This is a genomic window from Mesorhizobium sp. WSM4828 (genome assembly GCF_055811175.1).
This window is the reverse complement of record NZ_JBVVQK010000003.1, coordinates 59,683-103,858: the sequence shown is the minus strand read 5'-3', so window position 1 is coordinate 103,858 and position 44,176 is coordinate 59,683. Positions and strand designations below refer to the sequence as shown.

45 protein-coding genes are annotated in these 44,176 nt (G+C 64.4%); 10 read left to right on the top strand and 35 right to left on the bottom strand.

What is annotated here, in order from left to right; all coding sequences use genetic code 11:
• Positions 1–96 precede the first annotated feature (96 nt).
• From AC0L2X_RS05230 to AC0L2X_RS05210, 5 genes are all read right to left on the bottom strand, one after another.
• Positions 97–1,035 carry an ABC transporter substrate-binding protein gene (locus AC0L2X_RS05230; protein WP_473599336.1) on the bottom strand — a complete coding sequence of 313 codons (939 nt, stop codon included), beginning with the start codon at positions 1,033–1,035 and terminating at the stop codon, positions 97–99.
• A gap of 86 nt (positions 1,036–1,121) precedes the next feature.
• Entirely contained in the window at positions 1,122–2,111 is a 990-nt protein-coding gene (locus AC0L2X_RS05225; protein ID WP_352493188.1) for an ABC transporter permease subunit, read from the bottom strand.
• Positions 2,108–3,652: a sugar ABC transporter ATP-binding protein gene (locus tag AC0L2X_RS05220; protein ID WP_473599335.1), complete on the bottom strand. Its 1,545-nt coding sequence runs from the start codon at positions 3,650–3,652 to the stop codon at positions 2,108–2,110. The genes AC0L2X_RS05225 and AC0L2X_RS05220 overlap by 4 nt, the downstream gene beginning before the upstream one ends.
• Positions 3,649–5,028 carry an FGGY-family carbohydrate kinase gene (locus AC0L2X_RS05215; protein ID WP_473599334.1) on the bottom strand — a complete coding sequence of 460 codons (1,380 nt, stop codon included), beginning with the start codon at positions 5,026–5,028 and terminating at the stop codon, positions 3,649–3,651. The genes AC0L2X_RS05220 and AC0L2X_RS05215 overlap by 4 nt, the downstream gene beginning before the upstream one ends.
• Entirely contained in the window at positions 5,025–5,807 is a 783-nt protein-coding gene (locus AC0L2X_RS05210) for a DeoR/GlpR family DNA-binding transcription regulator (RefSeq protein ID WP_473599333.1), read from the bottom strand. The genes AC0L2X_RS05215 and AC0L2X_RS05210 overlap by 4 nt, the downstream gene beginning before the upstream one ends.
• 227 nt (positions 5,808–6,034) lie before the next feature.
• Between AC0L2X_RS05210 and AC0L2X_RS05205 the strand changes: the two genes are divergently transcribed.
• Genes AC0L2X_RS05205 through AC0L2X_RS05195 form a run of 3 tightly spaced genes read left to right on the top strand, consistent with a single transcriptional unit; the run spans position 6,035 to position 9,229 of the window.
• Positions 6,035–7,078, top strand: coding sequence for a class II aldolase/adducin family protein (locus AC0L2X_RS05205; protein ID WP_473599332.1), 1,044 nt, complete (start codon positions 6,035–6,037; stop codon positions 7,076–7,078).
• A 1-nt stretch (position 7,079) separates the two neighbouring features.
• Positions 7,080–8,381 (top strand): FGGY-family carbohydrate kinase, encoded by a 1,302-nt coding sequence (locus AC0L2X_RS05200; RefSeq protein WP_473599331.1) that lies wholly within the window; start codon positions 7,080–7,082, stop codon positions 8,379–8,381.
• A complete protein-coding gene (locus AC0L2X_RS05195; protein ID WP_352468057.1) occupies positions 8,378–9,229 on the top strand; it encodes a TIGR01459 family HAD-type hydrolase in 852 nt (283 codons plus the stop codon). The genes AC0L2X_RS05200 and AC0L2X_RS05195 overlap by 4 nt, the downstream gene beginning before the upstream one ends.
• Positions 9,230–9,249: 20 nt before the next feature.
• Here the strand turns inward: AC0L2X_RS05195 and AC0L2X_RS05190 are convergent, their stop codons facing one another.
• The 6 genes from AC0L2X_RS05190 to tesB form a co-directional block, all read right to left on the bottom strand.
• Entirely contained in the window at positions 9,250–10,056 is an 807-nt protein-coding gene (locus AC0L2X_RS05190) for an exodeoxyribonuclease III (protein ID WP_473599330.1), read from the bottom strand.
• A 132-nt stretch (positions 10,057–10,188) separates the two neighbouring features.
• Positions 10,189–10,872, bottom strand: coding sequence for an outer membrane lipoprotein carrier protein LolA (locus tag AC0L2X_RS05185; RefSeq protein WP_376702718.1), 684 nt, complete (start codon positions 10,870–10,872; stop codon positions 10,189–10,191).
• A gap of 129 nt (positions 10,873–11,001) precedes the next feature.
• The gene (locus AC0L2X_RS05180; protein WP_473599329.1) at positions 11,002–13,650 is read right to left on the bottom strand and encodes an FtsK/SpoIIIE family DNA translocase; all 2,649 of its coding nucleotides are present in this window, start codon (positions 13,648–13,650) and stop codon (positions 11,002–11,004) included.
• Between the two features lie 378 nt (positions 13,651–14,028).
• Positions 14,029–15,351 carry an ammonium transporter gene (locus tag AC0L2X_RS05175; RefSeq protein WP_473599433.1) on the bottom strand — a complete coding sequence of 441 codons (1,323 nt, stop codon included), beginning with the start codon at positions 15,349–15,351 and terminating at the stop codon, positions 14,029–14,031.
• Between the two features lie 49 nt (positions 15,352–15,400).
• On the bottom strand, positions 15,401–15,739 hold the full coding sequence (locus AC0L2X_RS05170; RefSeq protein WP_023679755.1) for a P-II family nitrogen regulator: 339 nt from the start codon (positions 15,737–15,739) through the stop codon (positions 15,401–15,403).
• Positions 15,740–15,958: 219 nt separating this feature from the next.
• Positions 15,959–16,834, bottom strand: coding sequence for an acyl-CoA thioesterase II (gene tesB / locus AC0L2X_RS05165; protein WP_352493178.1), 876 nt, complete (start codon positions 16,832–16,834; stop codon positions 15,959–15,961).
• Positions 16,835–16,934: 100 nt separating this feature from the next.
• Between tesB and AC0L2X_RS05160 the strand changes: the two genes are divergently transcribed.
• Positions 16,935–18,179, top strand: coding sequence for a ubiquinone biosynthesis hydroxylase (locus AC0L2X_RS05160; RefSeq protein WP_473599432.1), 1,245 nt, complete (start codon positions 16,935–16,937; stop codon positions 18,177–18,179).
• On the opposite strand, the gene AC0L2X_RS05155 is transcribed toward AC0L2X_RS05160, so the two are convergent.
• From AC0L2X_RS05155 to AC0L2X_RS05140, 4 genes are all read right to left on the bottom strand, one after another.
• Positions 18,176–18,304 (bottom strand): hypothetical protein, encoded by a 129-nt coding sequence (locus AC0L2X_RS05155; protein ID WP_473599328.1) that lies wholly within the window; start codon positions 18,302–18,304, stop codon positions 18,176–18,178. The two genes, AC0L2X_RS05160 and AC0L2X_RS05155, sit on opposite strands and share 4 nt — an antisense overlap.
• 98 nt (positions 18,305–18,402) lie before the next feature.
• The gene (locus AC0L2X_RS05150; protein ID WP_352540843.1) at positions 18,403–18,930 is read right to left on the bottom strand and encodes a hypothetical protein; all 528 of its coding nucleotides are present in this window, start codon (positions 18,928–18,930) and stop codon (positions 18,403–18,405) included.
• 118 nt (positions 18,931–19,048) lie between these two features.
• Entirely contained in the window at positions 19,049–19,405 is a 357-nt protein-coding gene (locus AC0L2X_RS05145) for a YciI family protein (RefSeq protein WP_473558193.1), read from the bottom strand.
• Positions 19,406–19,407: 2 nt separating this feature from the next.
• Entirely contained in the window at positions 19,408–19,644 is a 237-nt protein-coding gene (locus tag AC0L2X_RS05140; RefSeq protein ID WP_473599327.1) for a hypothetical protein, read from the bottom strand.
• Positions 19,645–19,871: 227 nt separating this feature from the next.
• Here AC0L2X_RS05140 and AC0L2X_RS05135 point away from each other — a divergent pair, with 227 nt between their 5' ends.
• Positions 19,872–20,297, top strand: a complete 426-nt coding sequence (locus AC0L2X_RS05135) for an OsmC family protein (protein WP_352643715.1) — start codon at positions 19,872–19,874, stop codon at positions 20,295–20,297.
• Between the two features lie 98 nt (positions 20,298–20,395).
• On the opposite strand, the gene AC0L2X_RS05130 is transcribed toward AC0L2X_RS05135, so the two are convergent.
• The 7 genes from AC0L2X_RS05130 to AC0L2X_RS05100 all read right to left on the bottom strand — a co-directional run bounded on the left by AC0L2X_RS05130 (position 20,396) and on the right by AC0L2X_RS05100 (position 25,767).
• On the bottom strand, positions 20,396–21,037 hold the full coding sequence (locus AC0L2X_RS05130) for a YceH family protein (RefSeq protein WP_473599326.1): 642 nt from the start codon (positions 21,035–21,037) through the stop codon (positions 20,396–20,398).
• A gap of 228 nt (positions 21,038–21,265) precedes the next feature.
• Positions 21,266–22,045, bottom strand: a complete 780-nt coding sequence (locus AC0L2X_RS05125; RefSeq protein ID WP_292663232.1) for a succinate dehydrogenase iron-sulfur subunit — start codon at positions 22,043–22,045, stop codon at positions 21,266–21,268.
• Positions 22,045–22,482 carry a DUF3052 family protein gene (locus AC0L2X_RS05120; RefSeq protein WP_473599325.1) on the bottom strand — a complete coding sequence of 146 codons (438 nt, stop codon included), beginning with the start codon at positions 22,480–22,482 and terminating at the stop codon, positions 22,045–22,047. The genes AC0L2X_RS05125 and AC0L2X_RS05120 overlap by 1 nt, the downstream gene beginning before the upstream one ends.
• 2 nt (positions 22,483–22,484) lie before the next feature.
• On the bottom strand, positions 22,485–24,323 hold the full coding sequence (sdhA, locus tag AC0L2X_RS05115; protein WP_352912985.1) for a succinate dehydrogenase flavoprotein subunit: 1,839 nt from the start codon (positions 24,321–24,323) through the stop codon (positions 22,485–22,487).
• Positions 24,324–24,326: 3 nt separating this feature from the next.
• Positions 24,327–24,722 carry a succinate dehydrogenase, hydrophobic membrane anchor protein gene (sdhD, locus tag AC0L2X_RS05110; RefSeq protein ID WP_352468070.1) on the bottom strand — a complete coding sequence of 132 codons (396 nt, stop codon included), beginning with the start codon at positions 24,720–24,722 and terminating at the stop codon, positions 24,327–24,329.
• 1 nt (position 24,723) lies between these two features.
• Positions 24,724–25,143, bottom strand: coding sequence for a succinate dehydrogenase, cytochrome b556 subunit (gene sdhC / locus AC0L2X_RS05105; RefSeq protein ID WP_352493171.1), 420 nt, complete (start codon positions 25,141–25,143; stop codon positions 24,724–24,726).
• A 243-nt stretch (positions 25,144–25,386) separates the two neighbouring features.
• Positions 25,387–25,767, bottom strand: coding sequence for a hypothetical protein (locus tag AC0L2X_RS05100; RefSeq protein ID WP_473599324.1), 381 nt, complete (start codon positions 25,765–25,767; stop codon positions 25,387–25,389).
• 251 nt (positions 25,768–26,018) lie between these two features.
• Here AC0L2X_RS05100 and AC0L2X_RS05095 point away from each other — a divergent pair, with 251 nt between their 5' ends.
• Positions 26,019–26,378: a hypothetical protein gene (locus AC0L2X_RS05095; RefSeq protein ID WP_473599323.1), complete on the top strand. Its 360-nt coding sequence runs from the start codon at positions 26,019–26,021 to the stop codon at positions 26,376–26,378.
• On the opposite strand, the gene AC0L2X_RS05090 is transcribed toward AC0L2X_RS05095, so the two are convergent.
• Positions 26,362–27,582, bottom strand: coding sequence for a GGDEF domain-containing protein (locus AC0L2X_RS05090; protein ID WP_473599322.1), 1,221 nt, complete (start codon positions 27,580–27,582; stop codon positions 26,362–26,364). The genes AC0L2X_RS05095 and AC0L2X_RS05090 overlap by 17 nt on opposite strands.
• 54 nt (positions 27,583–27,636) lie before the next feature.
• Positions 27,637–28,857, bottom strand: coding sequence for a GGDEF domain-containing protein (locus AC0L2X_RS05085; RefSeq protein ID WP_473599321.1), 1,221 nt, complete (start codon positions 28,855–28,857; stop codon positions 27,637–27,639).
• 161 nt (positions 28,858–29,018) lie between these two features.
• Between AC0L2X_RS05085 and AC0L2X_RS05080 the strand changes: the two genes are divergently transcribed.
• Positions 29,019–29,330 (top strand): hypothetical protein, encoded by a 312-nt coding sequence (locus AC0L2X_RS05080; protein ID WP_473599320.1) that lies wholly within the window; start codon positions 29,019–29,021, stop codon positions 29,328–29,330.
• Positions 29,331–29,389: 59 nt separating this feature from the next.
• On the opposite strand, the gene leuC is transcribed toward AC0L2X_RS05080, so the two are convergent.
• The 5 genes from leuC to rplS all read right to left on the bottom strand — a co-directional run bounded on the left by leuC (position 29,390) and on the right by rplS (position 34,576).
• The gene (gene leuC / locus AC0L2X_RS05075; RefSeq protein ID WP_352493165.1) at positions 29,390–30,799 is read right to left on the bottom strand and encodes a 3-isopropylmalate dehydratase large subunit; all 1,410 of its coding nucleotides are present in this window, start codon (positions 30,797–30,799) and stop codon (positions 29,390–29,392) included.
• Between the two features lie 407 nt (positions 30,800–31,206).
• Complete coding sequence (locus AC0L2X_RS05070; RefSeq protein ID WP_473599319.1) at positions 31,207–31,842, bottom strand: class I SAM-dependent DNA methyltransferase; 636 nt, start codon at positions 31,840–31,842, stop codon at positions 31,207–31,209.
• Positions 31,843–31,894: 52 nt separating this feature from the next.
• Positions 31,895–32,707: an amino acid ABC transporter permease gene (locus AC0L2X_RS05065; RefSeq protein ID WP_473599318.1), complete on the bottom strand. Its 813-nt coding sequence runs from the start codon at positions 32,705–32,707 to the stop codon at positions 31,895–31,897.
• A 269-nt stretch (positions 32,708–32,976) separates the two neighbouring features.
• Positions 32,977–33,774, bottom strand: coding sequence for a transporter substrate-binding domain-containing protein (locus tag AC0L2X_RS05060; protein ID WP_352468079.1), 798 nt, complete (start codon positions 33,772–33,774; stop codon positions 32,977–32,979).
• Positions 33,775–34,036: 262 nt separating this feature from the next.
• Entirely contained in the window at positions 34,037–34,576 is a 540-nt protein-coding gene (gene rplS / locus AC0L2X_RS05055) for a 50S ribosomal protein L19 (RefSeq protein ID WP_254817835.1), read from the bottom strand.
• Positions 34,577–34,932: 356 nt separating this feature from the next.
• Between rplS and AC0L2X_RS05050 the strand changes: the two genes are divergently transcribed.
• A complete protein-coding gene (locus AC0L2X_RS05050; RefSeq protein WP_352493212.1) occupies positions 34,933–35,685 on the top strand; it encodes a sulfite exporter TauE/SafE family protein in 753 nt (250 codons plus the stop codon).
• On the opposite strand, the gene trmD is transcribed toward AC0L2X_RS05050, so the two are convergent.
• Both trmD and rimM read right to left on the bottom strand, forming a co-directional pair.
• Positions 35,667–36,365 (bottom strand): tRNA (guanosine(37)-N1)-methyltransferase TrmD, encoded by a 699-nt coding sequence (gene trmD / locus AC0L2X_RS05045; RefSeq protein ID WP_473599317.1) that lies wholly within the window; start codon positions 36,363–36,365, stop codon positions 35,667–35,669. The genes AC0L2X_RS05050 and trmD overlap by 19 nt on opposite strands.
• On the bottom strand, positions 36,362–36,961 hold the full coding sequence (gene rimM / locus AC0L2X_RS05040; RefSeq protein ID WP_352493210.1) for a ribosome maturation factor RimM: 600 nt from the start codon (positions 36,959–36,961) through the stop codon (positions 36,362–36,364). The genes trmD and rimM overlap by 4 nt, the downstream gene beginning before the upstream one ends.
• A gap of 129 nt (positions 36,962–37,090) precedes the next feature.
• Between rimM and AC0L2X_RS05035 the strand changes: the two genes are divergently transcribed.
• Together AC0L2X_RS05035 and AC0L2X_RS05030 are read left to right on the top strand one after the other, a co-directional pair.
• Positions 37,091–38,029 (top strand): tyrosine recombinase XerC, encoded by a 939-nt coding sequence (locus AC0L2X_RS05035; protein ID WP_254817838.1) that lies wholly within the window; start codon positions 37,091–37,093, stop codon positions 38,027–38,029.
• Between the two features lie 85 nt (positions 38,030–38,114).
• Positions 38,115–39,182 (top strand): TraB/GumN family protein, encoded by a 1,068-nt coding sequence (locus tag AC0L2X_RS05030; RefSeq protein WP_473599316.1) that lies wholly within the window; start codon positions 38,115–38,117, stop codon positions 39,180–39,182.
• Between the two features lie 745 nt (positions 39,183–39,927).
• Here AC0L2X_RS05030 and lpdA read toward each other — a convergent pair.
• The 4 genes from lpdA to odhB are packed head-to-tail and all read right to left on the bottom strand — an operon-like array spanning position 39,928 to position 43,951.
• The gene (gene lpdA / locus AC0L2X_RS05025) at positions 39,928–41,334 is read right to left on the bottom strand and encodes a dihydrolipoyl dehydrogenase (protein WP_473553714.1); all 1,407 of its coding nucleotides are present in this window, start codon (positions 41,332–41,334) and stop codon (positions 39,928–39,930) included.
• Positions 41,335–41,352: 18 nt separating this feature from the next.
• Positions 41,353–42,108, bottom strand: coding sequence for an SDR family oxidoreductase (locus AC0L2X_RS05020; protein ID WP_473553716.1), 756 nt, complete (start codon positions 42,106–42,108; stop codon positions 41,353–41,355).
• On the bottom strand, positions 42,105–42,614 hold the full coding sequence (locus AC0L2X_RS05015) for a hypothetical protein (protein ID WP_473599431.1): 510 nt from the start codon (positions 42,612–42,614) through the stop codon (positions 42,105–42,107). The genes AC0L2X_RS05020 and AC0L2X_RS05015 overlap by 4 nt, the downstream gene beginning before the upstream one ends.
• 41 nt (positions 42,615–42,655) lie before the next feature.
• A complete protein-coding gene (gene odhB / locus AC0L2X_RS05010; protein WP_473553717.1) occupies positions 42,656–43,951 on the bottom strand; it encodes a 2-oxoglutarate dehydrogenase complex dihydrolipoyllysine-residue succinyltransferase in 1,296 nt (431 codons plus the stop codon).
• Between the last annotated feature and the right edge of the window lie 225 nt (positions 43,952–44,176).

Here is a 44,176-nt window from a genome sequence, read left to right as displayed (position 1 = left end):
AACCCCCCCCCCCCCCCTACTTTTGGTTTTTTTCACACCCCCACCCCCCCCCCCGGGGGGGGCCCCCCCCCCCCCCCCCCACCAGGCTTGGGAGGCTTAGCGAGCTGCGGTCCAGCCCTTGTAATCCTTCAAATTGTCGGCCGTGATCAGCTTCGGGTCGAGCAGCACCGTCGGCTCGGCCGGCTTCTTGCCGGCAAGCAAGTCGGCCGCCATCGTCAGCGACTGGCCGGCCATCACATAGGGATCTTGCGAGGCCGAGGCCTTGATCATCGACGTGCCGGAGGCGAGTTCCTTCTCGATATCCGGTGCGCCGTCGACCGCGGTGAAGATGAACTCCGAGCGGTTGAGCTGCTTGGCCGCAAGCTGGGCGCCGATCGCCGTCGGATCGTTGATGGCGAAGACCGCGTCGATCTTGTCGAAACGGGTCAGCAGCGACTGGAACACTTTCAGGCCGCCGTCACGCGAGCCTTCGGCGTTCTGGTCGTCGGAAAGGACCTTGATTTCGGGGTGTTTTGCCAGCACGTCCTTGCAGCCCTTGACCCGCTCCAGGATCGACGACGAGGCCGGGCCGTTGAGGATGACGTAGTCGCCCCTGCCGCCGGTGTGGTCGACCAGATACTGGCACGCCTCTTCGCCGGCCTTGACGTTGTTGGTCATCACGGTGACGTCGGCGCCGGGCGCCGAAACGTCGAAAGCGGCAACGACGATGCCGGCCGCCTGCGCCTTCTTCACCGCCGGCGCGATCGCCTTGGCGTCGACGGCGTTGAGCATGATGACGTCGACGCCGGCGGCGATGAAGGAATCGACCTGCGAAACCTGCTTGTTGAGGTCGTAGTCGGCCGATACCGAGGTCACCTGCACATTCGGGTTGATCTTCTTGGCCGCGTCCTCGATGCCCTTGATGGTGGCGACGAAGAACGGGTTGCCGAGCAGGCCGACCGAGATGCCGACCTTGTTCAGATCCTTGGCCGATGCCGGCGCGATAACGGCGGCCGTGAGGGCGACGCCGCAGAGCAGTTTAGCGATGGTCTTCATTGTTTTATTTTCCTCCTGATGCCCCGCGCCTCTCACGGTGCGTTACACATGAAACCGGCTCGTTGGATGCCGGCGACTAAGGGCCATCACGTTCTTGCTCCTGCCTGGAGCCGGTAACGGTCGAGGGCGACCGCCACGATGATGACCAATCCCTTGATGATGTACTGCCAGATGTCCGAAACACCGGCGAGGATGAGCCCGTTGGACAGCACGGCGATGATCAGGCCGCCGATCAGCGTGCCCCAGATCGAGCCGACACCGCCGACGAAGCTGGTGCCGCCAAGGATGACCGCGGCGATCGCGTCCAACTCGTAGGACTGCCCGAGCTGCAGCCCGTTGGCGGCATAGAGCCGGGCCGCCGACATGGCGCCGCCAAGGCCGGCCAGAAGGCCGGAAACGCCATAGACGAAAAGCAGCACCAGCGGCACCTTGATGCCGGTCAGCCTGGCGGCCTCGGCGTTGCCGCCGACGGCGTAGATCCAGGTGCCGAGCACTGTGCGCTTGAGCACCAGCCAGGACAGCACGACGACCGCCAGCGCGATGATGACCAGCCACGGAATGCCGAACAGCGAACCGTTGCCGATGAAGTCGAACGGCAGGTCCGCGTTGAACACCGTCGTGTCCTGGCCGAGCAGGCGGGCGACGCCGCGCACGGCGGTCAGCGACCCAAGCGTGACGATGAACGGCGGCAGTCTGATATAGGCGATCAGCAGCCCGTTGATGACGCCGAAGCCGAGGCCGACGAGAATGGCCGCCGGCACGCCCAGCAGTCCCCAATCGGGCACCAGCGACACCATCACCGCCACCATCGCCGAGGCGGCAAGGATCGAGCCGACGGACAGGTCGATGCCGCCGGTCAGGATGACGAAAGTCATGCCGGCCGCCAGCACGATGTTGATCGACGATTGCTGCATGACGATCAGCAGATTGGTCTGGGTGAAAAAGCGCGGATTGATGAACTGGAAGCCGACCGCCAGCAGGATCAGGATCGGCAGCATGCCGAGGGCAGCGATGGCGGTACGCCACCTCGTGCTCCTGCCGACCGCCCGGTCGTCCGCTTTCATCGTGTCGGTCATCGCTGAGCCGCTCCCGTTGCAAGTTCCATGATCGCTTCCTGCCGCAGCGGCTCGCCCTCCGACGCCGTCACCTCGCCGGCAATGGTGCCGTCGCGCATCACCAGCACGCGGTCGGCGATGCCGATCACCTCCGGCAGTTCGCTAGAGATCATCAGGATGGCGATGCCTTTCTTGGCCAGATTGTCGATCAGCCGATAGATTTCCGACTTCGCCCCGACATCGACGCCGCGGGTCGGCTCGTCGAGGATGACGACCTGCGGCTCGGTTTCCAGCAGGCGGGCGAGCAGCACCTTCTGCTGGTTGCCACCCGACAGCGAGCCGGCATTGGCCTGCACCGAGCCGGTGCGGATGGAGAGATCCGACACCGCCTTGGCGGCGCGCTTTTCGGCAGCATTGAAGTCGCGCAGGCCGCCGGCCTTCGCGTCCCTTGCCAGCACGCCCATGCTGATGTTGTCGGAGATCGACATGTCGAGAAACAGGCCAAGTTGCTTGCGGTCCTCGGTCAGGTAGGCGATGCCGGCATCGAGCGCCTCGCTTGGCGAACCTATGGATATCGGTTTGCCGCCGAGCTCCAGCGTGCCCGATATGTGCCTGTCGGCGCCGAAGATCAGCCGTGCCAGTTCGGTGCGGCCCGAACCGACCAGGCCGGCCAGTGCCAGCACCTCGCCCTTGTGGAGGTCGAACGAACAATTCTTTATGAGATTGCCGTCCGACATGCCGCGCACCGACAGCGCGACGGCGCGCTTGCTGTCCGGCGGGCGGTGATCCTTCTTGTAGAAGGTCGACAGATCGCGCCCGACCATCATCGATACCAGCCGCGAGGCGTTCAGGTCGGCACGGTCGAGCGTGCCGACATAGCCGCTGTCGCGCAGCACGCTGACGCGATCGGCGAGCTGGTAGACCTCTTCCATGCGATGGCTGATGTAGATGATGGCAATGCCTTGCGCCTTCAGCGTCGCGATCACCTCGAACAGCCGGTCGGTCTCGCGCAAGGTCAGCGACGTGGTCGGCTCGTCCATGACGATGATGCGCGCATTGGTCGACAGCGCGCGGGCGATTTCGACCAGCTGGCGTTCGCCGAGCGACAGGCTGGCGACCGGAGTGCGCGCCGAGAAGGTCACGCCGAGCCGCGCGATGATCTCGCTGGCGCGCCGGTTGCACTGCTCGCGATCGACGACGCCGAACCGTCGCGGCTCGTTGCCGAGGAAGATGTTCTGCGCCACCGACAGATTGGGCGCCAGCGACAGCTCCTGATAGATGACCGCAATACCGGCGGCGCGCGCCTTGATCGGGTCGCCGGTGGCGGCCGGCACGCCGTCGATCAGGATTTCGCCGCCGGGATCCGGCCGGTAGGCGCCGGACAGCACCTTCATCAGCGTCGACTTGCCGGCACCGTTCTCGCCCATCAGCGCGTGCAGTTCGCCGGCATGAACGGTCAGCGAGACATCGTGCAAGGCGCGGATCGCACCGAACGTTTTCGAGATGTGGCGCATTTCCAGCACCGGCTGGCGGGCCGTCTCGCTCCGGGCGGCGGCGCTCATCGGGCAGCTCCTGCGGCTGCGCTGGCCATAGCCCGGTCGGCGGCAAGGCCGCGCCAGTCGCTGCGGTAACCCGCAAGGCCGCTGAAGCTTGCCGCATTCACCGCCTCCGGCGCCTCGGCGGCAAATTCGCGTGCGACACTTTCAAAGGCAAGTGCGGCAGCACCGGTGGCGCTGCCCTCCAGCGTTGCGCCCTGCAGGAAGGCCTGCCCGGGCCGCAACTGCGCCAGCAACGCGGCAAGCAGCCCGCCATTGTTCAGGCCGCCGTCGACGATCACCGTATTGTCCGAATGGATCAGCTCGAGGCACAGATCGACCATCAGCGCGACATAGAGCAGCGCCATGGCCGCGCGTTCCTCGGCATTGGGCGTACGCCCGACCAGTTCGCCGCGGCGGTGCGGCATTGGGCCCCCGGGCGCGAAGCTCGGCAGCGCCATGATGCCGGCGTCGATCACCCGTTGTATCGATGACGGCGCAATTGCACCCTGCCAGCCGGCGCTGATCGTCGCGAATTCGCGCCCGCCCATGAAGCGGACGGTCGGCACCGGGCCGCCATCGACATCGACATTGACCAGCATGTCGCGCTCGCCGTCGAGTGCGTCGAGCGGACAGTCCGGATTGAGCACGACCACCCAGGTGCCGGTCGAGACCACGGTCACCGGCCCAAGCTGCTGCCGGCGGTAGGCATGGAGCGCGGCATTGCTGTCGTGGACGCCATTATGGATGGCGACCGGCTTCTCGGCCTGGCCGAAGCGCTGCTCGCCGATCACCCCGCCGGCACGCTCGAAAGCGGGCATCTGGCCGCGCCAGCCCTCGGCATCGACCAGCGAGCTGAAATCGCGCTTGCGCGGCGCCCACAGATGCGAATGGCAGCCGAGATAGGAGACCTCCGACACCGGCCGGCCGCCAAACCGCCAGCTCCAATATTGGGGGTAGCCGAGGATCGATTTCGCTGCGACGAAGGCACCGGGCCCCACCTGCTTCAGCCACAACATGTGGCGGCCGTAGTTGAAGCCAAGCGGCAGGCGCGGCGAAAAGGTCTCGGCAAAATTCGGAATGCGGCGGTCGATCTGCGCGGCGATTTCAGCTGGCGGTTCCTGCTCGTAATCGAGGATCGGATGCGTCAGCGCGGCGTCGTCTACCAACGCGAAAGTGCAGCCATGGCCGGATACCATCAGCCCTTCCACTCCATGCGTGTCGACTGCGTCGTCGATGGCGCGGGCCGCCCAGTCGTGCAGCGCTGGCTCGTCGAGCACGCTGAAGCCGCCTTTGCGGATCCAGCTCGGCTGGGTACGGCGCTCGTCGAGGATCTGTCCGTCCTGGCCGAAGACGAACAGCTTCGAATTGGTCTTGCCGAAATCGAGGACGGCGATGTTCACTGGGCGCCTCCCGAGGAAGCGGCGATCCGCACCGTGACGCCGGCGTCTTCGAGCATGCGTGCATCGGCGTCGGACAGGCCGTCATCGGTGACCAGCGTGCCGATCCGCGACAGCGGCAGTGCCACGTTGCGCGCGTGGATCGTCAGTTTGCGGCTGTCGGCCAGCACGACGATCTGGTCGGCGCAGAGGCTGAGCTCGACGATCGAGCGGACCAGCAGCGGGTGCGATTCCAGAAGGCCTTCCTGGCCGATGCCTTGCGCGCCGAGAAAGAACTTCGAGGCGTAGAACGGCACCGTCTGGGTCAGCGAATGGATGATGCCCGGCTCGCGGTGCAGTTCGCCGCCGGCGACGGTGAGGCTGCAATGGCCGTGGTCGCTGAGATAGGCCGCGAGCGGCATCGAGTTGGTGTAGAGCCGGATGTTGCGGTCGGCGAGCTTGACGCCGAGATGGAAGCAGGTCGAACCGCCATGCACGATGACCGCGTCGCCGTCGCGCACCATGGTGGCGGCGAGCGCGGCGATCTGCCGCTTGGCCTCGACGGCGAGGTCGCGGTTCTCGTCATAGGGCCTGGCATAGGCGACGCCGGCCTGCGAAGCGCCATCGAGCGCCGAGATGCCGCCATAGACCTTGCGCGCTTCGCCGGCCTCATCGATTTTGTCGATGTCGCGCCGCACTGTCGCCGCCGACACGCCAAGCCGCTCCTGCAGCTCGCGCACCGATGCGAAAGGCCGGTCCCGCAAAAGCTCGACGATCTGGCGCTGGCGGCCGGAGTCGCTCAACCCTTACCTCCCAATGCGCCTGCCTCCCAAGCATTTTGCACGGCATTGCCATTTTGCACGGCAATTGGTGCAACTTACTCAACACGCCTCGGATTGCAAGCTGATTTGACGCGATAACATCACTGTTGACGTAACTTACTCGCATCTGCGATACCAGCGTCGGTCTTCGTCCCGGCAACGGGACGTCCAAAGCCGTGGCGACGCGGCCGGTTTGTAGAGGAATTCCGATGACGATCAGTGCGGATGCGCAGGAACTGGCAGCGCTGCGGTCGCTTTCGGCCGAGATCGGCAGCGACCCGCATCTGACGCAGGCCGCCGGCGGCAACACCTCGCTGAAAGCCGGCGACACGCTCTGGATCAAGGCCTCCGGCACCTGGCTGAAGGACGCGCTCACCGCGGACATCATGGTGCCGGTCGGCATCCCGCCATTGCTCGACGCCATCGAACGGGACGACCCGGCCGCCGAACAGCCGCAGGCCTTCGCTGTCGGCGCCCTCAATCCACGCGGCTTGCGCCCGTCGATCGAGACCACCGTGCATGCGCTCATGCCGCAGCGCATCGTTCTGCATGTCCACTGCGTCGAGACCATTTCGCTGGCCGTGCAGGCCGACTGCGAGGCCGAGGCCGCCAGGCGGCTCGACGGCCGCCAATGGGCGTATGTTCCTTATCGCCGGCCGGGACTGCCGCTCGCCCAGGGCATCACAGAGCGCCTGCGGCCAGGCGTGGATATCCTGATCCTCGGCAATCACGGCCTGGTCGTTGCAGCCGAGACCGTCGCCGCGGCGGGCATGCTGCTGCGCCGCGTGACACGACTGTTGGCGCGGCCGCCGCGCCAGGTGGCGGAACCGGACATCGCGGCGCTGACGGCGCTCGCCGGCGGCAGCGGCTACAGACTGCCGGCCGATGTCGAGGCGCATGCGGTGGCGATCGACCCCGAAAGCTGCCGTATGGCTTCGGGTGGCAGCCTCTACCCCGACCACGTCATCTTTCTCGGCGAAGGCTCGGTCGTGGCGAGACCGGGCGAGGATGTGAAGCGCGTCATCGAGCGCTGCGGCGCCGCACCCGTGGCGATCCTGTTTCCCGGCCTCGGCGTGCTGATACGCGGCGACGCCGGTGCCGGTGCCGACGCCATGCAGCGCTGCCTTTCCGACGTCACGGCGCGGGTCGATGTCGCGGCGAAGCTGAATTATCTGACAGCGGCGGAGAATGACGAGCTGATCAACTGGGACGCCGAAAAATATCGCCAGAAACTCAATGCCGGAGGCAGCTGACATGCCGCATTCGTCAAGCCCGCTATCGACTGGCCCGCTTGCCATCGGCATCGACATCGGCACATCCGGCGCGCGCGCCGTCGCCATGCGCCCAGACTTTTCCATTGCCGCGCATTCCGCTATTGCCCTCGAGCGATTTGGGCTGAACGGCCGCGACCCCGCGATATGGTGGGAGGCGGTCGGCGCGACATTGGCGGAACTTCTCAAATGCATCGATCGCGCGGCAGTGCACTCGATCGCCGTCGACGGTACGTCGGGCACGCTGCTGCCGGTCGACGGCGCCGGGCAACCGCTGGCCGAACCGCTGATGTACAACGACAAGGTCGCTGACGACACTATCCTGACTGCAATAGCCGGCGCGGCACCGGCAACGAGCCCTGCACTCGGGGCGACGTCCGGTCTCGCCAAGGCGCTGTCTTTCCAGCACCTGCCCGGCGTCGCCACTGTGCTGCATCAGGCCGACTGGATCGCCGGACAGTTTTCCGGCCGCTTCGATGTCAGCGACGAGAACAACGCCCTGAAGACCGGCTACGACGTCGAGGCCCGGCGCTGGCCGGACTGGATCGCGGCGACCGGCATGCGCACGGAATTCCTGCCCCGCGTCGTGCGACCGGGCGATGTCACGGGCACGCTCACCGCCAGCGCCGCGAAAATGTTCGGCCTGCCGCGTGACGTGGCCGTTGTCGCCGGCACGACGGATGGCTGCGCCTCGTTCCTGGCGACAGGCGCCGCGACAGTCGGCGACGGCGTCACCGCGCTGGGGTCCTCGCTGACCATCAAGATGCTCTGCGGCCGGCCGATCTCGGCGCCGCAATTCGGCATCTACAGCCATAGGCTGGGTGACACCTACCTGGCGGGCGGCGCCTCGAACTCCGGCGGCAAGGTGCTGGCCCAGCATTTCCCCGTCGCCCGCATTGTCGAACTCAGCAAAAAGATCGACCCGGCGACCGAGACCGGCCTCGATTATTACCCGCTGCCGGCGCCGGGCGAACGCTTCCCTATAGCCGATCCGGCGCTGCCGCCCCGCCTCGAGCCGCGGCCCGCCGACGACGCCGACTATCTGAAAGCGATGTTCGAGGGTATTGCGGCGATCGAGGCGCTCGGCTATCGCCGGCTTGCCGAACTCGGCGCACCCCGGCTGACATCGGTCAGGAGCGTCGGCGGCGGTGCGGCCAATCCGGCCTGGACGGCGATCCGGCAGCGCAAGCTTGGCGTCGCCCTCTTGCCGGCTCTGTCGGAGGAGGCCGCTGCCGGCACGGCGCGGCTGGCGCTGATGGGCGCAAGCGCAGCGGGGCTTTTATGACGACCAAGGCAATTCAACACCTCGATGGCATCGCCGCGCTGATCGACCGCTATCAGGTGTTCCTGCTCGATCAATTTGGTGTGCTACACGACGGCACCAGCGCATACCCCGGCGCTGTCGAAGCCTTGTCGGCACTCAAGCGCGCCGGCAAGACCATCGTGCTGATCTCGAATTCCGGCAAGCGGGCGCAACCCAATGAGCGCCGCCTGCTGAAGCTCGGCTTCGAACCGGGAAGCTGGGACCACTTTGTCTCCTCCGGCGAGGTGGCGTGGCGCTCCTTCCATCAAATGGCGGCATCCGGAGCCTTGCGCCCGCAGACAAAATGCCTGCTGATCCGCCGCGACAATGACCGTTCGGCTGTCGACGGCCTGCCCTTCGTCCTGGCCAGGGACGGCGACGATGCAGAACTGGTGCTGATTTCCGCCAGCGAGGGCGATCGCTACGACCTCGACCATTATCGCCGGCTTCTTGGTCCCGCGGCGGCGCGCCGGGTGCCATGCTTCTGCACCAATCCCGACAAGATCATGCTGACTGCCGTCGGCCCTCGCTTCGGCGCCGGCCGGCTCGCCGATCTCTATGAGAGCCTCGGCGGCAGCGTGGCGCGCATTGGCAAGCCCAATCCGCAGATATTCGAGGCCGCGCTGGCACTGGCGGGCCACCCGGAGCGCGACAGCGTGGTCTGCGTCGGCGACAGCGTCGAGCACGACATCGCCGGCGGCAACGGCGTCGGCGTCGCGACGACGCTGGTCCTGTCGGGCATATTGGCGGGGGCGCCTGACCTCGAGGACGTTTTCGCCACGCTCAACGCCCGTCCCGACTACATCGCGGATAGCTTCAGGTTCCGTTGAGTTGTCAAGGCGAGACAAAGCTAATCGAGGTTGAAACGCCCGATCACCGGCACATGGTCCGAGGGCCGTTCCCAACCGCGCGCCGGCCGCAGGATTTCATAGCCGGCGAAATGCGGCACCAGGTTTGGCGACGACCAGATATGGTCGAGGCGGCGGCCGCGATTTGAGGCCTGCCAATCCTGGGCGCGATAGCTCCACCAGGTGTAGAGTTTCTCCTCGTAAGGCACATTGAGCCGCATCAGGTCGATCCAGTCGCCGGCGAGCCGCATCGCCTCGAAGTTTTCCGTCTCGACCGGCGTATGGCTGACGACGTTGAGGAGCTGCTTGTGCGACCAGACATCGTGCTCGAGCGGCGCGATGTTGAGGTCGCCGACCAGGATCGAGCCGGAGTGCTCGTCATGCTCGGCGCGTACGGCGTTCATCTCGGCAACGAAATCGAGCTTGTGCTTGAACTTGCGGTTGACGGCCGGGTCGGGCTCATCGCCGCCGGCCGGAACGTAGAAATTGTGCAGCAGGATCGTTTTGCCGCCGGCCTTGACGGTGACCGACAGATGCCGGCTGTCGTCGACCTCGCAGAAGCGGCGCCTTTCGACGATCTCGATCGGACGCCGTGCCACCGTCGCAACGCCGTGATAGCCCTTCTGGCCATGGAAGGCGATGTGCTCGTAGCCGAGCTTGCGGAACGCCTTCTCCGGAAACAATTCGTCCGGAACCTTGGTTTCCTGCAGGCAAAGCACGTCCGGCGCCTGCTGGTCGAGCAGGCGCTCGACGATCGGCATACGCAGCCTGACGGAGTTGATGTTCCAGGTAGCTACGGAAAACGGCATGTGGGGTTCCGGACAACGCAAGATCCGCCGGATGGCTCCGACGGAAGTCAATCGCGGAAACTACTGCCAGCCGCGCACCGCAAAAACAAGCCGCCGCACCAACGCGGAAAGCCATCCCGTAGCGGTAGAAAGCTACCGCGTCTTGGTGTTCAGTTCCCGGTTAGCCGTATAGTCGATGGCGAAGGTGTCGGGGGCGAAGCTGACGCCCTCCTTGGTGTTGAAGATCATCACCGTTGTGTCCTTGCCTTGCGCATCGGTGATGGTCCACTGCCGCAATTCATAGGATTTCGGATCGAACATCATGGTGATCTTCGAATTGCCGAACACCGATTTGTCGGCAAGCTGGATGGTGGTGAGATCGTCCTCTTCCTTGACGCTTCTGACGCGTCCGCCTGACAGATCGATCTTGTCGTCGAGCAGCAGCTTCAGCGGCGTCTTCGACAGCGGATAGAGGTCGGAGGTCCGCAGCTTCTTGTTGAGGATGACCACCGACTTGCCGTCGGAAATCACCCTGAAATTCGAGGCGCCGTCGTAATTGAAGCGGATCTTGCCCGGCCGTTCCAGAAAGAACTTGCCGCCGGTCTGCTCGCCCTTGGGTCCGAACTGCACGAACTCGCCGCTCATCGATTTGACCGAGGAGAAATGATCGGCGATTTTCTGCGCCGTCGCCGGAACCGCTGCTTGCGCCGACGCCAGCAACTGGAAGCCGGGCACGAGGTTGGCGGCCGCCGCACCGGCCAGGACCAGACCGAGGCCGAGCACCTGCCGGCGGGTTGGGGCGAAATCCCTGCTTGGGGCGAAAGTTGCGTTTTTCATGCCGGTCACCATCATCTGATTGCTTGCTCGTTATATGGTCTGGCCCCCCAGTTGGGCTTAAGTTTGGCGGGCCGCACGGCACCCGTCCGTTGCAACGCGCCAAAAGGTTCAAAGTTGCCGGCGCGGGCTCTAGAACTTGTCGTCCTCCGTCGGCACCAGGATTTCGCGTTTTCCGGCATGATTGGCCGGGCCGACAATGCCTTCCTTCTCCATCTTCTCGATGATCGAGGCGGCGCGGTTGTAGCCGATGCCGAGCCGGCGCTGGATGTAGCTGGTCGAGGCCTTGCCGTCGCGCAGCACCACCGCAACCGCTTGGTCGTAGGGGTCGTCGGAATCCTCGAAATTGCCGCTGTCGCCGCCGCCACTGCCTTTGCCCGACGGCTCATCGTCATCCTTATCGTCGTCCTCGGTGATGGCGTCGAGATATTCCGGCACGCCCTGCAGCTTCAGATGCGCGACGATCTTCTCCACCTCGTCGTCGGAGACGAAGGGACCGTGCACGCGCTGGATGCGGCCGCCGCCGGCCATGTAGAGCATGTCGCCCATGCCGAGCAGCTGCTCGGCGCCCTGCTCGCCCAGGATGGTGCGGCTGTCGATCTTCGACGTCACCTGGAAGGAGATACGGGTCGGGAAATTCGCCTTGATGGTGCCGGTGATGACGTCGACCGACGGCCGCTGCGTCGCCATGATGACATGGATGCCGGCGGCGCGCGCCATCTGCGCCAGGCGCTGCACCGCGCCTTCGATGTCCTTGCCGGCGACCATCATCAAATCGGCCATCTCGTCGATGATGACGACGATGTAGGGCATCGGCTCGAGGTCGAGGTTCTCCGTCTCGTAGATCGCTTCGCCGGTCTGGCGGTCGAAGCCGGTCTGCACGGTGCGCGAGATCCTTTCGCCTTTTTTCTCGGCCAGCTGCACGCGCGCGTTGAACCCATCGATGTTGCGGACGCCGACCTTGGACATCTTGCGGTAGCGGTCCTCCATTTCCCGCACCGTCCACTTCAGCGCCACCACCGCCTTCTTCGGATCGGTGACGACCGGCGTCAAAAGATGCGGAATGCCGTCATAGACCGAGAGTTCCAGCATTTTTGGATCGATCATGATCAGCCGGCAGTCCTGCGGCGTCAGCCGGTAGAGCAGCGACAGGATCATGGTGTTGATGGCGACGGACTTGCCCGAGCCGGTGGTGCCGGCGACCAGCACGTGCGGCATTTTGGCGATGTCGACGATCACCGCCTCGCCATTGATGGTCTTGCCGAGCGCCAGCGCCAGCTTGGACTTTGTCGTTTCGAAATCGCGGCTGGCGAGTATCTCCCTGAGATAGACGGTCTCGCGTTTGGCGTTCGGCAGCTCGATGCCGATGGCGTTGCGGCCTGGCACCACGGCGACACGGCAGGCGATCGCGCTCATCGAGCGGGCGATGTCGTCGGAAAGGCCGATGACCCGCGACGATTTGATGCCGGGCGCCGGCTCCAGTTCATAAAGCGTGACGACCGGGCCGGGACGCACATGGATGATCTCGCCCTTGACGCCGAAATCCTCCAGCACGCCCTCGAGCAGGCGGGCATTCTGCTCCAGCGCGTCCTTGGACAGGCTGGCATCGCGCACGACATTCTTCGGCTCGGACAGGAAATGCAGCGACGGCATTTCAAACCTTTCCGAGCCGATCAGTGTGGTCTGCGCTTCGCGCTGGACGCGGGCGCCCGGAGCCGGGCGGGGTGCCGGCGCTGCGACGCGCGTGGCCGCATCGGATCGGAAATTCTGAACCTGGGCTGTCGGGGCGCTGCGCCGTTGGCCCACGGGCTCCGGTGCAAAATCCATGTCATCGTCATCGTCGAAGACGTCGGCATCGTCGGGGTCGATCGAGGCACTGCGGTCGTTGACCATGGCGGCGAAGAATTCCGGCTCGACGCGGGCCCGCCCGCCCGGGCTCATCCGCGCCTCGGCGAACTCGGCCGATTCGACCCGTTCGGCCGCCCGCCGCCAGGCGCTGGGGCGCGGCTCCATCTCCGGCTCGAAATCGTCGCGCTCGCGCCGGCGCGCGGCGCGGCGGCGCAGATAGGCCCTCAGCGACAGCCACCAGTGGGCGATGGCGCCAAGCGCCAATATGCCTTCGTCGCCCTCGTCCTCTTCATTGTCGAAAAGCAGGTCGTCCTGCGGATCGGGCACGGCAGGCTGTTCGAGGACGGCGAAGCCGTTCTTGCGTGAAATCAGCGCCGAGCCATACAAGAATACCCACAGCGCCGGCGCTGCCAGAAGCACGGCGAGCACGCTGGCGACGAGGCCGGTCGGATAGCCTCCGATAATCAGGCCCGGGATATTGAGCACCATGTCACCGAAGACGCCGCCGAGGCCGGTCGGCAGCGGCCAGGTCTTGGGCGGCACCACGCAGCCGGCAATTGCCGCGCCAAGCAGCGAAAACCCGAACCAGGCCAGCGCCCGTTTGGGCAGCCGGTCGACGCCGCGCGCGGTAAACAGCAGGAATCCCCAGATCACCGCCGGCACCAGCGCCGCAACGGCGGCAAGCCCGAAGAACTGCATGGCAATGTCGGAAAAGACGGCGCCGGCATAACCCATTGCGTTGGTGACGATATTGTCGGTAGCGTGCGAAAAGCTCGGATCGGCGACGTTCCAGGTGGCAAGGGCGGCGACGCCGAAACCAACGAGGGCAAACAGCCCGGCACCGACCAGCCGCCCGACCTGGCGCCTCGCGAACGACCGGATGCCGTGCTCCGTATCGGCCAGCGCAAGCGGTGCTGAAGCCCCTGAACGCATGCTCTTCCTCGTCTGTCGTTGCCCGGCCGGGGCGCGGACGCGCAACACGGCAGATTCGGCTGTCAGACTAGCGGCGGGAAGGTTAAGGGCGCATTAACCATGGGCAATCTGCGTCACCGGAACGGGCGCAAGATGTCATGCCTGGCTTCCCATTCGAACATGACGACCGCCACCACAGTTCGGAGCCGCTGCGGCCGCTGTTTCACGCCACCGGCGGATCGAGTACCTTGATCAAGCGATTGTGATCGAGCCATCACGGCCACCTGCGCACAAAAAAGAGGCCCGGAAGATTTCCGGGCCTCAAGGCGTGAGCCCTTTCGGGAGCATCACGACGGGATCTTTCCGGCACCGGCAAACCGCCGGTGCCAGCCATAAACCTTACGGCACCACTTCGCCGTGCTGGCTGATGTCGAGGCCTTCGACCTCTTCCTGGGTGGAAGGACGTAGGCCGACCAGCGCTTTGACGATGTAGAGGATCACGAAGCTGGCAATCGCCGTCCACAGGATGGTGAAGACGATACCGTAGAGCTGCTTGCCGACAGAAGCACCCGAGCCGAGGCTGTTGATCGCCGGATCGGCGAGCACGCCGGTCAGCAATGCACCGATGATGCCGCCGATGCCGTGCACGCCGAACGCATCGAGCGAGTCGTCATAGCCGAACGCGTGCTTGAGCTTGACGGCCGAGACGTAGCACAGCACGCCGGCGACGATGCCGACGATGAAGGCGCCGGTCGGATTGACGAAGCCGGAAGCCGGCGTCACCGCGACCAGGCCGGCGACGGCGCCCGAGATGACGCCGAGAACGCTCGGCTTCTTGGCGACGATCCATTCGGCGAACATCCAGGCGAGCGCCGCAGCGGCTGCGGCAACCTGGGTGTTCAGCATCGCGGCACCCGCAAGGCCGTCGGCGGCCAGCTCCGAACCGGCGTTGAAGCCGAACCAGCCGACCCACAGCAGCGAAGCGCCGATGACGGAGTAGACGAGGTTGTGCGGTGCCATGTTGGTGGTGCCGTAGCCTTCACGCTTGCCGAGAACCAGCGCGCAGACCAAGCCGGCGACACCGGCATTGATGTGCACGACCGTGCCGCCGGCGAAATCGAGAACGCCGGCTGTGCCGAGGAAGCCGCCGCCCCACACCCAGTGCGCGATCGGGGCGTAGACCACCAGCAGCCACGCGCCCATGAAGATGAGCAGCGCCGAGAACTTCATGCGTTCGGCGAAGGCGCCGGCAATCAGCGCCGGCGTGATGATGGCGAAGGTCATCTGGAACATCGAGAAGACGAACTCAGGAATGTTCGCCACGCCCGGCAGCCACAGCGACGAGGTGGTGATGCCGTTGTGGAAGAACTTCGAGAAGCCGCCGAGATAGGCATTCATGCCGCCGCCATCCGAGAAGGCCAGCGAATAGCCGAACATGAACCACAGCACCGTCACCAGGCAGGTGATGGCAAAGCTCTGCATGATGGTGGCGAGCACGTTCTTCTTGCGCACCATGCCGCCATAAAACAGCGCCAGGCCCGGTATGGTCATCATCAGCACCAGGGCCGTCGAGGTCAGCATCCAGGCGGTGTTGCCGGTGTCGAGCGCGGGCGCAGGGGCAGCCGGTGCTGCCGGTGCCGCTTCCTGCGCGAACGCAGCAACCGTGCCCAGTGCAGCGAGAGCGAGCGAGCCCAAAACGGCCGCGCGTCCCGTTATCTTCAAGGTGGAAGGAATATTCATTGAACTCTCCATTGGAATACGTATCCGCAGCTCAAAGCGCGTCGGTGTCTGTTTCGCCGGTGCGAATGCGCACCGCCTGGTCGATGCCGAAAACGAAGATCTTGCCGTCGCCGATCTGGCCGGTCTTGGCCGCCGCGGTGATGGCTTCGACGGCCTTGTCGACCATGTCGACAGCGACCGCGACTTCGATCTTGATCTTCGGCAGGAAGCTGACCGCGTATTCCGCCCCGCGATAGATTTCCGTGTGCCCCTTCTGCCGTCCGTAGCCTTTTACTTCGGTGACGGTCAGGCCCTGGATGCCGACTGCGGTAAGCGCCTCGCGCACCTCGTCGAGCTTGAACGGCTTTATGATTGCCATCACGATCTTCATAAGGTTTCACCCTTTGCTGTTGCGGGTCCCCGCGTTTGCACGACTTCGCCGATCCCCATGAGAGCCGGAGAGTGCCCGCTAGGATTCAAGCTCCGTGCCAATTGCCGAAGCAGGGTGTTAAGCTGTTGTTAAACAACGAAATCGGGAAGGTTTGCCGACTGCCTGTTCACAGTCGCGGCAGTGCATATGCTTAAAAAATAGGCAAATTTCGAAAAATGCCTACTCCGCAGGCGGCCGCTTCAGCCGGATGAGTCCTTCTTGGGCAACCGAGGCGATCAACGTGCCGTCGCGCGCAAACAGCGAGCCGCGGGTAAAGCCTCGCGATCCCTGCGTCGACGGGCTGTCTTGCGTGTACAGCATCCAGTCGTCGAGCGGATGGCTGCGATGGAACCACATGGCGTGGTCGAGGCTCGCCGCCTGGATATCGCGATCGAAAATGGCACGGCCATGGGCAAAGGTCGAGGTGTCGAGCAGCGTCATATCAGAGAGGTAAGCGAGCACGGCCGCCTGCGTGGCGCGGTCGGCCGGCACCAGGCCGGTGGTGCGGATCCAGATGTTCTGCTTCGGCTCGAGCTTTTCCCGGCTGGTATAATGCTTCAGCATCACCGGCTTCATCTCGATCGGCCGGTCGCGCTCCCAATAGCGCTTGATGCCGTCGGGCACGGCTTCGCCGAACTTGCCCAGCAACTCGCGCTGCGACAGCAACGTGTCGGGCGCCGGCACGTCCTGCGGCATCGGCACCTGATGTTCCAGGCCGACCTCATCCTGCTGGAACGAGGCTTCCAGCGAAAAGATCGCCTGGCCGTGCTGGATCGCCACGACGCGGCGCGTGGTGAAGGAGCCGCCGTCACGGATGCGGTCGACCTCGTAGATGATCGGTACCTTGGTGTCGCCCGGCCGCATGAAATAACCGTGCAGCGAGTGCACATGGCGCTCGGGCTCGACCGTTCGCTGCGCGGCGACCAGCGCCTGGGCGATGGTCTGGCCGCCGAAGATGCGCTGCCAGTCGAGCTTGGGGCTGCGACCACGATACAGATTGTGTTCCAGCTGCTCGAGGTCGAGAATGCCGAGAAGCTCGTCCATGGCTGCCGTCATCTTGACCTCGCCGCAAAATTACCATGGCGGTTTCCGACAGGAACAGCGGGCAGTCAAGGGCGGAATGCCCGGCGACAGTCAGGCTGCGAAAGGAATTGCCATGGTGGACAGCAAGAATTCGCTCGACGTTCTGGTCGCCGGCGCCGGCTATATCGGCTTGGCCGCCGCCGTATCGCTGAAGCAGGCGCGGCCGAGCCTTGCCGTTGCCGTCGTCGATGCAGCACCCGCCGGGGTCTGGCAGAAGGACGGCCGCGCCTCGGCGATTGCTGCCGCCGCGTGCCGCATGCTCGACCAGCTCGGCGTCTGGAACGAGATCGCGCCGGAGGCGCAGGCGATCACAGAAATGATCGTCACCGATTCGCGCACATCCGATCCGGTCCGCCCGGTGTTCCTCACCTTCGACGGCGAGGTCGCGCCAGGCGAACCCTTCGCGCATATGGTCGCCAACAAGGATTTGAACGGCGCGTTGCGCCGGCGCGCCGAACAACTCGGCATCGGCATCATCGAAGGCGTCGCCGTCAGCGCCTTCGACATCAACGGTGCCGGCATCACCGTGCATCTTGCCGATGGCGCGACGCTGAAGGCGCGGCTGCTGGTCGCTGCCGACGGCGTCAACTCGAAGCTGCGCGACATGGCCGGCATCAAGACGGTGAAATGGGAGTATGGCCAGTCCGGCATCGTCTGCACGGTGGCGCATGAGCGGCCGCACAACGGCCGCGCCGAAGAGCATTTTCTGCCAGCCGGCCCCTTTGCCACGCTGCCACTCAAGCCGGGCAAGGACGGCACCAACCGTTCGTCGATCGTCTGGGTCGAGCGGTCGCAGGATGCCGAAAAGCTGGTCAGTGGCGACACGCTGGTCCTGGAATATGAGCTCGAGCACCGCTTTGGCCTCAAGCTCGGCGAAATCCATATCGCCGACAAGCCCCGCGCCTGGCCGCTCGGGCTGACCATTGCGCGCGCCTTCGTCGCGCCGCGCATCGCCTTGGCCGGCGATGCCGCCCACGGCATTCACCCGATCGCCGGCCAGGGTCTCAATCTCGGCTTCAAGGACGTGGCGGCGCTGGCCGAAGTGGTGGTCGAGGCCGACCGGCTCGGCCAGGACATCGGCGCGCTGGACGTGCTCGAGCGCTACCAGCAATGGCGGCGTTTCGACACGGTGCAGATGGGCATCACCACCGATGTGCTGAACCGTCTGTTTTCCAACGATTTCGGCCCGCTGCGCACGTTGCGCGACATCGGCCTCGGCCTTGTCGAACGCATGCCGCGGCTAAAAGGGTTCTTCATCCGCCAGGCGTCGGGTCTGTCCGGCGACACGCCGCGGCTTTTAAAAGGGGAAGCCATCTAGCAGCCAAAAAGGTAGTAAAACACTACAATGGCGAGCAGCATGCCGATCACCACCTTGCCGACCTTGGATTTGCCCAGCCCGTCTCCAAACAGCGTGCCGATCAGATCGGCCAATTCCGCAGCCACGTAGGCAATTGCTTCCATTTTGTGCCTGACGGTTTGGTGTGCCTTTCCATTGATATGGGAAGGCCTGTCTTCCGTTCAAAGATCGATGTTGACGGAGGTCAATTCACCTCGAAGCCCAGCTTCTGGCGCAGCCGCAGCATGCGCTGGTCGGGAATCTGCAGGTTCTGCCCGCCGGCTTCCGCCGCACGGCTGACCATCCGCAGCAGATCGCTCCTTTCGGCCGCGTCGAGCCGTTCGCGCAGGAACGGTGCCAGCTTGTCGATGACGACCGTGGCGTCGTCGATTTGCGATGCCGCCCATTTGGCGTAGATCACCGCTTCATCGGTCTGTTTTTTGTCGGCAATCTCCGAGATCACCGATCGAATGGCAGCTTCGCGTTGCGGCAGCACAGGACCATGTTCGGAGACGATGGCGGTGATCAGCGTCGCGGCGGCGACGACCGGATCGTCGATCGCCGTCAGCGGCGAGAGCGCCGCCTGCTTGCGCAGTTTCTTGCGGCGGACGTTGCCCTGGACGCGGCCAACGACGTCGGCAACCTCACGCGCCGCGTCGTTCATGGTCTTCAGCCGGTACCACCAGAACGCCGCTGCCCCCAGCAGGCCGATTGCAGCAATCAATATATGCATGCCCCAAGATCCCCCAATCTCGGACGACGATAGGAGAAGTATTGCTTCGCTTCAACACGCAAAAGTTGCGCCGATTGAAGAAACGACAGCCTGCGCCAGTCGCCGGCCGCCGACATCCTTACGACCCAGGCACGTTGTAGATCGCCCGCACCTCGATCGTGCCGATTTCGGCCAGCGGAATGCCGCCGGCGATCTCCAGCGCCTCGTCGAGATCCCTGGCCTCGATCATGACGAAACCGAGCAACTGTTCCTTGGTTTCGGCGAAGGGGCCGTCGGTAACCAGCCGCTTGCCCTGGCGCCGGCGCACGGTCTTCGACGTCTGCACCGATTGCAGCGCCTGCGCGATTATCAGGCGGCCGCTTTGCGCCACCGACCTGTCATAGGCCAGCGAATCGGCATCGAGCTTGGCCAGCCTCGCAGGCGTCATTGCGTAGAGATCTTTTTCTTCACCGTAGACCAGGCAAACGTATTTCATCTTTACCTCCATTCCTGGGTTGGACCGTAGGACGAGGCTACGGAAACATTGGCCGGGCCTTTGGCCGCGGCATAGTCGAGCCCCGCTGCATAATCCAGAAAGGACACCGCAATGCCGATGACGGCAATCGCCGCAAGCAGCCGGCCGAAGCCGGAAGGCGGCACGCGCGACCAGTCGGCCTGTTGTTCACCGGCCATGTGGCTGGTGCTCGTCGGGTGAGCAGAAAACAGATTGTTCATGTGGTCCTCCATCCGGCCACCAATTTCATGGCCGCCCGCAGGACGGCCGGGACAGATGGAAGTCGACATTTTTGCACGCATATTTTTTTTCGCGATTTTTTGCCCGAGCGATTTTGCCCGACCATGCTGCTGTCGATACGAAAGCGCGGGTGGCCTTCGCTCCCGCGCGCGCTATAGTCGACTGGATGCCGATCACGGGCTCAGCCACGACAATCAAGGAGGAATTGATGGACCGCACCGCCAACGCCGTTTGGAAAGGCAGTTTCAAGGAAGGCAAAGGCACACTCGAAACCCAGAGCGGGACGCTGAAGGGCACGCCCTATTCGGCCAAGATGCGTTTCGAGGATGAGAGCGGCAAATCCGGCACCAACCCGGAAGAGCTGATCGCCGCCGCTCATGCCGGCTGCTACGCCATGCAGCTTTCGCATTTTCTCGCCGAGAACGGCACTCCGGCCGCCGAGCTCGACGCCAAGGCCGTGGTAACGCTGGTTCCCGGCACCGGCATCACCGGCAGCGCGATCACGCTGGTCGGCAAGGTGCCGGGCATCGATGCCGCCAAGTTCAAGGAATTGGCCGAGAAGGCCAAGGCCGAATGCCCGGTTTCAAAAGCGCTCGGCGCCATCAAAGTATCGCTCGACGCCAGGCTCGGGTGAGCAGACCACTTTGCCAGGAAAACGCCGGCCCAGAGCCGGCGTTTTGCATTTCCAGAGGCTGGCGATCCGTCGCGCTGTCCCTCCGACATCTCGAATGATTATTGGCTTCTTTCGCCAGCGAGCACCTCGAGGCGTGCACGCAGCGCCGCAACCTCTTCCTCCAGCGCACGCACGCGCGATTCGAGGTCGGGCGCCGCTGCCGGTGGTTGCCATGGCGCCGAGGCCGCCGACGCCTCCACTGGCCCGCTGAGCAGATGGACATAGCGATCCTCGCGCTGGCCTGGGCCGCGATCGATCTGCTGCACCAGCGGTGGGCGGCGGCCGATCAGCAGATCGAGGTTGCCGCGAAGCTCGTCGATCGACGGCAACCGCGCCATGCGCTCGCTTCGTGCCAGCAATTCATAGGCCGTCTGCGGGCCGCGCAGCAGCAACAGGCCGAGCAGCGCGATCTGCGCCGAGGTCAGGGAAAAGCGCTGCGCCACGACATGCTCGTAGCGCTCGACGCGCGACGCGAACACCTGCCTGACTAGGCCCTTCTGCTCGAGCTGGCCAAGCGCCCTTCTGACCTCGCCAAGTTCGACCGACATCACCGGCTCGCGCGCCGTCTTCTGGTTGGCCGCCGCAAGTGCCGCATTGAGCGTCAGCGGATAGACGTCCGGCGTCAGCTCCTTCTTCTCGATCAGGCAGCCGAGCACGCGCGCCTCGACGGGGGAGAGGATGGGAAGGTCGGAGTTGGTCATAGACTATCCTTTCGAACTCGGCGGGACAGCGCCCCCCTCTGTCCTGCCGGACATCTCCCCCACAAGGAGGGAGATCGGCAGCCTCGCCGACAGCGCGTCATCCTTCAACCTTTGCAGATTGGCGAAAGCCGTGATGACAGCCAATCTCCCCACTCGTGGGGGAGATGTCCGGCAGGACAGAGGGGGGCGCGAAGGATCGCCGCGGATGAGACAATCCCGGCCGCAACCCTAAACCCGTCGCTCCACCATCATCTTCTTGATCTCGGCGATCGCCTTGGCCGGGTTGAGCCCCTTGGGGCAGGTCTGGGCGCAGTTCATGATGGTGTGGCAGCGATAGAGCCGGAACGGGTCTTCGAGATTGTCGAGCCGCTCGCCCGTCGCCTCGTCCCTGGAATCGATCAGCCAACGATAGGCCTGCAGCAGCGTCGCCGGGCCGAGATAGCGCTCGCCGTTCCACCAGTAGCTCGGGCAGGAGGTCGAGCAGCAGGCGCACAATATGCACTCGTAGAGCCCGTCGAGCTTTTCGCGATCCTCATGGCTCTGCAGCCATTCCTTGGCCGGTTCGGGCGACACCGTCTTCAGCCACGGCTCGATCGAAGCGTGCTGGGCGTAGAAATTGGTGAGGTCGGGCACCAGGTCCTTGACCACGGCCATGTGCGGCAGCGGATAGACCTTGATCGCGCCGGAAATGTCGTCACAGCCCTTGGTGCAGGCGAGCGTGTTCGACCCGTCGATGTTCATGGCGCAGGAGCCGCAAATGCCTTCGCGGCAGGAGCGGCGCAGCGTCAGCGTCGGATCAATCTTGTTCTTGATCCAGAGCAGCGCGTCGAGCACCATCGGCCCGCAATCGTCCATGTCGACGAAATACGTATCCATGCGCGGGTTCTCGTCATCGTCCGGCGACCAGCGGTAGATGCGGTATTCGCGCAGATTGGTCGCACCCTCAGGCTTCGGCCAGGTTTTTCCGGCCATGATCTTCGAGTTTTTCGGAAGCGTGAGTTCGACCATTACCTCAGGTCCTTTCGGATGACGAGCTTCAGCCCGGACCAGATCTCGTTTATGGCGGCGACCTTGACGTCGACGAGGTTGAGCTTCAGCGCCTCGGCGCGGATAACGTCCTCGGTGACGTCGGTCGGCACTTTCGATGCCTTCTTTGGCCACGACACCCAGACCATGCCGTCCCGCTTGATCGCCGCTTCGACGTCGCCAAGACGGTCCTCGATCTCGACACGCTGCCGGGTGAAAGCATGCACCGCATCATATTTCTGATGAACGCCCGAAATCGCTGACCAGTTGGCCAGCCGGTCGAGCCCGGCAAAGTCCACGGATTCGGCAAGGTCGTCCAGTTCGGCGGGCAAGGCGACGAAGGCAGCAATCATCCCGTCCTTCAGGCCGAGCTTGGCTGGAAGGGGTGTGCCGGAATATCCAGCTGCCGCCAGCGCCATGATCAATACACCCTGGCCTTTGGCGCGATCTTGGCCGGGTTGATGCCGCCGTCTGCCTCCTTGAGCAGCGTCTCGGTGTGCACCGGCCGGTAGGTGAGCGCCACCTCGCCGGCCTCGTTGAGCCGGGCCAGCGTGTGCTTGCGCCAGTTGGCGTCGTCGCGGGCCGAAAAGTCCTCCCGCGCGTGCGCGCCGCGGCTTTCCTTGCGCGCCTCGGCGCCGTAGACGGTGGTGATGGCGTTGGCCATCAGGTTTTCCAGCTCCAGCGTCTCGACCAGATCGGAGTTCCAGATCATCGAGCGGTCGAACACTTTTACGTCCTTGAGCTCGCCCCAAAGCTGCGAAATGCGCTTGCAGCCGCTTTCCAGCGATTCCTGGGTGCGGAACACCGCTGCGTCCTCCTGCATAGCCTTCTGCATCTTTTCGCGCAAAACCGCTGTCGGCGTCGAGCCGTTGGCGTGACGCAGCCGGTCGAAGCGGTCCATGATCTTTTCGACGGCGGCTTCGTTGGGCGAGGGAATCGCCGATGTGCGGTCGATCACCTGGCCGGCCCGGATCGCCGCCGCGCGGCCGAACACAACCAGGTCGATCAGCGAATTCGAACCCAGCCGGTTGGCGCCGTGCACCGAGGCGCAGCCGGCTTCGCCGACCGCCATCAGCCCGGGCGACACCTGGTCCGGGTTCAACGCCGTCGGGTTCAGCACCTCGCCCCAGTAATTGGTCGGCACGCCGCCCATATTGTAGTGGACCGTCGGCAGCACCGGGATCGGTTCCTTGGTCAGGTCGACGCCGGCAAAGATCTTTGCCGATTCCGAAATGCCGGGAAGCCTCTCGTGCAGAACGGCCGGGTCGAGATGGTCGAGATGCAGGAAGATGTGATCCTTCTTCGGGCCGACGCCGCGGCCCTCGCGGATCTCCAGCGTCATACAGCGCGAGACCACGTCTCGGGAAGCCAGATCCTTGGCTGACGGCGCGTAGCGCTCCATGAAGCGCTCGCCCTCGGAATTGACGAGATAGCCGCCCTCGCCGCGGGCACCCTCGGTGATCAGGCAGCCGGCGCCGTAGATGCCGGTCGGGTGGAACTGCACGAACTCCATGTCCTGCAGCGGCAGGCCTGCGCGTGCGGCCATGCCACCGCCATCGCCGGTGCAGGTATGCGCCGAAGTGGCCGAGAAATAGGCGCGGCCATAGCCGCCTGTCGCCAGCACCACCATCTTGGCCGAAAAGCGGTGGATGGTGCCGTCGTCGAGGTTCCAGGCGACGACGCCGGTGCAGGTTCCGTCCGGCTCCATGATCAGGTCGAGGGCAAAATACTCGATGAAGAACTGCGCATTGTGCTTCAGCGACTGGCCGTAGAGCGTGTGCAGCATGGCGTGGCCGGTGCGGTCGGCGGCCGCACAGGTGCGCTGCACTGGCGGCCCCTCGCCGAAATTCATCATCATGCCGCCGAACGGCCGCTGGTAGATTTTTCCGTCCTCGGTGCGGCTGAAGGGAACGCCGTAATGCTCGAGCTCGTAAACCGCCGCCGGCGCCTCGCGCACCATGTATTCCTGCGCGTCGGTGTCGCCCAGCCAATCCGAGCCTTTGACCGTGTCGAAGAGATGCCACTGCCAGTTGTCTGGCCCCATATTGGCGAGCGAGGCGGCAATGCCGCCCTGCGCCGCCACCGTATGCGAGCGCGTTGGGAACACTTTGGTGATGCAGGCAGTGCGCAGGCCCTGTTCGGCCATGCCGAGCGTGGCGCGCAGGCCGGCGCCACCGGCGCCGACGACCACGACGTCGAATTTGTGGTCGACATAGCTATAGGCGGAAGCCGTGTTGGCGTTCTTCGCGTCCTTGGCCAAAACTCAGCCTCCAAATGCCAGTTTAAGCAGGGCGAAGACCGAGGCGACGCCGACGACTACGGGAAAGAATGTGTTGAGGGCGAGCAGCGCCAGCCTGGCGCCTTCGCCATGCACATAGTCTTCGATGATTGCCTGCATGCCGAGCCGCATGTGGTAGAGCACCGACAACAGCACCAGCGCCAGCACCAGTGCCACGAACGGATTGGCAAGTGCGGCGCGCACCTCGAGATAGCTGGCGCCGTTGAGTGCGATCAGGAAGCCGACGAAGAACAGGACCAGCGGGATGTTGGAAATCGCCGTCAGCCGCTGGCGCCAGAAATGGCCGGTGCCCTCGCGGGCGGAACCGAGGCCGCGGACCTTGGCCAGCGGCGTGCGCATATCGGTGTTCTTGCCGTTCATGTCAGGCTCCCCGCGCCATGTAGCCGGCGATCCAGATCAGCAGCGTCAGCGTGACCGAGCCGGCCAGCGTCGCCCAGGCGATCCTCGAAGCCGTATGCTTTTCCAGCCCTGCCCCAGTGTCCCAGATAAGATGGCGCACACCGCCCAGCATGTGGTGCATCAGCGCCCAGCTGTAGCCGAACAGCACCAGCCGTCCCAGCCACGAGCCGAAGGCCCAGTTGATGGCATTGAAGGTCGCCTCCGAGCTCGCCGCCGCCATCAGCCACAGGGCGACCAGCAGCGTGCCGAAATAGAGCGCCCCGCCGGTGATACGGTGGACGATCGACATCGTCATGGTGATCGGCGGCCGATAGACGGTCAGGTGCGGCGAAAGCGGCCGTTCGCGTCTGGCAAATTCGCGGGTGGCTGGTGATTTGCTCATGGCTCCCCCAGTTCGGCGTCTCTGGAGCCTCAGGTGGAAATGCGGCATTGCCGCTTCCGGTTGCGACTTCGGACAGCCGGTTTCTAATGCTCTTTTTGCAGCGCGTCAAAGCCGGAAAACCGTTTCGAAAACGTAATTTAGTCTGACGAAAGCGAGGCTTTCAGCTTCAATCGATTAGGGCTGTTGCCTTGAGCCGGCACAATGTCGCTGCACTGCAAAAATATGGCTGGCGCAACGGGCGGATCAGCGCTTGCAGGCCAGCGGTGATGCGCCGCCCTTCATCACCAGCGCATCACGCCCATCGATCACGATTGCGTCATGCGCCTCGCCGTAGCGGCTTGTCTGATTGGCCGGTGAGGCAGGCAGCTCGGCGCTGGTGCCGTCGGGGCCGAGCACGCGCACCGACGTGCCGAGGTTCTCGATGGTCATCACGCTACCGTCGGCGCATTTGTAGGTTGCAGTGCGCGGCTGCCGTGCCGTCGGTTCGCTAGCGGCGGGAGCAAGCGACACGGAAGCGGCGGGCGTATTGCCGAGCTTGGGCGCGCTGGTCTGCGGCGCGCAGGCGGCGCCGGCTAGCAGCGGCGGAATGGCCAGCGCCATCCGAAACGTGCGGTGTAATCTCATATCCTGCTTCCCCCGCGCATCGAGCCCGCCGCGATGCTCCGGCAAGCCACTGGATTCATGCTTTTTGGGTCGCGCTCGATGCGGCGATGGTGGGAACAAGGCATGGCCGAATGATGGCCGGTGGGCGACCGAGTATTAACCATGTTTTCCGAGAACCTCGCCCCGGCTGCGGTTGCCCTCTTAACAAAGGTTAATAAAAGGTTAATTTCTGATTCGAGGAGGCTTGCCTCTCAGCAATGGAGCAGCACGCCATGCATTCGAATTCAGCAGGATCGCGCCTTCCCTGGTTCCTAGTGGCGGCGCTCGCCCTCGGCATCGCCACACCAGCACTCGCCGGGACGCGTCACCACGACCGCGTCTATGCCGATTCCTTCGGCAATCTCGTCATCGACAGCGCCGTCGGCTACAAGCGTATCCTCGTCGGCGAGGGCAAGCTGGCCAAGGAATTATCCGACTACACCAGCGCCGGCCAGCCCGACGTGATCTACGAAAACGAATCGGACGATGTCCGCGGCGGCGACTGCTACAGGCCGCCGGTTTTCGTCAAGGGCCGCAGCTATATGTACGGCCTCTCCGACGGCGAAATGCCGGAGCTCAGCCCCTGCCGCTGACGGCCACGCCGCCCTTTGTCGACGGCGCCGGCAGGGCAACAGCCGACCCCACCGAGACACGCACGCAATCGCGGCCGCTGCCCTTCGCCTGATAGAGCGCTTTGTCGGCGCGCCGCAGCAAATCGGAAAAGCTTTCGCCCGGACCAAGCTCGGCAACGCCGAAGCTGGCGCTGCAGCGGTGATCCGCGGGCAGGCAGTCGATCGGCGTGGCACCGAAGGCGCTACGCGTGCCCTCGGCAAAGAGCCGGGCGGCGGCTAGATTGGTCCCCGGCAGGAAAATAGCGAATTCCTCGCCGCCAACGCGGCCGGCGACATGATGGTCGGCCGCGGCATCGCGGAGAAAACCGGCAAAGGTCTCGATGACCCGATCGCCGGACGCGTGGCCGTAAGTATCGTTGATGCGCTTGAAATGGTCGAGATCGGCAATGACCAGTGCCGCTGGAGCGGCCCGCCGCATGGCGTCGCGCAGCGCGATCTCGGCATGGCGCTCGAAGCCGCCACGGTTGAGCAGCCGTGAAAGCGTATCGGTTTCCGATTTCGACGTCGCCTCGGCGAGCACGTCGCGGACCAGGATAGCCATCGTCACCAGCGCAAGCGCCAGGCCGAACACGGTGCCGATCGACTGCGAGACCAACGCGTAGCTGGTCTGCGCATAAGATTGCGGGTTGGCACCCCAGCCGCCGAGCGCATGGGCGATGAAGGGTTTGCTGGCGAACTGCAAAGCGCTGGCCGCCAAGACAGCCATCAGCATATTGTCGAGCCGCTCGCGTCTTTGCCTAGACGACAAGACGATCGCCAGCCCGGTGAATTGCATGGCCGCATAGGGAAGCTGATAGGCCGCCATTCGCACAAAGGATTGGCGTGGCAGGTCCTGGACGAAGTAGACCGCGAGGGTGGCGAAGACCAGGAAGAACAGCATCGGCGGCCAAGGCGGCGAAACGCGGTATTTATGGGCAAGCCCGCCATTGAAGGCGACGGTTGCGCCAAGGAAGGCGGCAAAGGCGGCGACAACCACGGGGCGCGCATTGTCGAAGGCAGGAATGCTGAACTCGATCGCGAAATAAGCCATGCCGAGCACATAGCCGAACGCCAGCCAACGCGCCGAAACCCGGCCGGCGTCATAGACCGCGATCGTCATGAAGGCGGCCGCCAGCAGCCCGGCAACGAACAGGTTGATCACCAGGATGAAATTAGCGCTGCCCATGGCGTTTTTGGTACTCCCCGCCGAACAGCAAATCACCGAGGCGCGAAAAAGACGTTAATTCGACGGCGCCGCTGACGCTCCGCCGGCACTGGTCCGATTGGGAAGGACGACTGTTTCAGGCCGCTGATAGGACAGGCACACGCTGTCGCGGCCATTCCTCTTGGCTTTGTAGAGCGCTTCATCGGCGCGCCGCATCAGCGGGTCCAGCCCTTCGTCGCTAGTGCGGGCGGCCACGCCGAAGCTCGCGGTCACTCTTGTCTCGGGCGGAAGCCCGTCGATTCTGCCCGCCGAATAGAGCGTGCGAATGGTTTCGGCAAACAGTCTTGCCGCGCCAAGGTCGCTGAGCGGCAAAAGCACGGCAAACTCCTCGCCGCCGATACGGCCGGCAACGCCACCCGTGCCTGCAGCCGATAGAAGCTTGGCGGCGAAGTCGGCGATGACGCGATCCCCGGCCGCGTGACCATGCTGATCGTTGAGTGCCTTGAAATGATCGAGATCGGCCAGCACCAGCGTAACCGGCAACCGCGCCGTGGCACAGTGCTGCAGGACCAGCGTGGCACGCTCTTCGAAACCGCGGCGGTTGAGCAGCCCCGACAGCGGGTCTGTCAGGGTTTCGGTCTTCAGGGCCTTCATCACATCGAGCGCGGCGGCGCCGAACAGGCAAAGTGCAATAAGCAGCGACAGCAATGCATGCGACAGCAGCGCCGTCGTCCAATAGGACGAAGTGTAAAGCCCTTCATAGCTGGTGAACGGCCCATGCGCGATGACGACGGCAAGGGTCCGCGCCAGGAAGTTCAGGCCGGAAAGCAGCGACAGCACGAACAAGATCATTTCCGTCGGGCCGTTGTTGCGCACCACGCGCAACTCGGCGGCGACAACCAGGCTGATGCCGCCGAAGCTGAAATTGATTGCAAGGATGCGCCAGGTGAGATCCGGCCGGGCAAAAAGAAACCACGAGAACGCGGCCAGTCCGCCGCAGGCCAGAATGCCGACCGCCGGGTAAGGCACGCGCCGCCCGTAGCGCGCAATGACCGCGCCGGCGAGACAGCAGGTGGCAAGGGTGAAGCACAGGATCGAGATAAGCTTGGTCGGCGCCATGCCGACCGGCAACGTGAAATACTGGAGCAGGAAGCCTGCGGCCGAGGCCGAGTAGCCCGCCGCCAGCACAGCCAGATAGGGACGGTGACGCTGATAGAACCACAGCACGAGAAATGCCGTGCCGAGTGTGAGGGCGATAGCTGGATTGAGCAGCGCTATGAGCAGTCCGGTGTCCAAGCGCTGTAATTTCCCCTCGCTTCCCTCAGGAGACGTTAGAGCGGAAGCCCAAACAAGCGGTTAAGCGAAAGCGAATATACGACAGGTGCGTCGACAAAGCCGCTGGGCGGAACCGCGAACGGCGAGCGGCGTTTCACGACGGCAAACCAGGAGACGCTCCGATGGCCGACACGATCATGCTCACCGATCACGATGCAATTCGCTCATGGGCCGCGGCGCGCGCCGGCTTTCCGGCGATCGTCGACGTGTCGCCCGAAGCCGGAACGCAGCCCATGCTGAGGCTGGTCTTCGGCCAGCATGCCTATCAGGACCAGGATGAGGCCGAACGCCCGGTCAATGCCGGCGGCTATGAACTGGTCGAATGGGACGAATGGTTCAAACTCTTCGACGAGCGCGAACTGGCGCTGGTCGTCGCAAAGGATCAACCCGGCCGCCGTGAGGGATTCCACGAATTCGTCAGGCGGCCCGACTGAAGAATGCCCGAACCGCATTGCGGCTCGGGCACCTATATCCGACTGAGCGAGCCCCTGCCCTATTTCCACTCGCGGATGTCGACGAAATGGCCGGCAATCGCTGCCGCCGCCGCCATTGCCGGCGATACCAGATGCGTGCGGCCCTTGAAGCCTTGGCGCCCTTCGAAATTGCGGTTCGAGGTCGAGGCGCAGCGCTCATGCGGCTTCAGCCGGTCGTCGTTCATGGCAAGGCACATCGAGCAGCCCGGCTCACGCCAGTCGAAGCCGGCGGCGACAAAGATCTTGTCGAGGCCTTCGGCCTCGGCCTGTTCCTTGACCAGGCCGGAGCCCGGAACGATCATCGCACTGACCCGCGGGTTGACCTTCTTGCCCTCGATCACCTTGGCGGCGGCGCGCAGATCCTCGATGCGGCCATTGGTGCAGGAGCCGATGAAGACGCGATCGAGTTCGATATCGGTGATCTTGGTGCCCGGCTTCAGGCCCATATAGTCGAGTGCGCGTTGCTTGGACGTGCGCTTGTTCTCGTCGGTGATGTCGTCCGGGTTCGGCACGATGCCTTGCACCGAGACCACGTCCTCGGGCGAGGAGCCCCAGGAGACGATCGGCGGCAGTTTTGCCGCATCGAGCACGACCACCTTGTCGAAATGCGCGCCTTCGTCGGACTGCAGCGTCTTCCAGTAGGCGAGCGCGGCATCCCAGGCTTCGCCCTTGGGGGCGCGCGGCTTGTCCTTGACATAGGCGAAGGTGGTCTCGTCGGGCGCGATCAGCCCGGCGCGCGCGCCGGCTTCGATCGACATGTTGCAGATCGTCATGCGGCCTTCCATCGACAGCGCACGGATCGCCTCGCCGGCATATTCGATGACATAGCCGGTGCCGCCGGCGGTGCCGATCTCGCCGATGATGGCGAGGATGATGTCCTTGGCGGTGACGCCTTCCGGCAGTGCGCCGTCGACGCGCACCAGCATGTTCTTGGCCTTGCGCTGGATCAGCGTCTGCGTCGCCAGCACATGCTCGACTTCAGAGGTGCCGATGCCATGCGCCAGCGCCCCGAACGCGCCATGCGTCGAGGTGTGGCTGTCGCCGCAGACGATGGTCATGCCGGGCAGCGTAAAGCCTTGCTCGGGACCGATGATGTGGACGATGCCCTGGCGGATATCCTTCTCGGAATAATATTCGATACCGAAATCCTTGGCGTTCTTGGCCAGCGCCTCGACCTGGATGCGGCTTTCCTCGTTCTTGATGCCGAACTTGCGTTCCGGCGAGGTCGACACATTGTGGTCGACCACGGCCAGCGTCTTTTCCGGATGCCGAACCTTGCGGCCGGTCATGCGCAGGCCCTCGAAAGCCTGCGGGCTGGTGACTTCGTGGACGAGGTGGCGGTCGATATAGAGCAGGCAGGTGCCGTCGTCCTGGCGGTCGACGACATGGTCGTCGAAAATCTTGTCATAGAGGGTGCGCGGTGCGCTCATTTGCGTAAATCCGTCGATTTAAAAAGGGAAAAGGACGCCGGTCGGCCCGGCGAAACAGCCTGGCGAGTCCGCCCTAGCTAAGTCGGCTGGTCAGCGCCCCGCAGACGCGCGCGGAAAATCGCGACGGCAGGCGTTTTCTGTCCTGCAGCACGAAACCCTTATAGGCCGGATCGCCAAAAAGCTCTTCCATGGCGCTGCTCATATCAATGTTTTGGCTTTTCAGCAATCGTGGCTGGTACGGCGCGACTTTCCCTTCTCCCCTTGTGGGAGAAGGTGTCGCCGAAGGCGACGGATGAGGGGTGTTCCAGGGAACGCCGACGCCTCATTCCGTCCAACACCCCTCATCCGTCTCGGCGCTGCGCGCCGATCCACCTTCTCCCACAAGGGGAGAAGGAAGAAGGCGCCGCTCAAACCACCTCGAAGACAAACGTCTTCACCAGCGCCTCGGGCTCGGCGATTGCATAGCAGCGGAACCATGGGCTCTCCTCGATCGGCCGCCATTTTTTCGCCTGCTCCAGTTCGCCAAACACGGCTTGAAACCCGCCGCTTTCAAACACCTGGTCGCGAACCGTAAAGATGGCGTGACCGCCCTTCCTGGTGATGCGCACCAGCTCATGTAGGGCCGACGCCGGCGCGTGGCTGATGGTGAACACGCCGGTCGAGAAGAAGGCGCGGAAATACCCGTTCGGCCAGGGCAATGGCCCGCCGAGCATCGCCTGTTTAAGCTCGCTGTAGGCCTGCCGGCTGTCGGCGATTTTCAGCATGTCCTGCGACAGGTCGAGTCCGGTAATGTCGTGGTAGCCGAGCGCCTTGAGCGACGGCCCCGACAGGCCGGTGCCGCAGCCGGCGTCGAGCAGCGGTCCTTCGCCCCGCGGCACGTGGCGCGCCACCCAGGCGGTGATCAGGAACGGCAGGAGATAGCCGAGTGCCGCGGTTTCGCCGTCATAGGTCGCGGCCCATTGCGCATAGGCCTTGGCGAGCGTCTCAGGCGTGTCGGCCGTGTAGACCGCTTCCAGCGCCGCATTGGCCTTGTCGATGATCATCGGTTCTCCCCGGTGGCGTCCGCTCGATGGTAGCGCCGATTTCGCCTGCCTTCTATTGCCCATTCTGGTGGCGCAGCCGCTTCTCCAGCGCCCGCAGGGCCAGCGACAAGCCGACGGTCAGAATGAGATAGATATAGGCGACGATGGAATAGGTTTCGAAGAAGCGGAACGAGCCGGCGGCGTAGATCTTGCCCATCTGGGTGATGTCGGCGACGCCGAGCACCGAGACCAGCGAGGAATCCTTGACCATGGCGACAAAATCATTGCCGAGCGGCGGCAGGATGGTGCGGATCGCCTGCGGAAAGATGACCAGCCGGAAGCGCTGGGTGCGCGTCAGCCCGAGCGCCTTCGCCGCCTCGATCTGGCCCTTCTCGACCGCCTGGATACCGGCGCGGAACACCTCCGAGATGAAGGCGGAATAGCCGATGGTCAGCGCCATGACGGCGCGCCATAAAAGCGACACGTCGCGTACCAGCAGCTCACCGAAGAGGCCGGCGCTTTGCAGCGGCGCCGTCAGCGCGTTCCATGCCGCGACGAAGGCCGGCGCGCCGGCAAAGGCGATCCAGAACAACAGCACCAGCATCGGCACGCCGCGGATGATCTCGACATAGAAGCGGGCGATCTGGCTGAGCCAGCGTGAGTCCGACAGGCCTATCAGCGCGACGCCGAGGCCGATCGCGCAAGCCAGCGCGAAGGCGACCACAGTGACGAAGATGGTGACGCCGACGCCCTTGGCGACGGTTGCGAACACCTGGGCATAGAGGTCGCTGCCCGCGATGAAGATGGCGGCGGCCAACGCGATCGCCACGGCCACGGCAAGCCACCAGGGGAAGTCGGATTTGGCGGTGGAGGATGCGGGAGGCATCAGGTGACGCCTGCCAAGAGAACGTCGGGGGGACGGCGCTCTACGGCGCCCCCCTCTGTCCTGCCGGACATCTCCCCCACAAGGGGGGAGATCGCTTGTTGCGACTGCTTCCGCCAATCTACGATGTTGAAAAGGGTGCGTCTTCGCAGAAGCCGCCAATCTCCCCCCTCGTGGGGGAGATGTCCGGCAGGACAGAGGGGGGCGCGAAGGAACGAAGTCAGTGCGAATTTCTGCCCATGACCGTCACGCAAGACGCGCAACAAGCGGGCCTACTGCCCCATCTTGTAATCAAGGAACCACTTCTTGTTGAGCGCGTCGAGCGTACCGTCGGCTTTGAGCGCGGCGATCGCCGCGTTGACCGGCTTCACCAGGTCGGAGCCCTTGGGGAAGATGAAGCCGAAATCCTCGGTGCCGAGCGGCCCGCCGATCAGCTTCAGCCCGCCATTGGACGCATCGACATAGCCCTTGCCGGCAGTGCCGTCGGTGAGCACGACGTCGACGTCGCCGGCCTTCAGCGCCTGCACCGTCGCGCCGAATGTCTCGAACAGCTTGATGCGCGGGTTCTGCTCATTGCCGTCGAGCACGCTGTAGACGGCGGTGTAGAACGGCGTGGTGCCGGCCTGCGCGCCGATCAGCCCATCCTTGAAGGCGGCGAACGTCTTGGCATCGCTGAAGCGCTTCTCGTCGCCGCGCACCAGCATGAACTGCTCCGAGCGCATGTAGGGGTCAGAGAAATCGACCTTCTGCTTGCGGTCATCCTTGATGGTGATGCCGGTCATGCCGATGTTGTACTGGTTGTCGGAAACCGCCTGGATCATCGCGTCCCAGGAGGTATTCTGGTACTCGACCTTGAAGTTCAGCCGCTTGGCAATCTCGTTCATCGCGTCATATTCCCAACCGATCTGCTTGCCGGTCTTGGCATCGATGAACTGCAGCGGCGGATAGGCATTTTCAGTCACCACCACCACTTTCTTGCCGCCGAGGTCGGGCAGCGCCTGCGCCAGGGCCGCGACAGGCACGAGAAGGCAAGCCAGCAGGCCGGCCAGCAGCAGTTTCGAATTGATCATGACGATGCTCCCCAGGAACTGAACCGCCTCGATCGGCCGAGGCATGCAGGAAATCCGGCGCCGACTTTAGCTTTCCGCCGGCGCCTTGCAAGCCGCTCCGATGCGGCGTTCGGCACGAAAATGGATTCCAATGCTTTCAACGGCGGCATTACGGAACGATCCGTATCGATTGCGGCCGACGCAGTCCGGCAAAATAGAATCCGCCTCGCGAAACAAAAAGGCGGCCGAAGCCGCCTTTCCGAAAATACGTTCTTGAAGAGCCTTATTCGGCGGCAGCTGCTTCCGCGGCCTTGGCAGCCTCGTCGGCGGCCTTCTTCTCGGCGGCGTCCTGCGCGGCCTTCTCGGCGGCCAGCGCCTGGGCGGCGGCCACCTTCTCGGCCTCGATGCGCGCCTTCTCGGCGTTCAGCGCATCGCGCTCTTCGTCGTTGAGCTTGCGGGCGCGCACACCGGTGTTTTCCGAAATGCGGGCCGACTTGCCGCGACGGTCACGCAGATAGTACAGCTTGGCGCGACGCACCTTGCCGCGGCGCACGATCTCGACGCCCTCGACCATCGGCGAATAGACCGGGAACACACGCTCCACGCCTTCGCCGTAGGAGATCTTGCGGACGGTGAAGTTTTCCTGGAAGCCGGCGCCGGCGCGGGCGATGACGACGCCCTCATAGGCCTGGACGCGGGTGCGGGTGCCTTCGGTCACGCGGACCTGGACGCGTACGGTATCGCCGGGCTGGAATTCGGGAAGCTTGCGCTTGGCTTCGATCTTGGCGGCCTGCTCGGCCTCGAGCTGACGGAGGATGTCCATCTCAATAATCCACTTCTTGTTCTTCCGACAGTCAGAGCGTCCGACACTCGCCTTGCAGTCGCATCGACCGCTCGGCTATGCCCTTCGTTCGAGAACTTCTGTTCGAGAACATCGGGCAGGGGCGACTACACCGTCACAGTTGACGGGTCCGGGAGAATTTTCTTCCGGTTCGGCGCGCACATACAGCTATTTCGGCGCTTTGTCACGCCTTCGCTGTCTCTTTTTTGGCGCTGCTTCTTTTTGGCTGGCGCCGCTGTGGCAATCCCGTGATCGCTTGTGGTCCAGGGGGTTGCGCCCGCGCGTCAAGCTTTCTAAGCCGGAAGATAAGCATTTTTCCTCCAGCGACGACACCCCTCATGCCAATCTTGGACGCGGTCCTGCTCTTTCTCGCCGGCTTTCTGTCAGGCGCGGTCAACGCCGTTGCCGGCGGCGGCACGTTCATAACCTTTGGCGCCATGACCCTGGCCGGCCTGCCGCCGATCGTCGCCAATGCGACATCGTCGGTGACGCAATTTCCTGGCTACATCACCTCGACGCTCGCCTATTGGCACGACATCAAGCATTTCTGGCGCGGCGCACTGCTGCTCAGCCTCATTTCGGCTCTCGGTGCGCTGTCTGGCGCGCTCATCCTTCTGGGGCTCGACAACCCGGCGTTCCGCGCCCTGGTGCCGTGGCTGCTGCTGGCGGCAACCGCGTTGTTCGCTGCCGGGCCATGGCTGAAGCCGGCGCCCAAGCCGGAGCATGAGGCCGCGGTGGGGTCGCTGGTCGGGTCGCTGGCGCAGTTCGCCACTGCCGTCTATGGCGGCTTCTTCGGCGCCGGCATGGGCGTCATGATGCTGGCGACGCTCGGTCTCACCCAGTCCGGCGACTATCACCGGCTGAACGCGCTGAAGAACATGCTGGCCGTGGTCATCGCTGCGGTTGCCATTCTCGTCTTCGTGTCGGGCGGCGTCATCGCCTGGCTGCAGGCGATCATCATGATCCCGGGTGGCGCGCTCGGCGGCTATGCCGGCGTCTGGATCGCCAGGCGCGTGCCGCAGAACGCCGTGCGCGGCTTCGTCATCGCGGTTGGCCTGTTCCTGGCTTTCTACTATTTTGACAAGGGCTGAGCGGCTAAAAGATCGGGCCTTCGCTCTTTCGTCAGCCTCTCCGCTTCGGCCCGCCGCCACGCCGCGATCTTCCTGTGATTGCCCGAAATCAGCACTTCGGGAATCGGCCGGCCCTCGAACTCCTGCGGCCGCGTATAATGCGGATGTTCGAGCAGGCCGTTTTCAAAACTCTCTTCCTCGCCCGATACCGCATTGCCCATGACGCCGGGCAGCAGGCGCACCACGGCGTCGAGCAGCACGAGTGCCGCCGGCTCGCCGCCGGACAGGATGAAGTCGCCGATCGAAACTTCCTCGAGGCCGCGCGCCTCTATGACCCGCTGGTCGACGCCTTCGAAGCGGCCGCAGACGATCACCGCACCCGGCCCGCCGGCGAGCTCGCGCACACGGCGCTGCGTCAGCGGCTTGCCGCGTGGGCTCATCAGCAGACGCGGACGCGGATCGCCTGGCGGCGAGGCATGGTCGATGGCGCTGGCCAGCACGTCTGCCCGCATCACCATGCCGGCACCGCCGCCGGCCGGTGTATCATCGACGGTACGGTGACGATCGCTGGCGAAGTCGCGGATCTGGATCGTTTCGAGCGACCAGATGCCGGTCTCGAGCGCGCGTCCGGCCAGCGAGAGGCCGAGCGCGCCGGGAAACATCTCGGGATAGAGCGTCAGCACCGAAGCGGAAAAACTCACCGGTTGCCTCCGGCGTCCCTCGGCCCGCGCGGCCTGCCCTTGGGGTCGAAACCGTCGTCACCGGCAGGCTCGCCGTCCTCGTCCTCGACCAACCCTGCGGCGGCTGGATCAACGCGGACAAAGCCGCCGGCGATCGACACTTCCGGAACGGCGGCCTGCGTGAACGGGATGAGCACGCCTTTGCGCCCGGCAAGCGTCACGTCGAGAATGTCGCCGCCGCCGAAATTGTGCACGGCAACGACCTTGCCGACGACCGCGCCGGTGTCGTCCTTGACCTCCAGTCCGACGAGGTCGGCATGGTAGAATTCATCCTCTTCGCCCTCATCAGGCAACACGGAACGGTCGACGAACAATTCGGTGCCGGCAAGCGCCTCGGCGGCATTGCGGTCGTTGACGCCTTTGAACCGCACCACCACCACCGTGTTGGCAGGCCTGATGTCGACGATCTGGAAGGCGCGGCCATCCCTGGCGTAGAGCGGACCGTAATCGGCCAGCGCCAGCGGGTCGCCGGTAAAGCTCTTGACGCGCAATTCACCCTTGATGCCATGCGCGGCACCGATCACGGCCATCTGGACGGGGTTTTGTGGCTTGCTCATCTGCGGAAAATCCTTTGCCTTGCTCTAACCCCAGCCCGTCGTCATTTCAATGACGCCGCTCTTCACCGCTTCCTAACCCGGCTGCCGGAAGATGGCCCAGAACTGGAAAAACGGAACTGGAAGAGCGCAATGCAGGAATTCCTCATACCGGCGAAACCCGATCTTCAGGCGGCGCGCGAGGCCTGGCTGAAGATGCTGGCGCGAGAACGCCGACTGTCGCCCGAAACCGTCGAGGCCTATGAACGCGACACGCGCCAGTTCCTGCATTTCCTGACCGGCCATTGCGGCGGCTCGCCCGGCATCTCCGACATCGCCGATCTGCGCCCCGCCGATCTGCGCGGCTTTCTCGCTGCCCGCCGTGCCGAGGGCGCCGGCGCCCGCACGCTCGGACGCGGGCTGGCTGGTATCCGCTCGCTGCTGCGTTTCCTGGAACGGCGTGGCCTCGCCAATGCGGCCGGTGCGGCAGCCTTGCGCGCGCCGCGGCAGCCGAAATCGCTGCCCAAGCCGCTGACCGCAAGCGATGCAAAACACGTTGTCTCGGTGGAAGGCCAGCTGGCGGAGGAGCCATGGATCGCCGCCCGCAACGCCGCCGTGCTGACCCTACTCTATGGATCGGGTCTGCGCATTTCCGAGGCGCTCGGCCTGTCGGGCGCCGATCTGTCCTCACCTGGTGATACCGTGCTGCGCGTCACCGGCAAGGGTGGCAAGACCCGGCTGGTGCCGGTGCTGCCGGTGGCCCTGCGGGCGATTGCCGAATACCGCCGCTTGTGTCCCTGGCATCTCGATCCCAAAGGCCTGCTGTTTCGCGGTGCCCGCGGCGGCCCGCTGAACCCGGCAATCGTTCAGCGCGACATGGCCAAGCTGCGCTCGGCGCTCAACCTGCCCGACACGGCGACGCCGCATGCGTTGCGCCATTCCTTCGCCACGCATCTGCTAGGGCGCGGCGGCGACCTGCGCACCATCCAGGAGTTGCTCGGCCATGCCAGCCTGTCGACGACGCAGATATACACCGGCGTCGACACGGCCAGGCTGCTCGAGATTTACGAAGCAGCCCATCCGCGCGCGTGATGGATGCTTGAATCGGTGGCCATCTCGCAACAATTTGGATGCGCCGGTTAACCGTTTTGCCGCTTTTTGCGCCTAGAACCGCAACATGAAACGCCTCATCGCCATCGCCGACCGCGCGACCCATATGTCGCTGAAGCTGCTTGTCGCGCTCAACGCCCTGTTTTTCCTCTCCTTCCTCATCATCGCGCTGCTCGCCGCGGGCAAGGCACGCGCCGAGACCCCGGCCTGCGCCGGTAGCGATATGCTGAGCGCGCTGCAAAAGGACGACCCGGCTGCCTACCGCAAGATCGAGGCGGAGGCGGCAGCGACACCGAACGGCAAGGGCCTGCTGTGGAAGCTCGAAAAATCAGGCGAAAAACCGTCCTTCCTGTTCGGCACCATGCACGTTACCGACCCGCGCGTCACCACGCTGCCACCCGCCGCGCAGGAGGCATTCGATGCGGCTGGCACCGTCGTCATCGAGACCACCGAAGTGCTCGACAAGCAGAAGATGATGGCCACACTGCTGAAAGAGCCGGATCTGATGATGTTCACCGACAAGACGACGCTTTCGTCGCTGCTGTCGCCGGAGGATGCGGCGGTGGTCGACAAGGCGCTCGATACGCGTGGCATCCCGCCAGCGACCGTCGCCAAGATGAAGCCCTGGTTGCTGTCGGCGATGGTGGCGCTGCCTGCATGCGAAGTCGCCCGCCAGGCTGGCGGCGCGCCGGTGCTCGACGTCAAGCTTGCCAAGGACGCCGAGGCTTCGGGCAAATCAGTCGAGGGGCTGGAGACAATCGCCGACCAGCTGCGCGCCATGGCTTCGCTGCCGATCGCCTTTCACCTGAAGGGGCTGGTCGACACGCTGAAGCTTGGCGACAAGGTGAACGACGTCAACGAAACCATGATCGTGCTTTACCGGCGTGGCGACACTGGCATGTACGTACCGCTGTTTCGGGCCGTCATCCCCGAACAGGTCGACGACCAATCGGGTTACGCCGAATTCGAGCAGACCATGATCACCAGCCGCAACAAGGTGATGGTCGATCGTGCCACGCCGATCCTCGCCCACGGCAATGTCTTCATGGCGGTCGGCGCCATGCACCTTCCCGGAGCGCAAGGCTTGGTCGAGGGTTTCCGCAAGGCCGGCTATACTGTGACCGCCGTCAACTGAACGACACGGCGGAGTTGCACACCGAATCATTGCCAAGCCTGGGTCAGTCCTGATTCCTGGCGCGACGGCGGACCGGCCGCGCTTCGTGCCAAGAAACTGAAAAAGGTTCGGTTTGGCTCGATCGAACCCCATTTTGCGGTGGAAATGCATGCCTGCAAGCGATTCCGGATCAGAATTGCCCTGTTTTCGGCGTTTTCAACGCCTAATGTGAAACCGATTCAACGATTGTACGTTGATGGCTATTACTTGATGTTTTTCATCCACGGAGGACACTTTTATGGCGAACACACCCAATCCGAACGACCCATTCACCTCGCCGGGCTCCGCACGGCCAAGCGGCGGCGGCAGCGGCTGGCTGATTGCCCTGGTCGTCGTTATCCTGGCAATTGTCGCCTATTATGTTTTTGGAAGACGTAGCGAGGCACCTGCGCCTGCCGAACCGCCCGCAGCCAGCACACCGGCCCCGGCGCCTGCACCCGCCGAGCCGATGAAGCCAGCCGAACCGGCTCCTGCGCCAGCTCCGGCAACACCCGCTCCGGCTCCCGCTCCGGCAGAACCTGCACCCGCTCCGGCCCCTGCGCCAGCCCCGGCACCAGCACCTGCGCCGGCACCAGCACCGGCCCCTCAGTGATCAGACTGCCGACTTAATATATGAACGGCCCGCTGAAAGGCGGGCCGTTTTGTTTTTGGGAGCAATCGCGGATGTTTCGGCCAATCTCCAAGGTTTGCGATTCTCCGCGTTTGCTCAGATATGGATGGGCTTGAAGAACGTCGCCAATGCCGCCTCCTTTACCGCCTCCGACATTGTCGGATGGGCGTGACAGGTGCGGGCTAGGTCTTCCGACGAGCCGCCAAACTCCATCAGCACGGCCGCCTCGTGGATCATCTCGCCGGCGCCGAAGCCGACGATGTGGACGCCGAGCACACGGTCACTGGCCTTGTCGGCCAGGATCTTCACAAAGCCGTCGGTGTGCAGCATGGCGCGCGCCCGGCCGTTGGCGCTGAACGGAAATTTTCCGGCCTTGTAGTCGATGCCGGCCTTCTTCAATTCTTCTTCGGTCTTGCCGACCGAGGCGATTTCCGGCGTGGTGTAGACGACGCTCGGAATCACGTCATAGTTCACATGACCGGCCTGGCCGGCGATGGTTTCGGCCACCGCCACGCCCTCGTCTTCGGCCTTGTGGGCAAGCATCGGCCCGGCGATGACATCGCCGATGGCGTAGATGCCGGGCACGTTGGTTCTGAGATGGCCGTCGGTCTTGACCCGACCGCGCTCATCGACGTCGACGCCGGCCTCCTTCAGCCCGAGAGCGTCCGAATAGGCCCGTCGTCCCGTCGCAATCAGCACCGCGTCCGCCTCGATCGTCTCGGCCGCTCCGCCTTTGACCGGCTCGAAGGTGACCGTCACCCCCTTCTTGGCCTTGGCGACGCCGGTCACCTTGGCGCCCAGCCTGAACTCAAAGCCCTGCTTCGACAGCAGGCGCTGGAATTGCTTGGAGACCTCGCCATCCATGCCGCCCAGGATAGTGTCGAGGAACTCGACCACGGTGACCTTGGCGCCGAGCCGCGCCCATACCGAGCCGAGCTCCAGACCGATGACACCGCCGCCGACCACCACCAGGTGGCCCGGCACCTTGTCCAGCGACAGCGCGCCGGTCGACGAGATGATCACCTTCTCGTCGAAATCGACCTTGACGCCGGGAATGCCGGCGACGTCGGAGCCGGTGGCGATGACGATGTTCTTGGTCTCGATCTCCTCGACCTTACCGTCATCGGAGGTCACCGACACCTTGCCGGCCGCAACCACCTTGCCGGTGCCACGAAAACTGTCGATCTTGTTCTTCTTGAACAGGAAGGCGACGCCATTGACGTTGGCCGTCACCGTCGCATCCTTGTGCGCCATCATCTTCCCAAGGTTGAGCTTGGGCGCGCCGATCTCGACGCCGAGCCCGTCGAAGGAATGGCCGGCCTCGGCAAACATCTCGGACGCATGCAGCAGCGCCTTCGACGGGATGCAGCCGATGTTGAGGCAGGTACCGCCGAAGGTCGGGTTCTTTTCGACCACCGCCGTCTTCAGACCGAGCTGCGCCGCCTTGATGGCGCATACATAGCCGCCTGGTCCAGATCCGATGATAACGACGTCATAGGCCATGATACTGTCCCTTTTGCTTTAGCGGCCGCCGCCGATTTCCAGATTGGCGCCTGTTGTGTAGGACGCCTCGTCCGACAGCAGCCAGAGAATTGCGGCTGCGACTTCCTCGGCGGTGCCGACGCGCTGCATGGGCACCACCTTGCGCATTCTCTCGGCGCGATCCGGCTGCCCGCCGGAGGCATGAATTTCGGTGTCGATGATGCCCGGGCTGACCGCGTTGACACGAATGCCTTCGCCGGCCACTTCGCGGGCAAGTCCGATGGTGAAGGAATCGAGCGCGCCCTTCGAGGCGGCGTAGTCGACATATTGACCCGGCCCGCCAAGCCTTGCCGCGATCGACGAAACATTGACGATCGCGCCGCCCTTGCCGCCATGCCTGGTCGACATCCGCTTCACCGCCTCGCGGGCGCAAAGCATCGGTGCGATCACATTGATGCGCATCATGCGCTCCAGCCTTGCAGCGCTCAGCTCGTCGACGCGCGCGCTCTGGTCGACCACGCCGGCATTGTTGACGAGCGCGTCGAGCCGACCGAAACGGGCATCGACAGCCTCAAACATGGCCAACACGTCCCCCTCGCTGCCGACATCGCCCTTGACGGCGAAGGCTTCTCCGCCAGCGGCGTCGATGTCGCCGACCACCGTTTCGGCTGCTTTTGCATTCGACACGTAGTTGACCGCAATGCGATAGCCGGCCTTGGCGGCAAGCCTGCATGTAGCGGCGCCAATGCCGCGGCTGCCGCCGGTCACCAGCAGGATTTTTCCGCTCGCGCTCATTCCTGACATCCTTTCAGGGCAAAGACGTCCCAGGGCACCTTGGAAAAGCCGTTGGCGCCATAGGCCACCGACATCTGCAACGACGCTCCCAGATCGGGAAGGATCAGCTTCTTCGGCGCATCCTTTCCTTCGCCCGGCAGCAACGCGATATTGCCCTGGTCGTCGGCAGTGTAGATGACGCCCTCCCACACGGTGCAGGCGGCGAGCTCGTCGCCGGTGACGTCGCCGGCCGGGCATTTGTACATCAGCGAGCCATGCGGCCGCGCCACGCCCTCGGTCCACATGACGATGCCGTCGAGCACGACGCCCTTGTCGAGCACCATCTTGAAGCTGTTGGTGACGGCAGCCGATTCGCCGGTTGGCCTGAAATCGATCTCGGCGGCGTTCTCAGGATCGCCATAGACGGCGAGCTCGAGCGGGCAGGCGGCGAGGGCGGCGGAGACCGCCTGTACGCCAACCGCGCAGATCGTGACAAACAATCCAGACCGGAAACGAGGGGAATTCATCCGGCGGCGCAGATCCATTCTCCCGCTCACGTGAGCCGCCCCTAGAGGTCGAGCACCAGCCGCTCAGGATCCTCCAGGCTTTCCTTGACCCGCACCAGGAACGTCACCGCTTCCTTGCCGTCGACGATGCGGTGGTCGTAGGACAGCGCCAGATACATCATCGGCCGGATGACGATCTGGCCGCCGACCACCATCGGCCGCTCCTGGATCTTGTGCATGCCCAAAATGCCCGACTGCGGCGCATTGAGGATCGGCGTCGACATCAGCGACCCGTAAACGCCACCGTTGGAAATCGTGAACGTGCCGCCTTGCATATCCGCAACCGACAGCTTGCCGTCGCGCGCCGCAAGCCCCAGCCTGCCGATTTCCTTTTCGATTTCGGCGATGGACATCTGGTCGGCATTGCGCACAACCGGCACGACGAGACCTTTCTCGGTGCCGACGGCAACGCCGATATGGGCGTAGTTCTTGAAGATGATGTCGGTGCCGTCGATCTCGGCATTGACCGACGGTATCTCCTTCAGCGCATGGGTGACCGCCTTGGTGAAGAAGCCCATGAAGCCGAGCTTCACCCCGTGCTTCTTCTCGAACACGTCCTTGTATTTGCTCCTCAGCGCCATCACCGCGCTCATGTCGACCTCGTTGAAAGTGGTCAGCATGGCGGCGGTCGATTGCGCTTCCTTGAGGCGGCGCGCGATGGTCTGGCGCAGCTTGGTCATGCGCACGCGCTCCTCGCGCGACGCATCGTCGGCCGTGGACGGCGCGCGCGCTGCGACAGGTGCCGGTACAGGCGCTGCCTTTGGCATTTCGGCCGGCTGCGACGGCGCGCCCCTGGCGATCAGGTCGAGCACGTCGCCTTTCAGCACCTGACCACGCTTGCCCGAGCCCGACACCTGGTCAACCGCGAGATTATGCTCGGCCAGCAGCTTTGCCGCCGACGGCGCCGGCGGCATGGTACGTGTCTCGATCGCGCCGGCGTCGCCGGCGATCTTGGCCGTCTCGGCAGCGGCCTGCTTGACGCTCGAGGCCGCAGTCGGAGCCGAGGCCTGCGACACCGCCTCCTGCTTCGTTGCCGGGGCGGCGGCAGCATCGGCTGCTCCGCCTGCCGAAATCGTGCCGAGCAGTGCGCCGACGCCGACCGTCTCGCCTTCCTTGACGGCGATCTCGGCGAGCGTGCCCGCGGCGGCGGCCGGCACTTCCACCGTCACCTTGTCGGTTTCGAGCTCGACCAGCGGCTCATCGGCGGCGATCGCGTCGCCGACCTTCTTGAACCATTTGCCGATGGTCGCCTCGGTGACGGATTCACCAAGTGTCGGGACGCGGATTTCGGTTGCCATTGTGCCTGTCCGTTTCTTTCGGTTCTGTTCTATTCACCAAGCGCGTCGTCGAGCAAGGCGGCAAGCTGGGCGAGATGCTTCGACATCAATCCGGTCGCCGGCGAGGCGGCGGGCGAGGAAGCGCGGGCGGCGCCCCCCCCGAGGGTTGGGGGGGTATTGGGCCGCGCCCAAGCCCCAGAAGGAAGGTAGAAAGACCAGCCCCCCCCGCGACGGGGGGTTTTTTAA

Coding starts and splice junctions, on each gene's coding strand:
- AC0L2X_RS05160 (WP_473599432.1), top strand. CDS start 16,935: ATGGTGGACAGCAAGAATTCGCTCGACGTTCTGGTCGCCGGCGCCGGC.
- AC0L2X_RS05080 (WP_473599320.1), top strand. CDS start 29,019: ATGGCCGACACGATCATGCTCACCGATCACGATGCAATTCGCTCATGG.
- AC0L2X_RS05230 (WP_473599336.1), bottom strand. CDS start 1,035: ATGAAGACCATCGCTAAACTGCTCTGCGGCGTCGCCCTCACGGCCGCC.
- lpdA (WP_473553714.1), bottom strand. CDS start 41,334: ATGGCCTATGACGTCGTTATCATCGGATCTGGACCAGGCGGCTATGTA.
- AC0L2X_RS05100 (WP_473599324.1), bottom strand. CDS start 25,767: ATGAGATTACACCGCACGTTTCGGATGGCGCTGGCCATTCCGCCGCTG.
- leuC (WP_352493165.1), bottom strand. CDS start 30,799: ATGAGCGCACCGCGCACCCTCTATGACAAGATTTTCGACGACCATGTC.
- AC0L2X_RS05140 (WP_473599327.1), bottom strand. CDS start 19,644: ATGAACAATCTGTTTTCTGCTCACCCGACGAGCACCAGCCACATGGCC.
- AC0L2X_RS05135 (WP_352643715.1), top strand. CDS start 19,872: ATGGACCGCACCGCCAACGCCGTTTGGAAAGGCAGTTTCAAGGAAGGC.
- AC0L2X_RS05065 (WP_473599318.1), bottom strand. CDS start 32,707: ATGCCTCCCGCATCCTCCACCGCCAAATCCGACTTCCCCTGGTGGCTT.
- AC0L2X_RS05150 (WP_352540843.1), bottom strand. CDS start 18,930: ATGCATATATTGATTGCTGCAATCGGCCTGCTGGGGGCAGCGGCGTTC.
- AC0L2X_RS05030 (WP_473599316.1), top strand. CDS start 38,115: ATGAAACGCCTCATCGCCATCGCCGACCGCGCGACCCATATGTCGCTG.
- AC0L2X_RS05015 (WP_473599431.1), bottom strand. CDS start 42,614: ATGAATTCCCCTCGTTTCCGGTCTGGATTGTTTGTCACGATCTGCGCG.
- AC0L2X_RS05050 (WP_352493212.1), top strand. CDS start 34,933: ATGCCAATCTTGGACGCGGTCCTGCTCTTTCTCGCCGGCTTTCTGTCA.
- AC0L2X_RS05190 (WP_473599330.1), bottom strand. CDS start 10,056: ATGCCGTTTTCCGTAGCTACCTGGAACATCAACTCCGTCAGGCTGCGT.
- AC0L2X_RS05200 (WP_473599331.1), top strand. CDS start 7,080: ATGCCGCATTCGTCAAGCCCGCTATCGACTGGCCCGCTTGCCATCGGC.
- odhB (WP_473553717.1), bottom strand. CDS start 43,951: ATGGCAACCGAAATCCGCGTCCCGACACTTGGTGAATCCGTCACCGAG.
- AC0L2X_RS05070 (WP_473599319.1), bottom strand. CDS start 31,842: ATGATCATCGACAAGGCCAATGCGGCGCTGGAAGCGGTCTACACGGCC.
- AC0L2X_RS05090 (WP_473599322.1), bottom strand. CDS start 27,582: ATGGGCAGCGCTAATTTCATCCTGGTGATCAACCTGTTCGTTGCCGGG.
- AC0L2X_RS05145 (WP_473558193.1), bottom strand. CDS start 19,405: ATGAAATACGTTTGCCTGGTCTACGGTGAAGAAAAAGATCTCTACGCA.
- AC0L2X_RS05120 (WP_473599325.1), bottom strand. CDS start 22,482: ATGGCGCTGGCGGCAGCTGGATATTCCGGCACACCCCTTCCAGCCAAG.
- AC0L2X_RS05020 (WP_473553716.1), bottom strand. CDS start 42,108: ATGAGCGCGAGCGGAAAAATCCTGCTGGTGACCGGCGGCAGCCGCGGC.
- AC0L2X_RS05205 (WP_473599332.1), top strand. CDS start 6,035: ATGACGATCAGTGCGGATGCGCAGGAACTGGCAGCGCTGCGGTCGCTT.
- sdhD (WP_352468070.1), bottom strand. CDS start 24,722: ATGAACGGCAAGAACACCGATATGCGCACGCCGCTGGCCAAGGTCCGC.
- AC0L2X_RS05130 (WP_473599326.1), bottom strand. CDS start 21,037: ATGACCAACTCCGACCTTCCCATCCTCTCCCCCGTCGAGGCGCGCGTG.
- rplS (WP_254817835.1), bottom strand. CDS start 34,576: ATGGACATCCTCCGTCAGCTCGAGGCCGAGCAGGCCGCCAAGATCGAA.
- AC0L2X_RS05035 (WP_254817838.1), top strand. CDS start 37,091: ATGCAGGAATTCCTCATACCGGCGAAACCCGATCTTCAGGCGGCGCGC.
- AC0L2X_RS05180 (WP_473599329.1), bottom strand. CDS start 13,650: ATGCGTTCAGGGGCTTCAGCACCGCTTGCGCTGGCCGATACGGAGCAC.
- AC0L2X_RS05185 (WP_376702718.1), bottom strand. CDS start 10,872: ATGAAAAACGCAACTTTCGCCCCAAGCAGGGATTTCGCCCCAACCCGC.
- AC0L2X_RS05095 (WP_473599323.1), top strand. CDS start 26,019: ATGCATTCGAATTCAGCAGGATCGCGCCTTCCCTGGTTCCTAGTGGCG.
- rimM (WP_352493210.1), bottom strand. CDS start 36,961: ATGAGCAAGCCACAAAACCCCGTCCAGATGGCCGTGATCGGTGCCGCG.
- sdhC (WP_352493171.1), bottom strand. CDS start 25,143: ATGAGCAAATCACCAGCCACCCGCGAATTTGCCAGACGCGAACGGCCG.
- AC0L2X_RS05060 (WP_352468079.1), bottom strand. CDS start 33,774: ATGATCAATTCGAAACTGCTGCTGGCCGGCCTGCTGGCTTGCCTTCTC.
- tesB (WP_352493178.1), bottom strand. CDS start 16,834: ATGACGGCAGCCATGGACGAGCTTCTCGGCATTCTCGACCTCGAGCAG.
- AC0L2X_RS05170 (WP_023679755.1), bottom strand. CDS start 15,739: ATGAAGATCGTGATGGCAATCATAAAGCCGTTCAAGCTCGACGAGGTG.
- AC0L2X_RS05195 (WP_352468057.1), top strand. CDS start 8,378: ATGACGACCAAGGCAATTCAACACCTCGATGGCATCGCCGCGCTGATC.
- AC0L2X_RS05220 (WP_473599335.1), bottom strand. CDS start 3,652: ATGAGCGCCGCCGCCCGGAGCGAGACGGCCCGCCAGCCGGTGCTGGAA.
- AC0L2X_RS05125 (WP_292663232.1), bottom strand. CDS start 22,045: ATGGTCGAACTCACGCTTCCGAAAAACTCGAAGATCATGGCCGGAAAA.
- AC0L2X_RS05225 (WP_352493188.1), bottom strand. CDS start 2,111: ATGACCGACACGATGAAAGCGGACGACCGGGCGGTCGGCAGGAGCACG.